At 63.4% G+C, this 57,671-nt stretch carries 48 protein-coding genes and 1 tRNA gene (2 of these 49 cut by a window edge); 10 read left to right on the plus strand and 39 right to left on the minus strand.

The genetic code is table 11. The features are described from left to right. Nucleotides 1-188: the 3' portion of a tyrosine-type recombinase/integrase gene (locus V2L18_RS12810; RefSeq protein ID WP_336178648.1), read on the plus strand. Its footprint begins 769 nt before the window's first position; 188 of the gene's 957 nt are visible here — the last part of the coding sequence; its start codon lies beyond the left edge, outside the window; its stop codon occupies nucleotides 186-188. On the opposite strand, the gene V2L18_RS12815 is transcribed toward V2L18_RS12810, so the two are convergent. From V2L18_RS12815 to tpiA, 6 genes are all read right to left on the minus strand, one after another. Further along, nucleotides 186-344 (minus strand) — tRNA-Lys (locus V2L18_RS12815). The two genes, V2L18_RS12810 and V2L18_RS12815, sit on opposite strands and share 3 nt — an antisense overlap. 88 nt (nucleotides 345-432) lie before the next feature. Continuing rightward, complete coding sequence (locus tag V2L18_RS12820) at nucleotides 433-1,308, minus strand: VOC family protein (protein WP_336178649.1); 876 nt, start codon at nucleotides 1,306-1,308, stop codon at nucleotides 433-435. Nucleotides 1,309-1,333: 25 nt separating this feature from the next. After that, the gene (locus V2L18_RS12825; protein WP_336178650.1) at nucleotides 1,334-1,753 is read right to left on the minus strand and encodes a hypothetical protein; all 420 of its coding nucleotides are present in this window, start codon (nucleotides 1,751-1,753) and stop codon (nucleotides 1,334-1,336) included. A 170-nt stretch (nucleotides 1,754-1,923) separates the two neighbouring features. Beyond that, nucleotides 1,924-3,552: a CTP synthase gene (locus V2L18_RS12830; RefSeq protein ID WP_336178651.1), complete on the minus strand. Its 1,629-nt coding sequence runs from the start codon at nucleotides 3,550-3,552 to the stop codon at nucleotides 1,924-1,926. Between the two features lie 191 nt (nucleotides 3,553-3,743). Further along, nucleotides 3,744-4,217, minus strand: a complete 474-nt coding sequence (secG, locus tag V2L18_RS12835) for a preprotein translocase subunit SecG (protein ID WP_336178652.1) — start codon at nucleotides 4,215-4,217, stop codon at nucleotides 3,744-3,746. A 142-nt stretch (nucleotides 4,218-4,359) separates the two neighbouring features. Next, entirely contained in the window at nucleotides 4,360-5,124 is a 765-nt protein-coding gene (gene tpiA / locus V2L18_RS12840) for a triose-phosphate isomerase (protein ID WP_336178653.1), read from the minus strand. A gap of 174 nt (nucleotides 5,125-5,298) precedes the next feature. Between tpiA and V2L18_RS12845 the strand changes: the two genes are divergently transcribed. From V2L18_RS12845 to lexA, 7 genes are all read left to right on the plus strand, one after another. Next, nucleotides 5,299-7,188, plus strand: coding sequence for a peptidyl-prolyl cis-trans isomerase (locus V2L18_RS12845; protein ID WP_336178654.1), 1,890 nt, complete (start codon nucleotides 5,299-5,301; stop codon nucleotides 7,186-7,188). A gap of 27 nt (nucleotides 7,189-7,215) precedes the next feature. Continuing rightward, nucleotides 7,216-8,229: an anthranilate phosphoribosyltransferase gene (gene trpD, locus V2L18_RS12850; RefSeq protein WP_336178655.1), complete on the plus strand. Its 1,014-nt coding sequence runs from the start codon at nucleotides 7,216-7,218 to the stop codon at nucleotides 8,227-8,229. 46 nt (nucleotides 8,230-8,275) lie between these two features. Continuing rightward, nucleotides 8,276-9,088 carry an indole-3-glycerol phosphate synthase TrpC gene (gene trpC, locus V2L18_RS12855; protein ID WP_336178656.1) on the plus strand — a complete coding sequence of 271 codons (813 nt, stop codon included), beginning with the start codon at nucleotides 8,276-8,278 and terminating at the stop codon, nucleotides 9,086-9,088. Nucleotides 9,089-9,092: 4 nt separating this feature from the next. After that, a complete protein-coding gene (moaC, locus tag V2L18_RS12860) occupies nucleotides 9,093-9,596 on the plus strand; it encodes a cyclic pyranopterin monophosphate synthase MoaC (protein ID WP_336178658.1) in 504 nt (167 codons plus the stop codon). Between the two features lie 13 nt (nucleotides 9,597-9,609). Then, complete coding sequence (glp, locus tag V2L18_RS12865; RefSeq protein WP_336178659.1) at nucleotides 9,610-10,815, plus strand: gephyrin-like molybdotransferase Glp; 1,206 nt, start codon at nucleotides 9,610-9,612, stop codon at nucleotides 10,813-10,815. A gap of 370 nt (nucleotides 10,816-11,185) precedes the next feature. Beyond that, a complete protein-coding gene (locus V2L18_RS12870) occupies nucleotides 11,186-12,001 on the plus strand; it encodes a ferredoxin--NADP reductase (RefSeq protein WP_336178660.1) in 816 nt (271 codons plus the stop codon). A 340-nt stretch (nucleotides 12,002-12,341) separates the two neighbouring features. Further along, a complete protein-coding gene (gene lexA, locus V2L18_RS12875; RefSeq protein ID WP_336178661.1) occupies nucleotides 12,342-13,064 on the plus strand; it encodes a transcriptional repressor LexA in 723 nt (240 codons plus the stop codon). 261 nt (nucleotides 13,065-13,325) lie between these two features. Here the strand turns inward: lexA and V2L18_RS12880 are convergent, their stop codons facing one another. Continuing rightward, entirely contained in the window at nucleotides 13,326-15,824 is a 2,499-nt protein-coding gene (locus V2L18_RS12880) for a ComEC/Rec2 family competence protein (RefSeq protein WP_336178662.1), read from the minus strand. A 631-nt stretch (nucleotides 15,825-16,455) separates the two neighbouring features. On the opposite strand from V2L18_RS12880, the gene gltX reads away from it, so the two are divergent. Together gltX and gltA are read left to right on the plus strand one after the other, a co-directional pair. Beyond that, complete coding sequence (gene gltX / locus V2L18_RS12885; RefSeq protein WP_336178663.1) at nucleotides 16,456-17,877, plus strand: glutamate--tRNA ligase; 1,422 nt, start codon at nucleotides 16,456-16,458, stop codon at nucleotides 17,875-17,877. 242 nt (nucleotides 17,878-18,119) lie between these two features. After that, nucleotides 18,120-19,412 carry a citrate synthase gene (gltA, locus tag V2L18_RS12890; protein ID WP_336178664.1) on the plus strand — a complete coding sequence of 431 codons (1,293 nt, stop codon included), beginning with the start codon at nucleotides 18,120-18,122 and terminating at the stop codon, nucleotides 19,410-19,412. Nucleotides 19,413-19,711: 299 nt separating this feature from the next. Here the strand turns inward: gltA and lpxB are convergent, their stop codons facing one another. The 32 genes from lpxB to nuoG form a co-directional block, all read right to left on the minus strand. After that, a complete protein-coding gene (gene lpxB, locus V2L18_RS12895) occupies nucleotides 19,712-20,899 on the minus strand; it encodes a lipid-A-disaccharide synthase (protein ID WP_336178665.1) in 1,188 nt (395 codons plus the stop codon). 1 nt (nucleotide 20,900) lies between these two features. Next, nucleotides 20,901-21,797, minus strand: a complete 897-nt coding sequence (gene lpxI / locus V2L18_RS12900) for a UDP-2,3-diacylglucosamine diphosphatase LpxI (RefSeq protein ID WP_336178666.1) — start codon at nucleotides 21,795-21,797, stop codon at nucleotides 20,901-20,903. 144 nt (nucleotides 21,798-21,941) lie between these two features. After that, on the minus strand, nucleotides 21,942-22,742 hold the full coding sequence (gene lpxA, locus V2L18_RS12905) for an acyl-ACP--UDP-N-acetylglucosamine O-acyltransferase (protein WP_336178667.1): 801 nt from the start codon (nucleotides 22,740-22,742) through the stop codon (nucleotides 21,942-21,944). A 7-nt stretch (nucleotides 22,743-22,749) separates the two neighbouring features. Then, nucleotides 22,750-23,214: a 3-hydroxyacyl-ACP dehydratase FabZ gene (fabZ, locus tag V2L18_RS12910; RefSeq protein WP_336178668.1), complete on the minus strand. Its 465-nt coding sequence runs from the start codon at nucleotides 23,212-23,214 to the stop codon at nucleotides 22,750-22,752. 75 nt (nucleotides 23,215-23,289) lie between these two features. Continuing rightward, complete coding sequence (gene lpxD, locus V2L18_RS12915; protein ID WP_336178669.1) at nucleotides 23,290-24,339, minus strand: UDP-3-O-(3-hydroxymyristoyl)glucosamine N-acyltransferase; 1,050 nt, start codon at nucleotides 24,337-24,339, stop codon at nucleotides 23,290-23,292. Between the two features lie 76 nt (nucleotides 24,340-24,415). After that, nucleotides 24,416-26,746 (minus strand): outer membrane protein assembly factor BamA, encoded by a 2,331-nt coding sequence (gene bamA, locus V2L18_RS12920; protein ID WP_336178670.1) that lies wholly within the window; start codon nucleotides 26,744-26,746, stop codon nucleotides 24,416-24,418. 187 nt (nucleotides 26,747-26,933) lie between these two features. Further along, nucleotides 26,934-28,070, minus strand: a complete 1,137-nt coding sequence (gene rseP, locus V2L18_RS12925) for an RIP metalloprotease RseP (RefSeq protein ID WP_336178671.1) — start codon at nucleotides 28,068-28,070, stop codon at nucleotides 26,934-26,936. 123 nt (nucleotides 28,071-28,193) lie between these two features. Beyond that, on the minus strand, nucleotides 28,194-29,423 hold the full coding sequence (gene dxr, locus V2L18_RS12930; RefSeq protein ID WP_336178672.1) for a 1-deoxy-D-xylulose-5-phosphate reductoisomerase: 1,230 nt from the start codon (nucleotides 29,421-29,423) through the stop codon (nucleotides 28,194-28,196). A 78-nt stretch (nucleotides 29,424-29,501) separates the two neighbouring features. Beyond that, nucleotides 29,502-30,353 (minus strand): phosphatidate cytidylyltransferase, encoded by an 852-nt coding sequence (locus tag V2L18_RS12935; protein WP_336178673.1) that lies wholly within the window; start codon nucleotides 30,351-30,353, stop codon nucleotides 29,502-29,504. Next, a complete protein-coding gene (locus tag V2L18_RS12940) occupies nucleotides 30,350-31,120 on the minus strand; it encodes an isoprenyl transferase (protein ID WP_336178674.1) in 771 nt (256 codons plus the stop codon). The genes V2L18_RS12935 and V2L18_RS12940 overlap by 4 nt, the downstream gene beginning before the upstream one ends. A gap of 33 nt (nucleotides 31,121-31,153) precedes the next feature. Next, on the minus strand, nucleotides 31,154-31,717 hold the full coding sequence (gene frr, locus V2L18_RS12945; protein ID WP_336178675.1) for a ribosome recycling factor: 564 nt from the start codon (nucleotides 31,715-31,717) through the stop codon (nucleotides 31,154-31,156). A 167-nt stretch (nucleotides 31,718-31,884) separates the two neighbouring features. Further along, nucleotides 31,885-32,604 (minus strand): UMP kinase, encoded by a 720-nt coding sequence (pyrH, locus tag V2L18_RS12950; RefSeq protein ID WP_336178676.1) that lies wholly within the window; start codon nucleotides 32,602-32,604, stop codon nucleotides 31,885-31,887. Between the two features lie 84 nt (nucleotides 32,605-32,688). Beyond that, complete coding sequence (tsf, locus tag V2L18_RS12955; RefSeq protein WP_336178677.1) at nucleotides 32,689-33,615, minus strand: translation elongation factor Ts; 927 nt, start codon at nucleotides 33,613-33,615, stop codon at nucleotides 32,689-32,691. Nucleotides 33,616-33,760: 145 nt separating this feature from the next. Further along, nucleotides 33,761-34,591, minus strand: a complete 831-nt coding sequence (gene rpsB, locus V2L18_RS12960) for a 30S ribosomal protein S2 (protein ID WP_336178678.1) — start codon at nucleotides 34,589-34,591, stop codon at nucleotides 33,761-33,763. Nucleotides 34,592-34,794: 203 nt separating this feature from the next. Continuing rightward, nucleotides 34,795-38,232 (minus strand): DNA polymerase III subunit alpha, encoded by a 3,438-nt coding sequence (gene dnaE, locus V2L18_RS12965; RefSeq protein ID WP_336178679.1) that lies wholly within the window; start codon nucleotides 38,230-38,232, stop codon nucleotides 34,795-34,797. A gap of 743 nt (nucleotides 38,233-38,975) precedes the next feature. Beyond that, the gene (locus V2L18_RS12970; protein ID WP_336178680.1) at nucleotides 38,976-40,088 is read right to left on the minus strand and encodes a patatin-like phospholipase family protein; all 1,113 of its coding nucleotides are present in this window, start codon (nucleotides 40,086-40,088) and stop codon (nucleotides 38,976-38,978) included. 188 nt (nucleotides 40,089-40,276) lie between these two features. After that, on the minus strand, nucleotides 40,277-40,969 hold the full coding sequence (locus tag V2L18_RS12975) for an ABC transporter ATP-binding protein (protein WP_336178681.1): 693 nt from the start codon (nucleotides 40,967-40,969) through the stop codon (nucleotides 40,277-40,279). 38 nt (nucleotides 40,970-41,007) lie between these two features. Further along, nucleotides 41,008-42,285 carry a lipoprotein-releasing ABC transporter permease subunit gene (locus tag V2L18_RS12980; RefSeq protein ID WP_336178682.1) on the minus strand — a complete coding sequence of 426 codons (1,278 nt, stop codon included), beginning with the start codon at nucleotides 42,283-42,285 and terminating at the stop codon, nucleotides 41,008-41,010. Between the two features lie 126 nt (nucleotides 42,286-42,411). Further along, nucleotides 42,412-43,737 (minus strand): proline--tRNA ligase, encoded by a 1,326-nt coding sequence (gene proS, locus V2L18_RS12985; protein ID WP_336178683.1) that lies wholly within the window; start codon nucleotides 43,735-43,737, stop codon nucleotides 42,412-42,414. 836 nt (nucleotides 43,738-44,573) lie between these two features. Continuing rightward, complete coding sequence (locus V2L18_RS12990; protein ID WP_336178684.1) at nucleotides 44,574-44,858, minus strand: DUF1467 family protein; 285 nt, start codon at nucleotides 44,856-44,858, stop codon at nucleotides 44,574-44,576. Nucleotides 44,859-44,889: 31 nt separating this feature from the next. Continuing rightward, nucleotides 44,890-45,294, minus strand: coding sequence for a methylmalonyl-CoA epimerase (gene mce / locus V2L18_RS12995; protein WP_336178685.1), 405 nt, complete (start codon nucleotides 45,292-45,294; stop codon nucleotides 44,890-44,892). A 153-nt stretch (nucleotides 45,295-45,447) separates the two neighbouring features. Next, nucleotides 45,448-47,115 (minus strand): ribonuclease J, encoded by a 1,668-nt coding sequence (locus tag V2L18_RS13000; RefSeq protein ID WP_336178686.1) that lies wholly within the window; start codon nucleotides 47,113-47,115, stop codon nucleotides 45,448-45,450. After that, nucleotides 47,112-47,888 (minus strand): biotin--[acetyl-CoA-carboxylase] ligase, encoded by a 777-nt coding sequence (locus tag V2L18_RS13005; RefSeq protein ID WP_336178735.1) that lies wholly within the window; start codon nucleotides 47,886-47,888, stop codon nucleotides 47,112-47,114. The genes V2L18_RS13000 and V2L18_RS13005 overlap by 4 nt, the downstream gene beginning before the upstream one ends. 19 nt (nucleotides 47,889-47,907) lie before the next feature. Continuing rightward, the gene (gene nuoN, locus V2L18_RS13010; protein WP_336178687.1) at nucleotides 47,908-49,350 is read right to left on the minus strand and encodes an NADH-quinone oxidoreductase subunit NuoN; all 1,443 of its coding nucleotides are present in this window, start codon (nucleotides 49,348-49,350) and stop codon (nucleotides 47,908-47,910) included. 12 nt (nucleotides 49,351-49,362) lie between these two features. Continuing rightward, nucleotides 49,363-50,880 carry an NADH-quinone oxidoreductase subunit M gene (locus tag V2L18_RS13015; protein ID WP_336178688.1) on the minus strand — a complete coding sequence of 506 codons (1,518 nt, stop codon included), beginning with the start codon at nucleotides 50,878-50,880 and terminating at the stop codon, nucleotides 49,363-49,365. Beyond that, the gene (gene nuoL, locus V2L18_RS13020; protein ID WP_336178689.1) at nucleotides 50,880-52,850 is read right to left on the minus strand and encodes an NADH-quinone oxidoreductase subunit L; all 1,971 of its coding nucleotides are present in this window, start codon (nucleotides 52,848-52,850) and stop codon (nucleotides 50,880-50,882) included. Before nuoL ends, V2L18_RS13015 begins: the two co-directional genes overlap by 1 nt. A gap of 6 nt (nucleotides 52,851-52,856) precedes the next feature. Then, a complete protein-coding gene (gene nuoK / locus V2L18_RS13025; protein ID WP_336178690.1) occupies nucleotides 52,857-53,165 on the minus strand; it encodes an NADH-quinone oxidoreductase subunit NuoK in 309 nt (102 codons plus the stop codon). A gap of 80 nt (nucleotides 53,166-53,245) precedes the next feature. Beyond that, nucleotides 53,246-53,860 (minus strand): NADH-quinone oxidoreductase subunit J, encoded by a 615-nt coding sequence (locus V2L18_RS13030; protein WP_336178691.1) that lies wholly within the window; start codon nucleotides 53,858-53,860, stop codon nucleotides 53,246-53,248. A 102-nt stretch (nucleotides 53,861-53,962) separates the two neighbouring features. Beyond that, a complete protein-coding gene (gene nuoI / locus V2L18_RS13035) occupies nucleotides 53,963-54,451 on the minus strand; it encodes an NADH-quinone oxidoreductase subunit NuoI (RefSeq protein WP_336178692.1) in 489 nt (162 codons plus the stop codon). A 56-nt stretch (nucleotides 54,452-54,507) separates the two neighbouring features. Then, complete coding sequence (locus V2L18_RS13040; RefSeq protein ID WP_336178693.1) at nucleotides 54,508-54,750, minus strand: hypothetical protein; 243 nt, start codon at nucleotides 54,748-54,750, stop codon at nucleotides 54,508-54,510. A gap of 9 nt (nucleotides 54,751-54,759) precedes the next feature. After that, nucleotides 54,760-55,815, minus strand: coding sequence for an NADH-quinone oxidoreductase subunit NuoH (gene nuoH / locus V2L18_RS13045; protein WP_336178694.1), 1,056 nt, complete (start codon nucleotides 55,813-55,815; stop codon nucleotides 54,760-54,762). A gap of 16 nt (nucleotides 55,816-55,831) precedes the next feature. After that, on the minus strand, nucleotides 55,832-57,671 hold the 3' portion of the coding sequence (nuoG, locus tag V2L18_RS13050; protein WP_336178695.1) for an NADH-quinone oxidoreductase subunit NuoG. 257 nt of this gene lie beyond the right edge of the window; 1,840 of the gene's 2,097 nt are visible here — the last part of the coding sequence; the start codon falls outside the window, past its right edge; the stop codon is at nucleotides 55,832-55,834.

Genomic DNA, 57,671 nt, shown 5'->3' on the forward strand with positions numbered 1-57,671 from the left:
ACAAGCACCTGCACGACCTGCGCGGCACGGCTGTCGTCAACTATATCGGCCACGGCTACGACGATCGGGCACTGGCGGAAATGTTCGGCTGGGCGACAAACGATATCGCCCGCATCCGCAAGCGCTATGCGGGGCGTGTCCAAGTGGTTTCGGCAAGCATCGAACGCGGCAAGCGCCGCCGCCCCTGAGCCCCACGAATTGCGCGAGAAGTCGTTTACAGGCCCCGCTCCAACCCATTGATTTCGCTAGGTCAGGCAAATTCAAAATTTACAACCAAGTATTTGATTTTATTGGCAACAAGTCTGATTAAAAGTCAGTTGCTCTACCAGCTGAGCTACGGGCTCCCGAAGTGCCGGTTTCATAGCAGATTCAGGCATCGGTGCAAGCCTTGAGGGCGAAGACAGGCCAAAACATGCCCAAGGAATTGTTCAATCACGCAGTTCGTTCTGCGATCAGGGCCAAGCCGTTCAGATCCGGCGAGGAAACAATCGCACGGCCTTCCCTTAAAACCACATCGCAGCCGCCCGCGCGCGCAACGTCTGCGAACACGGCCGGATCATCGACCAGCAGCTTCACCGCTGCAAAGCGCGGGGTCTGCATTTTGTGCACCGGATAGGCTGGGCCATACAGAGCCAGGAAACCGTCGGGCGAGATGACATCGAAGCTGCCGCGCGCCGTCCGGCATTCGATCCCGAAACTGGTGACCTTCAGTTCCCGCACCCCCGTAAAGCCTTCGATGAATTCGTGCAGGTCGGCCGGTCGCGGCATGACCAGCACGGCCCCGCCCATGCCGCGCGCGCCATTGGCATGCCGCTGGTAGGCGCTTTTCCAGAAGTTCTCCGGGTAGCGGTTGCGGCATGTGAAGAAGGCGGCATCCGGCAGGTCCGGATGGGTCGTGAACGTCAGATCGAAGGCCACCTTGGCCTTCGTTCCGTCCGGCTGGCCGGCGATGCGTTCGAACGAGAACGGCGCGTAGGTCGCAAGCCCCGCCTTGCGAAAGGCGGCGCGATCCCCATCGGGATCGGTGCTGTCCAGGACGAGCATCGACATCCCCTCGCCGCCGGCCAGAAAATCGCGGTTGTAGGCACCGAAGGAAAAGGCATCGAGATCCGCCTCTTCCATCTTGCTTGGATCCACGACATCGAGCACTTCAAGGAAGGCCCCGTCGAGCTGCACGAGAAAATTGCGCGTTCCCCAGGGATGTTCGGCATAGGGCGTCAGGGTGAACCCCAGTCGCTCATAGGCCTTGCGGGCGGCGTCGAGATCCTTCACCGCATGAACGATATGGTCGATGCCTCGCATTGCCATGGCGCCCCTGTTCGCCGTATCGCCCTTATTCGCCGTATCGAACGTCTCCGAGCCAGCCGCCCTCGCGCAGCACCGGCTTCAGCGTGCCGATGATGACGCCGACCCAGCCGAACCCGGCTTCATCCGTTTCGTTGGCGAGCGTCTCGTTGTAGAGAAGCGGCATCCAGGCGACGAGTTCGCCGCCGGCAAGTTCCGGCCCGTCCTTGCCGGCAGTGCGCGCCAGAACGACGAAGCCGCCGTCCGGACTCGGAATCCTCAACACGACGGTCTGGCTGCCGTCCTCGTTGATCTTCGTCGGAGTCGCCTGCCCGAAATGTTCGCGCGCATCGAGTACCAAGGCCGGCAGAGGCTTTTTCACCTCCACAGAGCAATCGAGACACTGGCACGAGTACTCGAACGCGGAAGCGCCGTCGGTGAATGTGAGATCGGTGGTTTCGTCGCTCATCGACAAGTCCCCGGGTTCATTCGTGGGCCGGCGCACAACGGCGCCGGCAGGGACGAAGCTGTTCGAACGACAAGAACCCGCCCCAAGATCATGATCAGGAGCATAGGCTTGACGATCGGGCGAGATCAATCCACGCGGAGGCCGACCGGTTGATCCCGGAACTTCCGGGATCAGACCAGGCGGCTCTGCTCCACCGCCGCCGCGATGAAAGAGGCAAACAGCGGATGCGGCTCGAAGGGGCGCGACTTCAGCTCAGGATGATACTGAACGCCGATGAACCACGGATGGCCTTCCAGCTCCACAGTCTCCGGCAGGATGCCGTCGGGCGAGGTGCCGGCGAACCGAAGTCCGCAGGCCTCCAGCCGGCCGCGATAGTCCATGTTGACCTCGTAGCGGTGCCGGTGGCGCTCGGAAATCTCCGTGGAGCCGTAGATCTTCGCGATATGGCTGTCGGGCGCGAAGCTCGCCGGGTAGGCACCAAGCCGCATGGTTCCGCCCATGTCACCGTGGGCGACGCGCTTTTCAAGCGCATTGCCGCGCAGCCATTCGGTCATCAGGCCCACCACGGGTTCCCGGGTCGGGCCAAACTCGGTCGAGTTCGCATCGCGGATGCCGGCGAGATTGCGCGCCGCCTCCACCACCGCCATCTGCATGCCGAAGCAGATGCCGAAATATGGAACCTTGTGCTCGCGCGCGAAAGTGACGGCCGCGATCTTGCCTTCAGAGCCGCGTTCGCCGAATCCACCCGGAACCAGGATGCCGTGCACGTCCTCAAGCCAGGGCGCGGGGTCTTCCTTCTCGAAGACTTCCGACTCGATCCATGCGAGGTTGACCTTGACCTTGTTGGCGATCCCACCGTGCACCAGCGCCTCGATCAGCGACTTGTAGGCGTCTTTCAGGCCGGTGTACTTGCCGACGATCGCAATCTTCACCTCGCCTTCGGGATTGGCGATGGAGCGGGAAATCGCCTCCCAGCGCGACAGGTCGGGCTGCGGCGCGCCGGTGATGCCGAAGGCCGCGAGCACCTCGTCGTCCAGACCGCTTTCGTGATAGGCGATCGGCACGTCGTAGATCGAAGCCACATCCAGCGCCGGGATGACCGCGCTTTCCGGCACGTTGCAGAAAAGCGACAGCTTGCGGCGCTCGGCCTCCGGGATGGGGCGATCGCACCGCACCATCAGGATATTGGGCTGGATGCCGATGGAGCGAAGCTCCTTGACCGAATGCTGGGTCGGCTTGGTCTTCAGCTCGCCCGCGCTCGGGATGTAGGGCATCAACGTCAGGTGGATGTAGATCGCGTCGCCGCGCGGCAGCTCGTTTCCAAGCTGGCGGATCGCCTCGAAGAACGGAAGCCCCTCGATATCGCCGACCGTGCCGCCGATCTCGCACAGGACGAAATCGAACTCCTCGTTGCCGTCAAGCACGAACGCCTTGATGGCATCGGTCACGTGGGGGATCACCTGGACCGTGCCGCCGAGATAATCGCCGCGACGTTCGTTGGCGATGATATCGCGGTAGATGCGGCCGGAGGTGACGTTGTCCTGCTGGTTGGCGGGACGTCCGGTGAAGCGCTCGTAGTGACCGAGATCGAGATCGGTCTCCGCGCCGTCGTCGGTGACGAAGCACTCGCCATGCTGAGTCGGGCTCATCGTGCCCGGATCGACGTTGAGATAGGGGTCGAGCTTTCGAAGCCGAACCTTGTAACCCCGAGCCTGAAGGCTCGCTCCAAGGGCCGCCGACGCAAGCCCTTTTCCGAGAGACGACACCACGCCGCCGGTGATGAATATGTACCGCGCCATGGACATAAACCATATGCTTGCGGGCGACGATTCGGCCACCCGTATTACTGCGTTTCAAACAGAAAATCCGCCGCAGGCCAGCCGAGCAAACGCGCAGGGTCCTGGTGCGGCGAAAGCACTGCTCGCACGAACGAGAAGACCGCGGACGCTGACTGGACCGCGGTCGTCAATTCCGAATTGAGGATCCAACCTTACTGCGAGGCGGGAACCTGAGGACCGCTGGGTGCGGCCGGCGCCTCGGGGGCCGAGGCCCCGCTCGCCGGAGATCCCGTAGCCGGCGCCGTTTCGGCCGGAGCGCCGTTCGCCGGCGCCTCTCCCGACTGCGGCGGGCTCGCCTGCTTCAGCGAATCAAGGAGAGAGGGGTTGCCGTCCTCACCGGGCGCCGACGACGGCGCGGAGCCGGGAGCCGGCGCGTTCACCTGATCGAGGATCGAGGACGGCCGCTCGCCATGCTGTGCGAGAATGGTCAGCACGATGGACGTGACGAAGAAGACAGCCGCCAGGATGGCCGTGGCACGGGTCAGCACGTTCGCCGTACCCCGACTGCTCATGAATCCACCACCGCCGCCGATGCCAAGCGCGCCCCCTTCGGAGCGCTGCAGAAGCACCACTGCCACAAGGGCAAGCACGACCATGAGGTGAATGACGATGATGACGGTTTGCATCTTGTATCGAATACCTGATTACGCGTTGCGCGCCTTCTACACGATCACGCACTGGCTTTCCACCCTCGCCAGACAAGGAGTTTCGGCCGGCTAGCAAATCTCGGAACGAGGCCGTGCCGGAAGGAACGCGAACCGCCGTGGATTATCCGGCATCAAAGGCCGAGATAATGCCGAGAAAGTCCTCGGCCTTGAGGCTCGCGCCGCCGACGAGGGCACCATCGACATTGGCAACCGCCATAAGCTCTGCCGCATTGCCCGGCTTCACCGAGCCTCCATAGAGAAGACGCATGGCTTCCCCCTCCCCGCCGAAGCGCGCCGCCAGATCCTTGCGCAGCGCCGCATGGACCTCTGCCACGTCATCGGGCGTCGGGGTCAGGCCCGTGCCGATCGCCCAGATCGGTTCATATGCGATAACGGTGTTGGCCGCCGTCGCCCCGTCAGGAACGGAGCCTGCGATCTGGCCGGCGATCACCTTGAGCGTGCTGCCGGCCTTGCGCTCCGCTTCGCTCTCGCCGACGCAGATGATGGCGACGAGACCGGCCCGCCAGACCGCCTCGGCCTTGGCGCGAACATCCGTATCGCTCTCGCCGTGGTCCGCCCGGCGCTCCGAATGGCCGACGATGACGGCGGAGGCCCCGGCATCGCGCACCATCTCGGCAGAGATATCGCCCGTATGGGCGCCGGAAGCGTTGGCGTGGCAATCCTGCGCGCCGATCGCCACGGCGGTTCCGACAGAGGCGACGGCTGCCGTATAAAGAAGCGTGGCCGGGGGACAGATCATCACGTCGACCTTCGCGGCGAGCACGGGATCGACACCGGCGCCCACCGACGCGATCTCGCCCAGCGCAGCGCGCAGGCCGTTCATCTTCCAGTTGCCGGCAACCAACGGTTTGATCGACGCACTCATGCCGCTGCCATCCTTTCCATCGACGAACTCACGAATATCATTCGGCGTATTGGCTAGCAGATATCGCGGGCATTACAAATCGGCTTCGCTTGCCCGCCGCGTTTCGCCTCACTATTATCCCGGCCAAATCACGGTCCGAACGGCGGAAAACCGCCCAGACAACAGGAATTTTCCATGCTCAACGCCTTGCGCAAGAGCGCCGGCGGCATCGTCGCAAAGATCTTCATCGCCCTGCTCGTCCTGAGCTTCGGCATCTGGGGGATCGCCGACATCTTCCGCGGGTTCAGGCAGGATGTGCTCGCCAAGGTGGGCGATGCGGAAGTCTCCACCCGGGCATTTCAGTCCGCCTATCAGCGCGAGGTGCAGAACTACAGCCAGCGCATAGGCCAGCCTCTGTCCCGCCAGCAGGCAGCGAATATCGGGCTGCCGGGCCAGGTGCTGGGACGCCTTGTCGCCGAGGCGGCGTTCGACCATATCGCGCAATCGCTGAAAGTCGGGCTTTCGAACGAAGAGCTGGTCAAGCAGATCCACGCCAACCCGGCCTTCAGAGGCCCGGATGGCCGTTTCGATCGCAATCGCCTCACTCAGGTGCTTTATGCAAATGGTCTTTCGGAAGACGCATACATCCAGCAGGCGCGCAAGCTCGCCGAGCGCCGGCAGGTTGCCGAAGCGCTGACCGGAGGCATTCAGCCGCCCGAAACCCTGCTGGAGGCAGCTCACCGGTTCCGTTTCGAGGAACGCACGATCAATTACGTGACGCTGACGAAGGATTCGCTGCCGCCGATCGCCGCGCCGACTTCGGAGCAACTCGAGGCGTTCTTCAAGGAGCACAAGGCGGATTACCGGGCTCCGGAATACCGCAAGCTTGAGATCATCACCGTTCAGCCGTCGAGCATCGCCAGGCCCGACGAGGTGAGCGACGAGGATGCAAAGGCCGAGTACGACGCCAATCCGAACCGCTTCGGAACCACCGAGCGGCGCCATGTCCTGCAGCTCACCTACACCGATCCGGAAAGGGCCAAGGCGGACGAGGCAAAGCTGAAATCCGGAACGAGCTTCGAGGATATCGTCAAGGAACACGACCTGACCATGTCGGACGTGGATCTCGGGTTGATGACGAAGGACAAGATCATCGATCCGGCGGTCGCCGATGCTGCGTTCTCTCTGGACGCGAACGGCGTCAGCGATGTCATCGACGGCCAGTTCGGCCCGCGCATCGTCAAGGTGACAGAGATCAAGCCCGCCGCGAACAAGCCGTTCGATGAGGTGAAGGACATCCTGAAGAAAGAGATCGCCACGCGCCGGGCGGAGAACGAGGTTCTCTCGCTGCATGACGAGATCGAGGATGCACGCGCCGGTGGCGCGACGCTGGCCGAAATCGCCCAGCGCTTCAAGCTGAAGCTGGAGACGATCCCGGCCATCGCGCGTGACGGCACGGATCCCAAGGGCGAGAAGGTAACACTTCCCGATGCGCCGGATCTCCTGGGCGATGCGTTTGCCAGCGAACCCGACGACGAAGCGCCGCCGGTGCCCGTCGGTGGGCGCGGTTACCTCTGGTTCGATGTGGCCGACATCACGCCGTCGCGCGACCGCACGCTCGACGAAGTGCGCGAAAAGGTCGCCGCGGACTGGAAGGATGCGCAGATTCAGCATGAGCTTGCGGCGAAAGCCGAGGAACTGGCGGACAAGCTGAAGCAGGGCGCGGATTTCTCCACCCTTGCGGCGGCTTCGGAATTGCAGCTACAGACGTCCCAACCCTTCTCGCGCGATCGCAACGACAACGTCCTGTCCGCGCAGGCGGTGACGGAAGCCTTTTCCGGCCCGAAGGGAACGGTCGCGACGGCCGACGGAGCGGATGGCGGGCGTGTCGTCCTGCAGGTGGCCTCCGTCACCACGCCGGCCTTCTTCGCGGAGTCCGACATCATGTCCAAGCTCGACAGCGAGCTGGCGGACATGTTGCAGACCTCGCTCATTTCGCAGTTCGTCACCGGTGTTCAGGACAGCATCGGCGTCAACATCAATCAGGCGGCGCTGTCGAATGCCATCGGCACCAGCGATGAGTAGCCTGGCCGCCGCGGGTTTGGGGGATGCATGTCTGATCTGAAGGCTCTGATTGCCAAGGCTGCGGCCGGCGAGGCCCTGACCCGGGACGAAGCCACCGCCGCCTTCGATATCCTGATGAGCGGCAACGCCACCCCCTCGCAGATCGGCGGGATCCTGATGGCGCTGCGGGTGCGCGGGGAAACGGTGGACGAGATAACCGGCGCCGTCGCCTCCATGCGCTCCCGCATGGTGCGGGTAACCGCGCCATCGGACGCCGTGGACGTCGTCGGCACGGGTGGAGATTCGTCGGGCAGCTACAACATCTCCACCTGCACGGCCTTTGTCGTCGCGGGCTGCGATGTCCCCGTCGCCAAGCACGGCAATCGCTCCATGTCATCGAAGTCCGGTGCCGCGGATGCGCTGATGGCACTCGGCGTGAACATCGACATCACGCCGGAGAAGATCTCCGAGTGCATCGCCAAGGCCGGCGTCGGCTTCATGTTCGCCCCGGCCCATCATGGCGCGATGAAGCATGTCGGTCCGGCGCGGGCTGAGCTCGGCACCCGCACGATCTTCAACCTTCTGGGCCCGCTCTCCAATCCGGCCGGTGTGACCCGGCAGATGATCGGCGTGTTCTCGGGCGAATGGGTGGAGCCGCTTGCCCATGTGCTCAACAATCTGGATGCCGAGCGGGCCTGGATCGTCCACGGTTCCGACGGGCTCGACGAAATCACCGTATGCGGGCCGACCAGCGTCGCGGAACTGAAGGACGGCAAGGTCACGACCTTCCAGATCGCGCCGGGCGACGTCGGCCTGGAAACGGCCTCGCCGGAAGCTCTCAAGGGGGGCGAGCCGGGAGAAAACGCGGCCGCCCTGCGTGGCGTTCTGTCCGGAGACAGGAATGCCTATCGCGACGCGGTTCTCATGAATGCGGCCGCCACGCTGATCGTTGCCGGCAAGGCTTCCGGTCTGGCTTGCGGCGTCGACATGGCTCGCACCTCCATCGACAGTGGTGCGGCCCTATCGCGGCTGGACAAACTCGTCGCGATCTCCAATTCCTGAAAGACGCCCCCGCCCTAATGCGCGGGTGCGCGACGCAAGGTTCCAGATGACCGATATCCTGACGAAGATCGAAGCCTACAAGCGCGAGGAGATCGCGGCTGCGAAGGAACGTGTCGGGGAAGCGGAGATCCGGGCCGTGGCCGAGGCCGCCCCGCCTCCACGCGATTTCGAGGCAGCCCTGCGCGCCGCAGTCGCGGCCGGCGGCTACGGGCTGATTGCCGAGATCAAGAAGGCGAGCCCGTCCAAGGGGCTGATCCGTCCGGATTTCGACCCGCCTGCTCTTGCTCGCGCCTACGAGGCCGGCGGCGCGACGTGTCTTTCGGTGCTTACCGACGGGCCCTCTTTCCAGGGCAAGCCGGAATACCTTACGGCCGCGCGCGCGGCCTGCGCGCTACCGGCATTGCGCAAGGATTTTCTCTACGATCCCTACCAGGTCTTCGAGGCCCGCGCCTGGGGGGCCGACTGCATCCTGATCATTCTGGCCGCCGTGAGCGATGCGGAGGCGAAAGCGCTTGAAGATACTGCGCTGTCGCTTTCCATGTCGGTGCTTCTGGAGGTTCACAACGAGGAGGAGCTGGAGCGCGCCCTGAAGCTGCGCTCTCCCCTTCTCGGCATCAACAACCGCAATCTCAAGACATTCGAGACGAGCCTCGCGACATCCGAACGCCTCGCGCCGCTCGTACCGGACGACCGGCTGATCGTTGGAGAGTCGGGCATCTTCACGCCGGCCGACTGCACCCGCCTTGCCGCCGTCGGCATTCACACCTTCCTCATTGGCGAAAGCCTGATGCGGCAGGACGACGTCGCAACCGCGACGCGCACCCTTCTGGCGCGCGACAATTCTCAAGCTGCGGAATAGATCAATGGCCGAAGGCGATCGCCTCACCCACATCGACGCCTCGGGCGCCGCGAACATGGTCGACGTCGCCGAAAAGGCCGACACGTCGCGCACGGCTACGGCGATCGGTTCGGTCTCCATGAAGCCGGAGACGCTGACGATGATCCTCTCGGGCAACGCCAAGAAGGGCGACGTGATCGCCACCGCGCGAATTGCCGGGATCATGGCCGCCAAGCGCACCCACGAGCTCATTCCCCTGTGCCACCCGCTGGCGCTCTCCCGGGTCAGCGTCGAGATCGAGCCGGACGAGACGCTGCCCGGCCTGCACGTTAAAGCGACGGCAAAGGTGACCGGAAAGACCGGCGTGGAGATGGAGGCGCTGACAGCGGCGTCCGTTGCATGCCTGACGATTTACGACATGGCCAAGGCGGTGGACCGCTTCATGGTGCTTTCGGGCATCCAGGTGGTGGAAAAAAGCGGCGGGCAGTCCGGCGACTGGAAGGCACCCGGCTGGGCAGGCGCCGCCTGAGCGGAGCGAAAAGATGGACCTCATTCCCGTTGCCGACGCTCTTGAGCGCCTTCTCGCCGGCGTCGTCCCCACGTCCGCCGAGCGCGTTGCTCTGGAACATGCCGCAGGCCGCACGCTCGCCGCGGATCTCGCCGCAACCCGCACCCAGCCGCCCTTTTCGGCATCCGCCATGGACGGATATGCGGTGCGCGCGGCAGACCTTGCGACGATCCCACGTGACCTGAAGATCATTGGCGAAGCCCCTGCCGGACATGGCTTTTCCGGAACCGTTGCATCTGGCGAGGCGGTTCGGATCTTCACCGGCGCGCCGCTGCCCGAAGGTGCCGACACCATTCTCATCCAGGAAAACGCCGAACGTTCCGGCGATATCGTGAAGGCTCTGGAAGCCCCCGCGCGAGGCACCTACGTGCGGCGCGCGGGGCTCGATTTCAGCGAGGGCGACGTGCTGCTGAAGACGGGCACGACGCTCGATTATCGCGCTCTGGCACTCGCCGCCGCCATGAACCACAGTCACGTTTCCCTCAGACGCCGCCCGCGCGTCGCGGTTCTGGCAACGGGAGACGAACTGGTGGAGCCGGGCGACGTTCCGGGGGCGGATCAGATTGTCGCCTCCAACCAGTACGGCATCGCCGCACTTGTGGAAGCCTGCGGCGGCGTGGCCCGCCGCCTCGGCATATCGCGCGACGATGAGACCGAGCTGGCCGGCTATGTGAGTGAGGCGCTTTCCTGGGACGCGGATGTTCTGGTGACCCTGGGAGGCGCGTCCGTCGGCGACCACGATCTCGTCCAGGCAACGCTTGGCAATCAGGGCATGGAACTGGCATTCTGGCGCATCGCCATGCGACCGGGCAAACCGCTGATGGCCGGGCATCTGGGACCGATGCGCGTATTGGGGCTGCCGGGAAACCCGGTTTCCAGCCTCGTTTGCGGCCACCTATTCCTGCGGCCCCTCCTTGCCGCTCTGCTGGGACGTCCTGTAGGAGCGGACCGGCCCGAACCGGCCATTATCGCCGCCCCGCTCGAACCGAATGACCGCCGCCAAGATTATCTGCGCGCGCGGCTTCACCGCAACGAGGCGGGCGTTCTGGTCGCGACCCCCTTCACCCAGCAGGATTCCTCCGTGCTCTCGTTCCTCGCTGCCGCCGACGGGCTCGTCATACGGCCGCCGCACGCGCCGGCGCTCGAGGCTGGCGATGCGGTGGAGGTCATCCGGTTCTAGCCGTCTTCCCGTGTCGACGGGGCAAGGGTATCGCTTTGCGCGCGAACGCCTGTGCGTGGAAAGCTCTTCCCTGTCGGAAACGACATGGGGCCATCAGACGCGTTTCCCGGCGTCCGCTTTGCTGTATAAGGATAGCGATCTGCTGGCTGGAGTGGCCGCCGCGTGCGGCCGGGCGGGGGTTCGCAACACGATAGCCCCGGCAATCCGGCGTTATTTTTTGTTCGAGCGAGCGAGACACTCCCTCCCACCGCCCTCGGGGTCTGCCGGGACGTCCTCCGGGAGCCCGCCGGGAGGCCCGCACGGAAACCGGCGGACCGAGGCCTAAAGATTGACGTAGCTCCGGCTGACCGAGGATGCCCAGGATTTCGACATGAACGTAATGACGCGCCCCGACGAACTCATCGCGCACGCGCCTGCCAACACCTACGTGCAGACGGTCACGGAAGTCACCCATTACACCGAGCGCCTCTTCCGTTTTCGCATGACGCGTCCGGCCGAATTCCGCTTCCGTTCAGGCGAATTCGTGATGATCGGGCTGATGATCGACGGCAAGCCGCTGTTTCGCGCCTATTCCATCGCCAGCCCCGCCTGGGGCGAGGAGCTCGAGTTCTTCTCCATCAAGGTGCCCGACGGGCCTCTGACCTCGCATCTTCAGAACATCAAGGTGGGCGATGCCGTCTTGATGAAGAAGAAGCCCACCGGCACGCTCGTCAACGATGCGCTCATTCCCGGCAAGCGGCTCTACATGTTTTCCACCGGCACCGGGATTGCCCCCTTTGCAAGCCTTATCCGCGAGCCGGAGACCTACGAGAAATTCGACGAGCTGATCCTGACCCACACATGCCGCGAAGTGGCGGAGCTGAAGTACGGTCTCGATCTTGTCGAGGAAATCCGCAATGACGAGATGCTGCGGGAGGTCCTGGATCCTTCCAAGCTGCGCCACTACACCTCCGTGACACGCGAGGATTATCCTTTCCGCGGCCGCATCACGGACCTTATCGCGAGCGGCAAGCTCTTCACCGACCTCGGCGTGCCGCCGCTCGACCCGGCCACGGATCGGGGCATGATCTGCGGCTCTATGGCGATGCTCAAGGATACCAAAGTCCTTCTGGAAAAGGCCGGATTGACCGAAGGCGCCAACAACCGTCCCGCGGAATTCGTCATCGAGCGCGCCTTTGCCGATTGAAGAATCAATGAATTGGAACCTTGAGGCCGGAGCAGCAATGCTTCGGCCTTTTTCGTCTGCGTCACCGTACTGGAAGGAGCGCACGCCAGCGACGACACGTGCCATTTCGAGCCCCTGAACGGGACGTGATCGACCGGCAACGAACGCGCGATACCTACCTGTTTTCAAGTCCTTAAGCGCATACGCGCAAGCAAATTCCAGATCGCGCGACAACTGGGTTCGCGCGCCCGGTTGCCACACCACGGATGGTTAACTCGCCCTTAACCCTTGCGGAACACATATAGAACGTGTAACGTGCCGTTCGCGTTTTGTACCAATACGGTTGCAAGCGAAGGACCCCATGCTGACGCGCAAGCAATTCGAACTTTTGATGTTCATCCACGAGCGCCTGAAGGAAACGGGCGTTCCGCCGTCCTTCGACGAAATGAAGGATGCGCTCGACCTCAGGTCGAAATCGGGGATCCACCGTCTCATCACCGCTCTGGAAGAGCGCGGCTTCATCCGCCGCCTCCCCAACAGGGCGCGCGCTCTCGAGGTGGTACGGCTGCCGGATTCGGTTTCGCCAAGCTTTGCGGCCCAGCGCGGACGCGGGTTTTCGCCAAGCGTCATCGAAGGCTCCCTCGGCCGCACGCCAAAGGCTGTCGCGCCCCCCGCCTCGCAGAGCAGTGACGAGGCGGCCGACGTCGCCACCATCCCCGTCATGGGCCGCATTGCGGCAGGCGTTCCGATTTCGGCGATTGAAACGCACAGCCATTCGATCTCGGTTCCCTTCGACATGCTTGGAAACGGGGACCATTTCGCGCTTGAGGTGCGAGGCGACTCCATGATCGAAGCCGGCATTCTCGACGGCGATACCGTTGTCATCAGGCGCGGCGAAACCGCCGAAAACGGAGACATCGTTGTCGCCCTGATCGACGACGAGGAAGCAACGCTGAAGCGCCTGCGCCGCAAGGGCGCCTCCATTGCGCTTGAGGCGGCCAACCCGGCTTACGAGACGCGCATTTTCGGCCCCGACCGCGTGCGGATCCAGGGGAAACTCGCCGCTCTTTTCCGGCGGTACTAGATCGATTTTGGTCCTGGCGCTCCGGCACGGACGACAGGAAAGGGACTTCATAACAGGAACTTGAAGCATTTTGCGGTGTGATTGATTCAGTCTGACAAGACCGCGCCCGTGCGGCAGGTCATCGACTGCCGGGCATTTGCCCTGATAGGCTGTCGCTTGGATGCCGTTGCTTGGACACTGACAGGTTTCGGAAAATCCCGGCCGATCAGGTCGGTTTCGGAATGAGCCGACGCCTTTGCCGTCCTTATTGGGGGCATTCGTCTATCGCGATTGTTCGCCCTGCTGTGCTGGCGTGGATTGCCAGGGCCGGCCGGCCGGATTTCGCGCGGTGACGAGGCGGCGAAGCCATCCCCGACGTGCCGCTGGTTCTGATGACGACGCCTTGCGACCGAGATAGAGCGCGACAGCCCCGTGAGCGGCGAGATAGTTTTTGTCGAAGACAAGTGCCTGTTCTTTGCAATCATCCGGGGCGGTGAGATGGCTAACGATCACATCGGCGCGCAGACAGTCTTCGGCGAAGGCATCCGGCCGGCTGACGCGCGAAAGAATAATCGAGATGCGTTCGCCGGAGCCTCCCGACCGGTCCTTCCGCGATAAGGGCTCCGATGCGATCGGCGCCGATGCGATCGTCGAAGGTGCAACTCCCGCGCCTGCGTTTGCGGTGCGCTTCGGGGTGCCGGCATGTGTCGGGGTGGCGGCATGCTGCGCCTCTCTTTCAGCCGCAGGCGCCCCGGCGGGGACGGGTTCCGCGGTAGCGAAACTGCGAACGGGCGATTTGATGCGCCACGCAAACTGACCTGTACCGGCGGGAGATTTGTCTGCCACCGCGGAGAAAGCCATCGATGGAGAAGCAGTCATTTCCGATGCTGTCCGCGAGGCAACCGCGAGTTTCTCGCCAAAGCGGCGACCGGCGATGATATCCGCGCCGGGTGTCTCGCGTTGCGATACCGCTTCAACAGGAGGGAGGGCTGCTTTGATAATGCAAGCTTTTTCATCGCAATTCATGACGCCGGAGCCGGCTTTTCGCTCTGCAAGGGCCGCTGCATCGCCGTCCGCACGCAACCAGATCTCCGCCTCAAATTTGCCGCCCGAACCAAGCGCAACCGCCAGCGGACCTTGCTGCGTGCGCACCGCGACGGTTCGCCCGTCCTCGCTGACGAGTATGTCCGGTCGCTGGTACGCGAAAGCGACGACGACGGCTGCAGCAATGGGGAGGATGCCAAGAAGGCGCCAGCGGCTTGTCCAAAGGGCCAGCCACAAGAGCCCTGCCACCGAAAGGATGGCCGGGGCATCGCCAATGGCGCCGACGACACCGCTTCCCGGCGTCCATTCGGCGATCTTGGCCGCGATCGCCAGCATCCCGTCGATGCCAAGCCCCATCGGTTGGAGCGCGAGCGGATCAAGACCAAACGGCATGGCCAGGACGGTCGCGACGGCGAACGGCATGATCAGAAGACTGACAAGAGGCATCGCCGCCATGTTCGCCAGAAGCCCAAGAGGGCTGGCGCGATGGAAGTGACTGAGCGCAATGGGCCCGGTTGCGAATCCGGCAATAAGCGAAGTCATAGCAAGGCCGCTCGCCCAAAAGACGACAAAGCGCAGGATGGAGGCGACCTTGGAGCGACCGGCAAGTTCGGCGGCGTCTACCCCTTGCGATGTCTTGCGCCATACAAACCAGGCGCGATAGGCTGCGACGAGCGCGATGACGGCCGCAAACGACATCTGGAAGCCGGGCTGCAGCAGGGCCTCGGGTGTGAGCACCAGGACAATTGCCGCGGCCAGAGCGACGGAGCGCATCGTCACCGCCGGCCGGCCGGCAATCATCGCGATGAAGATCACGGCCGCCATGACATAGGCGCGCTGGGTCGCGATCGAGGCGCCGGAAATGACCAGATAGGCAGTCGCGGCGACCAGCGCGGCAGCAGCAGCCCAGCTGCGGATCGGGCGGCGCAGCGCGAGGCCCGGGCTGAGCGCGAGCCCGGCCCTCACAACGAAGAAGATCGCCCCCGCAACAAGGGCCATGTGCATGCCGGAAATGGCAAGCACGTGGGCAAGACCGGCGATGCGCAGGTTCTCCTGACTGCCTTCGGATACCGCGCCGCGATCCCCCACGATGAGCGCGGCGGCGATCGCGCCGGCATCTCCGGGGAGCGTCTGACGGATTCGCGCGCCGATGCGGCCGCGCATATCCGCGATCGCGGCCGTGATCTGGAGGCGCCAGCTTGCCGGCATGCCGAGCACTGCGGGCTTCGTGCGACCGTAGATGAAGCCATAGGCGCCAACGCGATCGAAATAGGCCGCCCGGTCGAACGCATAACCGCCGGGCATCACCGGGCCTTGCGGCGGCGAGAGCCGGGCGCGAAAGCTGATCGCCTGGCCCGGCAGAGGTTGAGGCAGCGCCCGGCCGGTCACGCGAATACGCGCGGGCAGCGCCGTCGGCTCAACGTCCGCAATGCGAGCGGGCCGGACCGTCAGCCGGTAGCCGTTTTCGCGCTGCTCCACATTTTCCACCCATCCTGCGACCTCCGCCGTCCGCTCTTTCGCGATGCGGGGCGCTGCCACGCTCCAGGTCCTGTGATTGGCGACGGCGAGCCCCAGAGCCAGGCTTGCCAGCACAAGGGACGCGACAGCCGCCTTGCCGCGCATTCGCCGCACCTGGGCGACAATCGCGATGCCGACGGCAAGGGGCACAGTTGCCCAGAGTTGCGGTTCGCGGGGAAGTTCGAAATAGGCCCATATGCCGCTGGCGAAGCAGACCACGAGCCACGGAAATCCGCGCCCGTTCTCAAGATCGCGAAAGGTGGCCGCAATGAAGGAAAGACGCGCGCGCTCCAGCCGCGCGACGAGGCGGCGGAAACGAGCGGCCCGCCGTATTCCGCCGAAATCATAGGCAGGAGGCCGGGAGGGCGGCTGCCGCTTCCCGATGACGCGCTTCAGACCATCCATCAGCCGCGTGCGGTCATTTCCCATAGCTGACCGGGTTGCGTGGCCGCGTGGCCCCGGGCGGGATCGAGACGCCCCTCCCTCACGGTCCACGTCCTCTCATCGATACTCCCCGCCGAAAGCGGGCCGCCGGAACGGCGGAAATCGGGACAATGTCAAAGTCATTGCATAGAATTATGCGGGTACGTGGCTTTACCTCCCTGCCGCAGCGCACCATGTAACAGGACACGATCCCATCGCATCCATTCGCGGCTCTTCTGCCCGCCGCGCCCCTATGCTACACCAACGCCCACCGCGATGCCGACCCGCCTTCTTCCTCCCGGAAAAGCGCTCGGGCCGGACGCCGCGACCTCGCGTCGATACGCGTTCAAGTTCAATCGTCTGCAGACGTTTTTCGGGTCGCCTTTCGAGCCCCTGCAGATCGCCAGAAAGATACCGACACATCCTCATGTCCGAGATCGTCACCCGCTTTGCTCCCTCTCCCACCGGGTTCCTGCACATCGGCGGCGCCCGTACCGCGTTGTTCAACTGGCTCTATGCGCGCGGGCGCGGTGGCCGGATGCTGCTGCGCATCGAAGATACCGACCGCGAGCGTTCCACCGAGCCTGCTATCGCCGCAATTCTCGACGGCTTGCAGTGGCTTGGACTCGACTGGGATGGCGACTGGATCTCCCAATACGAGCGGGCCGAGCGCCATCGCGAGATTGCCCGCGAACTGGTTGCCGCCGGCAAGGCCTACTATTGCTATGCCACGCAGGAAGAGCTCGCCGAGATGCGCGAGAAGGCGCGCGCCGAAGGCCGTCCGCCGCGTTATGACGGGCGCTGGCGCGACCGCGACGCGTCCGAGGCGCCGGCCGGCGTCGATCCGGTAATCCGTATCAAGGCGCCACGCGAGGGCGATACCGTCGTCGAAGACGAGGTCCAGGGACAGGTCCGCTTCCCGAACAAGGATCTGGACGATTTCATCCTGCTGCGGTCGGACGGCAACCCGACCTACATGCTGGCAGTGGTGGTGGACGATCACGACATGGGCGTCACCCACATTATTCGTGGCGACGACCACCTGACCAACGCCGCACGGCAGGCGCTGATCTACGACGCCATGGGCTGGCAGGTTCCGGTGATGGCGCATATCCCGCTCATCCACGGGCCGGACGGCGCCAAGCTCTCCAAGCGTCACGGCGCTCTCGGCGTCGATGCCTACCGCGCCATGGGGTATCTGCCGCAGGCGATGCGCAACTATCTCGTTCGTCTCGGCTGGGCGCATGGCGACGACGAGATCATGAGCGATGCGCAGATGCTGGAGTGGTTTGACGTCACCGGCATCGGCAAGTCCGCCGCGCGCTTCGACTTCGTCAAGCTGGAGGCGCTCAACGGCCAGTACATGCGCGCCACGGAAGACGGCGAGCTGCATGCGGCGCTTAAGACCTTCCTGCCTTATGCGGAGAATGGCGCTGCCATCCTGGAGCGTTTGCAGGGCGATCCGGAGCTTGATGGCAAGCTGCTGGCTGCAATGCCGGGTCTCAAGGATCGCGCCAAGACGCTTGTGGAGCTTGCCGACAGTGCCGGTTACTTGTGGGCGCAGCGTCCCATCGCTCCGGACGAAAAGGCGGCCAAGCTCCTCGACGAGGACGGCCGCAACGTGCTGAAGGGCGTTCTTGCGAAACTTGAGGCCGTTTCGGAGTGGAGCGTGGAGCAAACCGACTCAGCCGTGCGCGCCTATGCCGAAGAGGCCGGTGTCAAGCTCGGTAAGGTCGCACAGCCTCTCCGCGCAGCGCTGACTGGCCGTACCACCTCGCCCGGAATCTTCGACGTGCTGGTCGTCCTGGGGCGCGACGAAGCCTTGGCCCGCATAAAGGATCAGATCTGAAACCTTGCGTCTGAGGCGCCGGAATACTGCCTTTCGACCCAATAAATAACTTCCGTCCCTGAGGCAGCCTGCCTCAGGGGCACCACCACCGACTTTCCGTGCTGCTTGCGGCACCGCACCAAATGGGGTACGCAGACCGCGACAATTTTCCTCCCGCCGTTTCTCGGCTTGTCCGCCCGGTCCAGGAGCATGACGTTCCCGAACGAACGCGGACCTTGGTCTCTTCCAGAAGGGGGTTCTTCATGAGCAATAGAAAAGCGACTTTGAACTACGGCAACGACAGCTGGGACTTTGATGTCCGTTCAGGGTCGATCGGACCGGATGTCGTCAACATTTCCTCGCTGTACGCGCAAACCGGAATGTTCACGTACGATCCGGGCTTCACCTCCACGGCCTCCTGCGAGTCGAAGATCACCTATATCGACGGGAATGAAGGCACGCTACTCTACCGGGGGTATCCGATCGAACAGGTCGCGGAGAACGGCGACTTCCTGGAAACCTGCTACCTGCTGCTCTACGGTGAACTCCCGACGCAGGCGCAGAAGGACGACTTCGTCCACCGTGTGACGTATCACACGATGATCCACGAGCAGATGACCCGCTTCTTCTCGGGCTTCCGCCGCGACGCGCATCCGATGGCCGTCATGTGCGGCATGGTCGGCGCGCTGTCCGCCTTCTACCACGACTCCACCGACATCTCCGATCCGCACCAGCGCATGGTCGCCTCCCTGCGCATGATCGCCAAAATGCCGACGATTGCGGCGATGGCCTACAAGTACCACATTGGTCAGCCGTTCGTTTTCCCGCGCAACGATCTCGATTACGCGGCAAACTTCCTGCACATGTGCTTCTCAGTGCCTTGCGAGGAATACAAGGTGAACCCGGTCCTGGCACGCGCCATGGACCGCATCTTCATCCTCCATGCCGATCACGAGCAGAATGCCTCCACCTCCACCGTGCGGCTGGCCGGCTCCTCGGGTGCGAACCCGTTTGCCTGCATTGCGGCCGGCATCGCCTGCCTGTGGGGACCGGCTCACGGCGGCGCCAACGAAGCGGCGCTGACCATGCTTGCGGAGATCGGCACGGTCGACAAGATCCCGGAATACGTCGCGCGTGCCAAGGACAAGAACGATCCGTTCCGTCTGATGGGCTTCGGGCATCGGGTGTACAAGAACTACGATCCGCGCGCCCGCATCATGCAGAAGACCTGCCACGAGGTGCTGGCCGAGCTCGGCATCAAGGACGACCCGCTCCTCGACGTGGCGGTGGAGCTGGAAAAGATCGCGCTGTCGGACGAGTACTTCGTGGAGAAGAAGCTCTATCCGAACATCGACTTCTACTCCGGCATCACTCTGCGCGCTCTGGGCTTCCCGACCACGATGTTCACTGTGCTGTTCTCGCTGGCCCGTACGGTCGGCTGGATCGCGCAGTGGAAGGAGATGGTGGAAGATCCGTCCCAGAAAATCGGCCGTCCGCGCCAGCTCTACACGGGCGCCGCGCAGCGCGACTACACCCCGATCGGCCAGCGCCGCTAGAGCGTTTTCCGTTCAGACGAAATCGTCTGAACGATAAGAAATCGCTCCAGATCAATACTTTGAGCATATCCTTATCGATCAGATTGGTTCAATCTGTTCGGGATATGCTCTAAGGCAAGGTCCGAGACAATCTGCAAAAGGGCGCCCATACGGCGCCCTTTTCGATTCTGGGACCTGCACGGAAGCTCAGCCGCCCTCCTGGAGCGCTTTTCGCGGTTTGATGGATGCCGCCGCCGGCGAGTGCCCTGCCCGACAAGACGGAGGCACATACAGCCGCTTCCAAGAAAAGGTGAAACGCTCTAGCGGCCGGCGACTTCGCAGACGATGCGGGCGGCGCGATCGCTTGGCGTCTCGCCGTTATCCAGGACCATCCGCTCCTCGATCTCCTCGAAGGCCATAACCTGCTCTGTCCGCGCCACGCTGTCGCGCAACAGATCGGCAAGCACGGGGACGAGCCGTTCGGGGGCCACTTCGTCGTCCAGAAATTCGGGAACCACGTTTCGACCGAGAATGATGTTCGGCAAGACCATCGAACTTGCCGTGACGATCGGAATGATCCGGTTGATCTGCTTCAGGCGCCTATAGAACCAGTCGAGCTTGTAGCAAACCGCGATCGGCACGCCGGCTATCGCCAGTTCCAGCGTCACGGTACCTGATGCGGCGAGCGCCGCGTGGGCCCTTCTGAAGGCGGCAAATTTCTCTTTTTCGCCGGTGATTACGGTACCGGCGACCGCCCAGCCCGCGACCTCCTGCTTCACACGCTCGACCATGTGCGGCACGGTCGGTAACAGCACTTCGAGATCGGGAAAGTCGCGCTTCAGCCGTGCGACCGTTTCGCCGAAGGGCTGAAGGAGCCGTCCGACCTCGCTCGACCGGCTGCCGGGCAACACCAGCAGAACCGGATGGCCCGCTCCCGGCGCCGGACGTTCGCCGGCCGCCGGGCGCAATTCGCCGAGCCGCTCGATCAGCGGATGCCCAACATAGCTGCAAGGGGGGCCGCCGAGGCGTTCGTGCACGGCGGGCTCGAAGGGAAGGATCCCGAGAAGATGGTCCACATATCGGGCCATCTTGCGCGCCCGGCCCGGCCGCCATGCCCAAACGGACGGAGACACGTAGTCGACGATCGGAATGTGCGGTGCCCGCTTGCGAATGCGCTTGGCGACCGCATGGGTGAAATCCGGGCTGTCTATGATCACCAGAATATCCGGCCGGGCCGCAAGCGCGGCATCGACGACCTGATGGACACGCCGCACGATCGTGGGCAAACGGCCGAGCACCGCCGTCAGCCCCATCACAGCGACGTCGGACAGTGGAAACAGGCTCTCCAGCCCCTCCTCGCTCATGCCCGAGCCGGCGGTGCCCGAAAACTCCACATGGGGACAGCGCGCCTTGAGGGCACGCATCAGCCGCGCTCCGAGCCGATCCCCCGACTCTTCGCCCACGACGATAAAGACCCGAAATGACGCTTCGCCGTCTTCTTCGCGCATTTCAAGCGTCTCCGGTTCCATCGCGCTTCGCATCCGGCTCGTCGAGCCCGAACAGGAACAGCCCCTCGCGGTCGGCGCGCGCAATGGTCTCCGCGCGGTTCGCGATCAGCACGTGTCCGGCGTCGATTGCAATTCCCGCGAGGCCGATCCTGACCGCGTGATCGACCGTTTCCGGACCGATGGAGGGAAGGTCGACCCGCAGCTCCTGCCCCGGCTTCACGCACTTGGCCAGGACGCCGGCGCGGCCTTTCCAGCGAACCCGGCCTTCCCGCTTGAGGTCGATGCAGCGCCGGAGCATGCCATCGGTTCCCTCGGCCGCTTCCGTGGCGATGACGCGGCCATTGACGGCGACAGCCGCCTGACCGATGTCGAGCCCGCCCAGGGTTCGCGCGGCCGTAAGGGCAAGCTCAAGATCGCGCATGGCGTCCTGATCGGGGACATGACGGCCGACAGGACCGGCGGAGGCCAGAAGCGTGGGGGCAATCTCGTGGGCGCCGATCACGTGGAAGCCTTCCTCCTCGAACAGCATGATGACCGCCTTCAGCAGGCCGTCGTCGCCCTTTCGCAATGCCTTGAGGATGCGCGGCAGCCGCCGCATCGTACCGAAATCGCCCAATATGGAGCGAAAGTCGGGACGTTGGGACACGCCCCCGATAAGCACAAGATCGCGAACATCATTGCGCTTCAGCGCGGTAACAAGCTTGCCGATCTCGCCCCAGTCGAACCAGAGCGCGGGAGAGAAGGCTTCAATGGAGGCCGCCGCCTCTCCCTTGATGCCGATCGCCAGCGGATCCCTGCCCGCCTCATGGGCTGCGGCCAGGACCTCAGAGGGCAGCGAACCATTGCCGCAAACGACGGCCAGTTTAGCCCCCGTCCCCGTTCCGGTTTCTTCCGCCATAGCCGAGCCCGCCCCTGCCGCGCATCGCGCGCCTGAAGCGCTTGTTCGGCAGCCCCGATAGGCTGAACGACGAAAATCGCTCCAGATCAATACCTTGCACACATTCTTATCGATCAGATTGCTTCAATCTGATCGGAGTATGCTCTAGTCGTTCGCAGCGCGCGGCGTGCACATCCGCCGGTCGCCCGCTTCCAGGATGAAGTCCGCGACCTGCTGGACGAGCGGCACATCCGGATTTGCCGCCTTCACGGTCCGCGCCCGATCGTGGAGCGTTCCATCGTCGCTTTCGAAAAGCTCCTTGTAGGCAGCCCTAAGCGCATGGATCTGCTCGCGCGGGAAATTGCGGCGCTTCAGACCAACCAGATTGAGGCCCGACAGACGCGCACGATTGCCCATCACCATGCCGAAGGGAATGAGATCGTTCTCCAGACCCGCCAGCCCGCCGACGAATGCGTGCGCGCCGACGCGCGTGAACTGGATCACCGCCGCACCGCCACCCATGATGACATTATCGCCGACGGAGACATGTCCGGCGATCATCACGTTGTTGGAGAGCACGATGTTGGACCCGAGGATGCAGTCGTGACCGACATGGGAATTGGCCAGGAATGCACAGCGATCCCCCACCACGGTACGCCCGCCGCCCCCCTCGGTGCCGGCGTTCATCGTGACGCCTTCGCGAAGAATGCAGTCGCTGCCGATTTCCAGGGTCGCCCGCTCGCCGCGATACTTCAGATCCTGGGCCTGATGTCCGATCGAGGCAAAGGGGAAAATCACCGTTCGCGCACCGACACGCGTTTCCCCAGCCACGACCACGTGCGACTTCAGCTCAACGCCCTCTCCCAGAACCACCTTCGGGCCCACATGGCAGAAGGGGCCGACGATTGCGCCCTCCCCGACCTCCGCGCCGTCTTCGACAATCGCAGAGGGATGGATCTTTGTCATTTCAGGCTCACTCATCAACCAGCATTGCAGCGACTTCGGCTTCCGCGACTTTCCCGCCATCTACCTTTGCAACGCATGCGAACTTCCAGATGTTGCCGCGGCTTTTGATCTTCTTCACATGGAACTCGACCCGATCGCCAGGGACCACGGGCTTGCGGAACTTCGCGTTGTCGATCGTCATGAAGTAGACGAGCTGAGGTGAGCCTTCCGTGCCCTTGGCATGGACGCAGAGCGCGCCGGCCGTCTGTGCCATGGCCTCGATCAGCAACACGCCGGGCATGACCGGATGACCCGGGAAGTGGCCCATGAAGTGCGGCTCGTTGATCGTCACATTCTTGATACCAATGCACGACTCGTCGCCGTTCATCTCGATGATCTTGTCGACCATCAGAAACGGATAGCGATGCGGCAGCATCCTCATGATGCGCAGGATATCGGCGCTGCCCAACTCCGTCTGCTGTTCTTCGCTCATGGTCTTGCTCGTCGGTCCTGTCGTTAACCCGCTCAGGCGTCGGGCAGTCCCATTATTGCCCCCGCCAGATCCCTGTCAGCTTTTGTCTGCCGCGCTCTTTTCCGCAAGGCGCTGTAATGCCGTCATCTCGCGGAACCACTGGCGCACCGGCTTGGCAGGCACGCCGCCATAGCGTCCTCCGGCCGGAATGTCATCCCGGACAACGCTGACGGCGGCTATTTGCGCACCCATTCCGATGGAAACATGCCCGTTGACGCCCGTCTGGCCGCCGATCGCGACATAGTCGCCCAAAGTCGCGCTGCCGGAAATACCCACCTGAGAAACCAGGACGCAGTGGCGGCCGACAACGACGTTGTGGCCGATCTGAACCTGATTGTCGATCTTCGTGCCCTCGCCGATGATCGTATCGCGGTTGGCGCCGCGGTCGACCGTCGTGTTGGCACCGATCTCGACATCGTCCTGCACCACCACGCGACCGATCTGCGGCACCTTGAGGTGACCCTCAAGCCCCATCGCAAATCCGAAGCCGTCCTGACCTATGCAGACGCCCGGATGCAGGATCACGCGGTTTCCGATCAGCGCGTGCTGGACGGTGACATTGGGACCGATCGAGCAGCCGCGGCCGATCCGGCAACCGGCGGCGATGACCGCGTTCGCGCCGACAACGGTGCCGGCACCGATCTCCACCTGCGGCCCGACCACCGCTCCCGCCTCGATGCGAACATCCGCCTCGATGGAAGCGGACGGGTCCACATGCGCGCGGGCATCTATCCCGGCGCCGGCTCCGCACGCGCCCTCAGGGCGCATGGCTGCAGCGTAAAGGTGGGCCATGACCTTTGCCAGCGCCCGGTAGGGATCGCGCGTCAGGAGAGGGATGACACCTTCAGGCACACGGGCAAGGAACTTCTTGGCGACAAGGCAGGCTGCCGCCCGCGTTCCCTCAAGCTGCGTGACGTAGCGGGGATTGTCGAGAAAGACGAGGGTACCGTGGTCCGCGGCGTCGAGCGGGGCGACGCCGGTAATCAGCGTGGAGGCATCTCCGCGCACGATTTCCGCCTCGGCCCACGCGGCAATCTGGCTGACCGGCACCGAAGCCGGGACCGGAAAAAAGACCGGATCGTTCATGAGAGCTGTCCAAAAAGTTGAACGGCCGCCACTCTGGGAAGAGCGGCGGCCGATCCAAGCGTTACGTCGCGGCGGATCAGAAGCGGGTGCCGCCACCGATGCGGAAGATCTGCGTCTCGTCCGCATCGTTCTTCATCACGGGGACCGCGAAATCTGCACGCAGCGGACCGAACGGCGACTTCCAGAGGATGCCGAAGCCGACGGAAGCACGAAGATCGAAGTCATTGGAAACGAGAGTTGTAGCCTCCGACTTCAGATCGTCTTCGATGTTCCACAGCGAACCCGCGTCGGCAAAGACCGCACCGGCCAGACCAAACTCCTCCGGCACACCCGGGAAGGGGAAGGTCGCTTCGGCGGTCGCGGCAAAGTAGTAGGTACCACCCAGAGCCTCGTCATCGCTGCCAACATCACGCGGACCGATGCCGTTGGTCTCGAAACCGCGGATCGTCTCACCGCCAATGAAGAACTGGTCGGTGAACTTCAACCGCTTGCCGATGCCCTGTATCTGACCGGCCGTCCCCTTCAGCATGCCGACCAGCCCCCAATCGGGAACGAGTTCGCGGTAGTAGCGGCCCTCGACGGTCGTCTTCAGGTAGCGCGCATCTCCGCCCACGCCGGCGAATTCCTGCTGGAACTTCGCATAGATGCCGTCGCGCGGATTGGCGTTGTCGTCGAGCGTGTTGTAGACGAGCGAGTACCCGACCAGCGAGGTAATCCGGGACCCCTCCGCATCCTCCAGAACCTTGGAGGCGTCGTCGGACAGATCGGAGATCTTGGTCTGGTAGATCTTGTAGAACAGGTTCAGCCGCAGCTCGTCATCGCGAAGGGGAAGACCGAAGCCGAAGCCGCCGCCCGTCTCCTTCTGGGTGTAGTCGCGAACCGAGTTTTCCTCATAGACGTGCTGGTAGGCTTCCAGCGACAGCGAGATGCGCCGACCAAGGAAATACGGCTCGGTGAAGTTGAAGTCGTAGGTGTGCTTGTCGGTACCACCGCCGACCGCCACCCGGACATACTGACCGCGACCGAGGAAGTTCTTCTCGGTGAGTGAGATGTCGCCGATCACGCCATCCGACGTCGAATAACCGATACCGAAGGAGACTTCACCCGTCGACTGCTCCTCGACATCGACATTGACGATCACCCGATCCGGCGCGCTGCCGCGCTCCGAAGTGATCTTCACGTCCTTGAAAAACTGGAGCTTCTTCAGCCGCCGCTCCGCCTTGTCGAGCAGAACGCGGTTGTAGGCATCGCCCTCGGCGATATCGAACTCGCGGCGAATGACGTACTCGCGGGTGCGGTCGTTGCCACGGATGTTGATCCGCTCCACGTAAACCCGCGGACCTTCCTCGATGTAATAGGTGAGAGAGATCGTGTGGTTCTCGTAGTCGCGATCGGCACGCGGACGAACCTGCGCAAACGCATAGCCACGATTGGCGGCCTCAATGGTGAGGTCCTCCAGCGTCTTCTCCACCTCTTCGGAATTGTACGTCTCGCCGGGATGCGTCCGCACGTAGGACTGCAGCGATTCCGTATTCACGCCCTGCAGGGAGGAAACGACGTCGACATCGCCAAACGTGTACTTGTCACCCTCGTCAACCGTGAAGGTCACATAGAAGACGTTCTGCTCGCGATCGAGATCGGCGACCGCCGAAACGATCCGGAAGTCCGCATAGCCGTGCTTGTAGTAGAACCGGCGCAGCAGCTCCTGGTCCGCATTCAAACGGTCCGGATCATAGATGTCGGTCGTGCGCAGCCAACTCAGGAACCCACTCTGGCGCGTACGGATGACATCCCGCAGACGGCCGTCGGAGAAGTTCTTGTTGCCGATGAAGGTGATGCGCTCGACGCCGGTCTTCGTCCCCTCGTTGATCTCGAACACCAGATCAGCGCGATTGTTGCTGCGATCGATGATCTTCGGATCGACGGTCGCCCGGAAGCGACCGGAGCGACGGTAGGCCTCGAGGATGCGCTGCACATCCGACTGGATCCGGGCCCTGGTCAGAACGGAGCGCGACTTGGACTGAATGACGCCGGTGAGCGCCTCGTCGCTGAGCTTCTTGTTACCTTCGAACGAAATCCGATTGATGATCGGGTTCTCGGTAACCGTCACGACGAGGTTCGGCCCCTGCGTCGTCACATCGACGTTGGCGAACAGCCCCGTCGCAAACAGCGCCTTGATCGATTCGTCGATATCCGCGGCGCCATAGGGGCGCCCCGGCTTGATGGTCACGTAGGAGCGCACCGTTTCGTCCTCGACGCGCGTGTTGCCACGCACGACGATGGCACGCGCAACCGCGGCCTCCGCGGATCCAACCAGATTACCAATACCCCCCGGCAGCAGCGCAATGGCGCCCAAAAGAGCCAGTGTGAGAACCGATACCCGGAACAGCTTGTTGAGAATGCGCATAGAGACGCTATGCCTTTTTTCTTCGAATTCCCCGGAGCGACCGCGCACGCATGTGATGCGGCACGCCGATCGACGCTAGTCGTTTTACAGGCTTTGAAAAGGGACGCAACCACTTAGCGCGGACTGCCCGAAATTCGCGACAAGCGTTGCCTCCGCGCCACGCCGCGATCTCTCCCCCCTCTCGCGGTCAGCCACCCAAGAGATGCTTCACATCATTGAACGTTGCGAAGATCATCAACATGAAAACCAGCGCAAGTCCAACCCTGAAACCGAAATCCTGAACCTTTTCAGGCAGAGGCCGCCCGAAAGCGGCCTCATAGGCATAAAATAGCAGATGCCCGCCATCGAGCATCGGGATCGGCATCAGGTTGATGAGGCCGATACTGACCGAGAGGACCGCGGCGAGGTTCAGCAAGGCGGCCAGACCGAGCGTCGCCACCTGTCCGGAGAACTGCGCGACCCGAATCGGCCCCCCGAGCTGATCGGCGGATTCGCGCCCAGCGAAGATGCCTCCGATGTAGGCGCCCGTGCGTGCGACGACGTACCAGGTCTCCTTCGCGCCCTCCCCGACCGCCTCGACCGGATTGTAGCTCACCGTATAACGATCGTCAGGCCGCGTGTTCTGCCGCAGCCCAAGCATGCCCACCTTTTGCGCATTGCCGAACTGGTCGGTGAACTCGCGCAGCTTCGGCGTGGCGACGAGATCGACCGGTGTACCGTTGCGCTCCACCGTGATCTCGAGAGGAACACCGGCGCTGACGGTCACGATCCGCTGTATGTCGGCAAAACTGCGGATCGCCTCGCCGTCTATCGACCGGATCACATCGCCGGGCTCGAAGCCGGCTTCGGATGCGGCGCTTTCGGCCTGAACGGAATCGACCCGCGGCACCGTGTAGGTGCGACCGTAGATCGTGAAGAGCGCGGCGAAGATGACGATGGCGAGAATGAAGTTGGCAATCGGTCCGGCCGCGACGACCGCAGCCCGCTGCCAGACAGACTTGGCATGGAAGTTACCCTCGCGCTCTTCCTCGCTCATGCGACTGACGGCTTCGCGATCGGGCACCGAGGCTGCGTTGTCGTCGCCGGCGAACTTCACGTAGCCACCCAGCGGAATCATCGAGATTTTCCAGCGGGTGCCGTGACGATCATCGAATCCGACGAGTTCCCTCCCGAATCCGACGGAGAACGCGGCCACCTTCACGCCGCACCAGCGCGCGACCAGGAAATGCCCAAGCTCGTGGAAGAACACGACGATGGTCAGCACAAAAAGAAAAGGGACCAAGTATCCCCACGCCAGAGTGCCGATATCAGTCAGTATAGCCATTCACCTAACCGCTTTGCTTCAAGTCCCGCACCGTAACACAGGAGGGTTACCGAATTCGAATCCGGCCGAAGACAACTTCGAACGTCCACTCTCCGCTCCCACCGCGGCGCGAATGAGGCGGGATCAGGGCCAGCCGGCCGACGCGGAAAAAGTCTTCTCGCCAATCCCGGCGACCGCCTCGCGCGCTCGCTCCCGGCCGATCCGGTCGAGCGAAAGCGCCGCATCGAGACTGTCCGGCTCGCGGAGATCGCCCGCCCGTTCCGCCGTCTCGATGACGTTGCGAACGACGGGGACGATATCGCCAAAGCCGATCTGTTTTTCAAGAAACGCCGCGACCGCGATCTCGTCGGCAGCATTGAGCAAGGCCGTCGCCCCCTGCCCCCTCATCAGGGCCTCCCGCGCCAGCAAGAGCGCGGGAAAGCGGTCCGTATCCGGACGTTCGAAGGTCAACGTTCCAAGATCCGCGAGGTCGAGCCTGCGCGTCGGCACCTCGATGCGCCGCGGCCAGGCCATGCAGTGGGCAATGGGCGTGCGCATGTCGGGCGCGCCCAGCTGCGCCAGCAGCGAACCGTCGCAATATTGCACGAGGCCATGCACCGTGGATTGCGGATGGACCAGCACGTCCAGTTGATCCGCTTCAAGCGGGAACAGATGGAACGCCTCGATGATCTCGAAGCCCTTGTTCATCAGCGAGGCGGAATCGATCGTGATGCGCGCGCCCATCGTCCAGTTGGGATGACGAAGCGCAGCCTCGGGCGTGGCCGCCGCAATTTCAGACCTGGTCCATGTGCGGAAAGGGCCACCCGAGGCGGTCAGGATCACCTTCTCCACCTGCCCGGCATTGGCCGTCTCGAAGACCTGGAACAAAGCGTTGTGTTCGGAATCGACCGGCAGGATGGTCGCACCGCAGCGCGCAGCTTCGCGCATCACGAGACCGCCCGCACAAACGAGCGATTCCTTGTTGGCGAGCGCCACGGCCCGCCCCTGCTGCACGGCGGCCAGAGTGGGAGCGAGCCCGGCCGCCCCAACGATCGCGGCAACGACCATGTCGGCCGGCATTCCGGCGGCCTCCACGACCGCCGCCTCTCCTGCGGCGGCCTCGATCCCGGTTCCGGCCAGCGCGTCGCGCAGATCCTCCAGGCGAGACGGATCCGCCACGACCGCCCGTTGCGCTCCAAGCTCCCTTGCCTGGTGCGTGAGGCGTTCGACATTCCGGTTGGCCACCAGGGCCACAACCTCGAAGCTGTCGCGGTGCCGGCAGATCAGATCGACCGTATTACAGCCGATCGACCCGGTGGATCCGAGCACGACGACGCGCAGCGGATTCTCGCGCCGCTCAAGTGACACATTCACGACTTCGGACAATTTCCTGTTCCCGTATCAGCTTCGCCGCAGGCAACGCGCAGGCTCACGACGAAGGAAACGGCCTTGCTACTGCATCGCAAGACCAAGCGACGGATCCCCGCCGCCGCTCGCGGCCAATCCGATGGCGTAAGCCGCGACAGTCGCGGCCAACAGACCGTCGACCCGGTCCATGATACCACCGTGGCCGGGGATGAGCGTTCCTGAATCCTTCACGCCGAAATGGCGCTTGAGCGCCGATTCCGCCAGATCGCCGAGCTGCGACGCAACGGAGAGCGGCAATGCGACCAGCGCGACGACCAGCGGCGCCCCTATCCCGCTGATCATCGAGACCGCCCACGCAGCCAGCGCGCCGCCAGCAAGCCCGCCGATCGCGCCGGACCAGGTCTTCTTCGGAGAAACCGCCGGCCAGAGTTTCGGCCCACCGAGGGTGCGACCGACAAAATAGGCGGCGATGTCGGTTGCCCACGTCAGAGCCACGACGACGGCGACGGCCCACAGGCCGTTGTCGCCAAGCCGCAACGCACTGAGCGCGATCACCGGCAATCCGGCATAAAGGACGCCGAGCGCGATCCATGGCGGCCGGCCGGACAGAAGCGACAGCAAGCCGACGATGATCATCGTATCGACGATGAACATCGCCGCGTAGAAATTGCTCGACCACCACACGCCGGCCACCGCTGCAACCAGACCGAAGGCGGCGAACAGCGCGACGAAATCCCTGCTATGGGTGATCCGGCTCCATTCATCGAGAACGAGCAGTCCCGCGACCGCGATGACGACGAGAAACAGCCAGCTCCCATACCAGACAACGAACAGAAAGAGGGGCGCAAGGACAAGGGCGGAGACGACGCGCGTGACCAGATTTGATGGTCCGGCGGGCTTTTCTGGTTCCGTGCCGGATGTGTCGTCCCTGCTCATGGAGCGACCTGCGAAGACACGCGGCCAAAGCGGCGTTCGCGCTTGGCATAAGCCGCAAGCGCCTTATCGAAGGCGGCTTCGTCATAATCTGGCCAGAGCGCAGGTTCGAAATAGAATTCGGCATAGGCAGCCTGCCAGAGCAGGAAATTCGAAAGCCGCTGCTCGCCGCTGGTTCGGATGATCAGATCGGGATCGGGGATGTCGGCGGTATAGAGTCGTTCCGTTATCGCCTCGCTGCAGATCGCCTGCGGATCGAGCGTCCCGGCGGCAACGTCGTCGGCAAGGCGCCGCACGGCGTCGACCAGTTCCTGCCGGCTGCCATAGTTGAAAGCCACCACCAATGTGAGAGCGGTATTTTCGCAGGTGAGCCGTTCGGCTTCCTCCAGCAGAGCACGAATATCGCTCGCCAGCCCCTCCCGCGCGCCGATAACACGGACACGCACGCCGTTCTTGTGCAGATTGGCGAGATCCGTGCGCACGAAACGGCGCAGAAGCCCCAGAAGATACGAGACTTCGCTCGGCGGCCGGGACCAGTTTTCCGACGAGAAGCTGAAGAGCGTGAGGGTCTCTACACCCGTCTCGATGCTGCGCTGCACGATCCGGCGGATGACCTCGGCACCGCGCCGGTGTCCCTCGGTGCGGGGCAAGCCGCGCGCCTTGGCCCACCGGCCGTTGCCGTCCATGATGATGGCGACATGGCGAGGCACACAACCATCTGCGGACGGTTGCCGGGCGGCCAGATCACTCGCATCTGCGGTAAAGGTCATAATGGTCCAGCCGTTTCTCCACGGAACGCCGCGTCAGACTTGAGAGATTTCCTTTTCCTTGCGCTCCACCACAACATCGATCTCGGCGATCATGTCGTCTGTGAGTTTCTGCACATCATCGGACAAGCCGCGCTGCTCGTCCTGGCTGATCTCGCCGTCCTTCTCCAGCTTCTTCAGAAGCTCCATGCCGTCGCGGCGCACGTGCCGCACAGCCACGCGCGCCTGCTCGGCATACTTGTGCGCAACCTTGGCCAATTCCTGACGACGCTCTTCGTTCAGTTCGGGAATCGGAAGCCGCAGGTTCGTGCCGTCGATCACCGGATTCAGGCCGAGGCTGGAATTGCGGATGGCTTTTTCCACCGCACCCACCATGCCCTTGTCCCAGACCTGAATGGAGACCATGCGCGGCTCGGGAACCGAGATCGTGCCGACCTGGTTGATCGGCATCTGCTGGCCATAGGCTTCGACAGTGATCGACTCGAGCATGCTGGAAGAGGCACGCCCTGTGCGCAAGCCGGAAAGTTCCGTCTTCAGAACCGAAATGGCGCCTTCCATGCGGCGCTTCAGATCCTTGATGTCGAGTTGAGCGTCTGCCATCGTTTCCTCTCGTGCATATCTGCGGTGCCGAAGCGCATCCTGCGCCGTCCGCCCCCTGGTCGGTCGCCGTTGAAGGCAGACAGTCAAGCCCGTCGTCGGCCCTGCCCGCCTTCAGCGGCCGACGCTTCGTGCCGCACCTTCGTGACGTTCGCCGTCTGATGTTCGGCCTAGTCGCTGACGATCGTCGCCCGCCCCTTGCCTCGCAGAACCTCCACGAGCGCGCCGGGGGTGTGAATCGAGAACACGATTACCGGAATAGCATTGTCGCGGGCAAGGGCTATCGCCGCCGCATCCATGATGTTCAGGCCCTTTGCCAGAACTTCCTGGTGCGTGAGCTTGTCATAGCGCACCGCATTCGGGTCTTTCTTGGGATCGGCGGAATAGATGCCGTCCACGTTGGTCGCCTTGAGAAGGGCATCGCATTCCATCTCCGCGGCGCGCAGCGCAGCGCCTGAGTCGGTCGTGAAGAACGGATTGCCGGTCCCGCCGACGAAGACGAGAACCTCGCCTGCCGCGAAGCGGTCATCGGCCGCGCGCTGCGTGAAGGTTTCGCAGATACTCGGCATCTGCACGGCGGAGAACACCCGCGCCGGGATCCCCTGCCCGCGCAGCGCATCGGCAAGCGCAAGGCCGTTCATGACCGTGGCGAGCATGCCCATGTGATCGCCTGTCGCCCGCGACGCGCCCTTGGCCGCGACCTGGACGCCGCGAAAAATGTTACCGCCACCGACGACGAGGCCGATCCGCACCCCCAACCGGACCGCATCCGCGATGTCGTGGACGATACGTGCGACCACATCCGGGTCGATGCCGAAGCCCTGGCTTCCCATCAGCGCTTCGCCGGAGAGCTTGAGCAGAACGCGCCGCCAGCGCAGATCGTCGGTCATTCTTGTTTTCCTTTAGCGGGGAGTGAAGCGGCACCGATTGCAGACATAAAAAGGGCGCCGGATCGCTCCGACGCCCCAAAGGCTTTAGTTGCCGGAAGTCGCCGCTGCGACCTCGGCTGCGAAATCCGTCTCTTCTTTCTCGATACCCTCGCCAAGGGCATAGCGAACGAAGCCCGTCACCTTGACGGCGGTGCCAAGCTCCGTGGCAAGCGCGGCAACGGCGGCTTCCACGGTCTTGTCGGGGTCGATGACGAAGGCCTGCTTCAGCAGCGTCGACTCTTCGTAGAACTTGCGCATGCGGCCTTCCACCATCTTCTCGATGATGTTCTCCGGCTTGCCGGACTCGCGCGCCTGCTCCGAATAGACCTGACGCTCGCGCTCGGCCACTTCCGGATCGACCTCTTCCGCGGACAGGGCCAGCGGGTTGGTCGCCGCGATGTGCATCGCGATCTGGCGGCCCAGAGCGGAAAGCTTGGCGGTGTCGCCGGTGGACTCCAGACCGACGAGCACGCCGATCTTGCCGATCCCGTCACCCGCGGCATTGTGCACGTAGGTGGCGACGACGCCGGCCGGAACCGAAACGGTCGCCGTGCGGCGCAGCGTCATGTTCTCGCCGATCGTGGCGATCAGGTCCTTGAGGGCAGCATCGATCGTGCCGGACTTGCCCGGATAGTCTGCAGCCGCAAGCTTCTCCACATCGCCATCGACGCCGAGAGCGGCCTTGGAAACGTCGGACACAAAGCCCTGGAAATTCTCGTTGCGGGCGACGAAGTCGGTCTCGGAATTGACCTCGACGACGGCGGCCTTGTTGCCGGCCTCTGCAACGCCCACGAGACCTTCGGCCGCAACGCGACCGGCCTTCTTCGCGGCCTTCGCGAGACCCTTGGTGCGCAGCCAGTCGATCGCGGCTTCCATATCGCCGCCGTTTTCGCTGAGCGCGTTCTTGCAATCCATCATGCCGGCTCCGGTCTTTTCGCGGAGCTCTTTCACCATCGCAGCGGTAATGGTCATCGGTGCCTCTCGTGATGCTGAGGATCCCCGACCAGCAGCAGCCCGCCGGGCATCATACGTGAAACGACGGCCGCACAGCGGTCTGCCCGCCGGCGGCCCCTCGTTCTGTCTTCTACCGTGCCGCGCATGACGCGGCGACGAACGCTCAGGCCTCGCCGGCGGTCGTGTTCGCCGTCTCGGCGGTCTCGGTCGCAACGACCTCCTCGGCAGCCTCTTCGGCTTCCAGAGCCGGCTCGTCGAGCACCTCTTCAGCGGCACCGAGGTCAAGCCCCATGCCGCCCTGCGCGCGGGCGATGCCATCGATGGCGGCGCGCGAGATCAGATCGCAGTAGAGCTGGATGGCGCGGCCTGCGTCGTCATTGCCCGGAACCGGATAGGTGATGCCGGCCGGATCGCAGTTGCTGTCGAGGATTGCGGCAACCGGAATACCCAGACGACGGGCTTCCTGAATGGCGATGGCTTCGCGGTTGGTATCGATCACGAAGATAAGGTCGGGGATGCCGCCCATATCCTTGATACCGCCGAGGTTGCGCTCCAGCTTGTCGCGCTCGCGGTCCATGAAGAGCCGCTCTTTCTTGGTCAGCTTCGCGGTGACCTGCTCGCTGGAGAGCATCTCCTCGAGCTTGCGCAGACGCTGAATGGCGCCGGAGATGGTCTTCCAGTTGGTCAGCATGCCGCCGAGCCAGCGGGCGTTGACGAAATACTGCGCGGACTTGCGCGCGGCATCCGCCACCGGCTCCTGAGCCTGACGCTTGGTGCCGACGATCAGCACGCGGCCGCCGGCGGCGACCGTGTCGGAAACGGCCTTCAGCGCCTGGTGCAGAAGCGGAACCGTCTGCGACAGGTCGATGATGTGGACGTTGTTGCGCACGCCGAAGAGGTAATCACCCATCTTCGGGTTCCAACGGTGCTTCTGGTGACCGAAGTGGACGCCGGCTTCCAGCAGCTGGCGCATGGTAAAATCAGGCAAAGCCATGCCTTGGTATCTCCGTTTTTCCGGTTAGCCTCCACGGAGCGGTAACGGGAAGACCCGATCACCGGATGGACAGAGGCGCAGTCGCGCCGCCCTGCTCCGCGTGTGGAATGGGCGCCTTATAGTGCGCGCGGAGAACCGTTTCAAGGCATCAATGGCACGAAGCAGGGAAGAAACCGGATCAAGACGACGCAAAGGCCGCGAACTCAGGCCATCTCCACCTGCACCACGCCCTTGATCGACTTCAGTGCGCTGGCGACCTGGGGTGAAATCTGGTAGCGGCCGGGAAGCTGTACCTCGACCTCGCGCGCACCGTCCTCAAGCAGGCAGACGACCGAGACATCGCTGTCGCCGCGATGGGAAAGATATCGTCTCAGGCTCTCCACGGGCGTGTCGTCGCGCAGGAAGATCTTGAGGCTCTTGTGGATGCGGTTGGCGACCACCTCAAGCGGCTCCACCGACTGGATGCGCACGCCGATCCCCTCCTCCTTCACCTCCGCGGCAACGATCAGCACGACCGACCGGCCCACCTCCAGAAGATCGCGGAACTGCGCCAGTCCTTCCGAGAACAGGACGGCCTCGTACTGGCCGGTGGGATCGGAGACGCGGACAATTCCCATCTTGTTGCCCGTCTTGGTCTTGCGCTCCTGACGCGATGTGACCGTTCCGGCCAGCCGCCCGGCGGCGGCGCCGCGCTTCACCGAGGCTTCGAAATCCGCCCACATCTGCACCCGCATGCGATCCATCACGCCGCGATACTGATCGAGCGGATGCGCGGACAGATAGAACCCGACGGCGGCGTGTTCCCGCGCGAGCTTTTCTTCCGGAAGCCACGGCTCCACCCGCGACAGACGCAGGGGCTCGGGCGCGCCCATGCCGAAGATGTCGCCCTGTCCCGAACTCGCGTTCTCCTCCGCGCGCTGCGCCTCGCCCATGATGCGGTCGATCCCGGCCATGAGCTTGGCCCTGTCCTTGTCGAGACAATCGAAGCTGCCGGCGGCGATCAGGCTTTCCAGCGTGCGCTTGTTCATCTGCTTGGGGCTGATGCGGCGCGCGAAATCGCCGATGTCGCGGAACGGACCGCCGGCCTCGCGGACGTTCTCGATATGCTCGACCACATGGCCGCCGACGCCCTTGATGGCGGCCAGCGAATAGATGATCGCCCCGTCCTGCACGTCGAAATAGTGGCAGGAGCGATTGATATCGGGCGAGACGACATCGATGCCCATGCGCTGGGCCTCACGACGGAAATCGTTGAGCTTGTCGGTATTGCCCATGTCGAGCGTCATCAGCGCGGCCAGGAACTCGACCGGATGGTTCGCCTTCATCCAGGCGGTCTGGTAGGCGACAAGCGCGTAGGCGGCGGCGTGCGACTTGTTGAAGCCGTAATTCGCGAACTTGGCGACGAGATCGAAGATCGTCTTGGCCTGCGAGGCGGCGACCCCGTTCTTGGCCGCCCCCTCGACGAAGCGGGAGCGCTGGACCTCCATTTCGGCCGCGATCTTCTTGCCCATGGCGCGGCGCAGCAGGTCGGCGTCGCCGAGCGAATAGCCGGCGAGGATCTGCGCCAGCTGCATCACCTGCTCCTGGTAGATGATGATGCCGTGGGTTTCCTTGAGGATCGGCTCCAGCTTGGGATGCATGAAGTCCGGCTCTTCCTCACCATGCTTTCGCTTGTTGTAGGTGGGGATGTTATCCATCGGGCCCGGACGATAGAGCGCCACGAGGGCGATGATGTCCTCGAACCGGTCGGGCTTCATACCCGCGATGGCACGGCGCATGCCGGCACTTTCCAGCTGGAAGACACCGACGGTCTCACCGTTCGTCAGAAGCTTGTAGGTCGGAGGATCGTCGAGCGGGATGGTGGACAGATCCACCTCGATGCCGCGCCGCGCAATCAGCTTGACGCCCGTCGACAGCACCGTGAGCGTCTTCAGTCCGAGAAAGTCGAACTTGATGAGGCCGGTCTTTTCCACCCACTTCATGTTGAACTGGGTGACCGGCATGTCGGAGCGCGGATCGCGGTAGAGCGGGACGAGCTGCTCCAGCGGCCTGTCGCCGATCACGACACCGGCGGCATGCGTGGAGGCATGCCGGTACAGCCCCTCCAGTTTCTGGCCGATGGTGAGGAGCTTGTTGACGATTTCCTCGTCCTGCGCCGCCTGCTGCAGGCGCGGCTCTTCCTCGATCGCCTGTTTCAGCGTGACGGGATTGGCCGGGTTCTGCGGCACGAGCTTGCACAGCCGGTCGACCTGGCCATAGGGCATCTGCAGCACGCGGCCGACATCGCGCAGCACGACGCGGGCCTGCAGCGTACCGAAGGTGATGATCTGCGCCACCTGCCCGCGCCCATACTTCTCCTGCACATAGCGGATCACCTCTTCACGGCGGTCCTGGCAGAAGTCGATATCGAAGTCCGGCATCGACACGCGTTCGGGGTTGAGAAAGCGTTCGAACAGCAGATTGAAGCGGATGGGATCAAGGTCGGTGATGGTGAGTGACCACGCCACAAGCGAACCGGCGCCCGATCCGCGGCCCGGCCCGACGGGGATGCCGTGGGCCTTGGCCCATTTGATGAAGTCCGCAACGATAAGGAAGTAGCCCGGGAACTTCATCGAGGTGATGATGCCGAGCTCGAAATCGAGGCGCTTCTCGTAGTCCTCATGTTCATGCCCCGGCGCAAGCCCGTGCGCGGCGAGCCGCCTTTCAAGCCCCTCCCGCGCCTGGCGGGCGAGTTCGTCCGCCTCCGCCTGTTCCGCCTCTTCCGGATCGGCGTCGGCACCGGCGAAGCGCGGCAGCAGCGGCGGACGCTTGGGCACGCGCACATGGCAGCGTCGCGCGATTTCGACCGTGTTTTCCGTCGCCTCAGGCAGATCAGCGAACAGCTCGACCATTTCCGCGCGCGACTTGAAATAATGCTCCGGCGAAAGGTGCCGGCGATCGTCCTCAATGATGACGCGGCCTTCCGAAATGCAGATCAGCGCATCATGGGCTTCATAGTCGTCGGCGGTGGGGAAGAAGGGTTCGTTGGTTGCGACGAGAGGAAGAGACTCGTCATAGGCGAACTCGACGAACGCTCCTTCGCACTGACGCTCCTCCGCCATTCCGTGGCGCTGAAGCTCGACGTAGAGCCGGTCGCCGAACATTTCCTTCATGCGCCTCAGGCGTGCCCGCGCGACATCTTCCTGCCCGGCCATGATCGCGCGACCAAGCGGTCCGCCGACGCCACCGGAAAGGGCGATCAGACCGCTCGAATGCGAGGCCAGAAGCTCCGCCGGCACATGTGGACGGATGCCGGTTTCGGTATCGATGAAGGAGTGGCTGACCAGCTCGACAAGCCGCGCAAAGCCGTCATCATCGGCCGACAGCAGTACAATCTCGGGATAGGCGTCGCCTGCCTTGCGATGATCGCCGTCATCGCCCCAGTCGACGGCAAGCTGGCAACCGATGATCGGCTGAACGCCGGAACCGGACGCCTTTTCCGAAAATTCCAGGGCACCGAAGAGATTGCCGCTGTCGGTTATGGCGAGCGCTGGCTGGGCATCGGCTTGGGCAAGCTTGATCAGTTTCGGGATCGGCAGCGCGCCCTCAAGCAGAGAAAAGGCGGAATGAACGCGCAGGTGAACGAAGCCGACATCGGCCATGAGGCGATTTCCCGTAGATCGGACAGAGCAGCCTTCGCGGGCATGTCGGCCCGGATCACAGGAAGGCGCCCCAAAGCAACGCCCGGACCATATTCCCGGCGGACGGGCCAAGATGATCCCGCCCCGGTGCGCTCCGGACCTCGAGGCCCGGCGTATTCGCCGGACATGGATACGCACTCAACGTCTCAGGCCCCGCCCCCCGCGCATGCGGCAAACCGCGCCAAGCCAACCTCAACGCAAACCGGTGTGTGCAAGGCCCGACAGGTCGGAAGCGCCCCAGAAGCGACTACGAATCCTTTTCCAGTGTTCCGCGAGCGGCGGGCGGTGTCGAGGGCAACATCCAGATCTCTTCCCGCTATGCACAGCCGCAGGCCCGCAGCCCGTTACCGCCTGCCCGGAATTCAGCCGATCTGCGCCAAAACGTCGATCCAGATTGAGAACGAAAGCCCGAAAAGGACGAGAACACCAAAGGCGACCATATCGCGAGCGATCTGAAGCATCTGTCTCTCCACAGGATAACCACTGTTTGATCACACTTTGTTCTATTTTTGTTCGTCCTGCAAGATTTTATTCGTCCCCGCAATTCCGGAGGACTATGTAGGTAAACTGGCCATTAACGCGGGCCGCGACGGTTTAGAAAACCGATGGCGCGAGCCGTCGGAAAACCGGACCGGCCCGACGGTGCGCTACCGGGAGATGGGACTACGTATCGAGGGGCACGCATGCCCTGCGCATCAGTTTCCTCATGCGTCCCGCGCCAGATCGAAGACCGCGATGCCGTCTTTCGGCTTGCCTCGGGAAAGCCATTTGGGATGTCGCAGTGTGCGCGACACATCGTTGGCTCCCGCCCTCCAATGCTCCTCGACCGAAGCCCGGGAGAATTCGTAATCCTTGGATTGTTTGGTGTAAGGCGCCAGACGGTGGATCAGGTGCACCACCGTCACGTCCACATCGCTCCCACCCTGCTTCAGATATAGGGCGTCAGCATCCTGCTTCAGATCTTCCGGCAACTTGTCATAGAGACGGCTTGCAGCTCTTCGCATCTGCTGCAACTCCCGAAACCGATCCGTATTGAGGCGGGTCCGGGAGGAGTAACGGATATCCTTGACCCGATGTTCCACATCCCAGATCGTTTGCGGCACCGCCCCGCGCGCATCGAAGAGATCGATCTGGAACAGCAGCATGTCCTCTTCCGGACCGGTGCCATCCAGGACGTATTGCAACGGCGTGTTGGAGACGAGCCCGCCATCCCAGTAGACCTGACCTTCGATCTCCACCGGCGGAAAGCCGGGAGGCAGCGCGCCGCTCGCCATGATGTGATCGACAGTCACGACCATGCGGTCGGTATCGAAATAGACGAAATTGCCGCTGGTTACATTGACGGCACCGACGCTGAGGCGCACCGAGCCCGAATTCAGGAGATCGAAATCGACGAGTTCGAGCAGCGTCTCCCGCAATGGCTCCGTGTCATAAAAGGAGATCGCGTTGCAGGATCCCCTCGGACTGAGAACCGGCGACAGAAGCCGCGGACGGAAAAACCCCGGCAAACCGAAGGCGGTCGTCATCGCGGCGCTGGCTTCGTTGAACCAGGAGCGGTAATCGGTCCCTTCCGGCGGAACCGCCATCAGATTGCCGGACAGCCGGTTCCAGAACCGGGAAAGCTGCTCGATGCGGGTCTCTGGCGGATTGCCCGCGATGATTGCCGCGTTGATCGCGCCGATGGAGATGCCGGCAACCCAGTCCGGCGCCCAGCCCGCCTTCATCAAGCCCTCATAGGCCCCGGCCTGATAGGCGCCAAGGGCGCCTCCGCCCTGCAGAACCAGTCCGACCAGTTCCGCTCTTTGTCTGTCCGCCATCGAGATCCCATCCCACATTGCACAGTCGCCCTTCAGAAGCGATGTTGCACTGCAAAATAAGGTAACGGTGTGGCAGCAAGCGCCAGGCGGAACCACGACGCGGGCCTGCCCGAGGGCAGCGAAAGGCGCGCCCCACTATCGAGGAGCGGCCGCGGGTGCAGCCAGCCCGTACCGGGCGCGCCGACAGGTCAGAGTTCGACGATCTTGCCCTTCGACAGGGTGATCCGGCGATCCATCAGGTTTGCCAGTTCCATGTTGTGGGTGGCAAACAGCGCCGCCAGGCCGCTGGCCCGTACCAGGCTCGCCAAGGCCTCGAAGACATAGGACGCCGTCTCCGGATCGAGATTGCCGGTCGGCTCGTCCGCCAGCAACACCCGTGGGGCATTGGCGACGGCGCGGGCGATGGCCACGCGCTGCTGTTCGCCGCCGGAAAGCTCCGAGGGTCGATGGTCGGCACGCGCCTCCAGCTTCATGTACTTGAGAAGCTGAAGCGCCCGGCTGGCGGCCTCCGCCTTCGAAAGGCCCCGGATCATCTGCGGCATGGCGATGTTCTCAAGCGCCGTGAACTCCGGCAGCAGGTGATGGAACTGGTAGACGAAGCCGATATCGAGCCGGCGAATGCGGGTGCGGGCATCCTCCGACAGCTTGGAGCAGGCGCGCCCGCCGACGTAGACCTCGCCCTCGTCGGGCCGGTCGAGAAGCCCCGCGATATGAAGCAGCGTCGACTTTCCGGCCCCGGACGGGGCGACCAGCGCCACCGTCTCGCCGGCCCGCAGCCGGAGATTTGCCCCGGAGAGGATCTCCAGAGTCCTTTCGCCTTCGCGATAGCGCCGACCGACATCGATGAGCGCCAGCGCCGCGTCCGAAGTCCCGTTGGACATTGAGGCCTCGGCGGAGTTCTGAGTGGAAGCGGATGCTGTCATTCGTAGCGCAGAGCCTCCACCGGATCGAGACGGGCCGCCCGCCATGCGGGATAGAGCGTGGCGAGGAACGACAGCACCAGCGCCATCACCACCACGGAGGTGGTCTCGCCCGCGTTCATGTCCGCCGGCATCTTGGACAGGAAATAGAGTTCCGGCGAAAAGAGTTCCGTCCGCGTCAGCCAGGAGATGAACTGGCGGATGCTCTCGATGTTCAGGCAGACGATCCACCCGAGCAGCAGCCCGGCCAGGGTTCCGAACGTACCGATGCTGGCGCCGGTGATCATGAAGATCCGGAGGATCGCGCCGCGGGTCGCCCCCATCGTGCGCAAGATCGCGATGTCGTGGCTTTTGTCCTTCACCAGCATGGTGAGGCCCGAAATGATGTTCAGCGCCGCCACGATCACGATGAGCGTGAGGATCAGGAACATGACGTTCCGCTCCACCTCCAACGCGGAGAAGAACGTGGTGTTGCGCTGCCGCCAGTCGGTGACAATGCACGGCCGCCCGGCGGCTTCCTCGATCGTGTCCCGCATGCCGGAGATCGCATCGGGGTCATTGAGGAAGACATCGATCGCCGTCGCCTGTCCGTCCATGTTGAAATAGAGTTGCGCTTCGGGGAAAGGCAGAAAAGCGATCGTGCCGTCATATTCCGACATGCCGATCTCGAAAATCGCCACCACCTTGTAACCCTTGATGCGCGGGGTGACGCCCATGGGCGTGACGCTGCCGCGCGGTGTCACGAGCGTCACCGTATCGCCCACCACCACGCCGAGGGAGCGGGCCATTCGGGACCCGATGGCGATGCCCCCCGCCTTGTCGAAATTGTCGAGACTGCCGGCGACGAGCTTGCTCGAGACGAGCGGCAGGCGATCGAGATCGTGCTGCGTCACGCCGCGCACGAGCGCGCCGAAGGCGCCAGCCGGGCCGGAGACGAGCCCCTGCCCCTCGACGAACGGCATGGCGAAGCGTACGCCGGGCACGCTCTCCAGCCTGGAGGCGACCGCATCGTAATCATCAAGTGGACTGTCGATCGGCTGCACGAGAAGATGGCCGTTGATGCCCAGGATCTTGGAGATCAGCTCCCCGCGAAAGCCGTTCATGACCGCCATGACGATGATCAGTGTCGCCACGCCCAGCATGATTCCGATGAAGGAGAAGCCGGCTATGATGGAAATGAAGGTCTCGCGCCGGCGGGCGCGCAGATAGCGCCCCGCCAGCATCCACTCGAAGGCCGCAAAGGGCCTCGTTGCGCTCGGCTCGGTGGCCGCGTTCATACCCTGCTCCCGTCTACCATCGCCGCCCCGGGCACCGCCACAGGCGGCGACCTCAAGGGAATCACCTTGTGCTGCATCAAGTTGACCGGTTTAGGACGGCGGCCGCAATGGCCACCGGAAAACGTCTCAGCCTTGTGCGCCGGTCAGTCGCGCAAGCGCGGCATCGATCGACAGCGTCTCACGCTCGCCGGTCGCGCGGCGCTTCAGTTCGACCTCGCCGGTTGCCAGCCCTCTGGGGCCGACGATGAGCTGCCACGGCAGGCCGATCAGGTCCATGGTGGCGAACTTCGCCCCGGCACGCCCATCCGTATCGTCATAAAGAACGTCGACGCCGGCCCGGTTCAGTTTCTCGTAAAGATCAGCGCACGCCGCGTCGGTCGCCGCGTCGCCGGACTTCAGGTTGATCAGGCCGACCTGGAAAGGTGCGACCGCATCCGGCCAGATGATGCCGTCGTCGTCGTGGCAGGCCTCGATGATGCCGCCGACGAGGCGGGAGACGCCGATGCCGTAGGAGCCCATGTGGACGGGCAGATCGCCGCCGTCGGGCAGGGCCACCTTCGCGCCCATCGGCTCGGAGTATTTCGTACCGAAATAGAAGATGTGGCCGACCTCGATGCCGCGCGCGGAGACCTGCTTGTCTTCCGGGATCTCGGCGAAGGCTGCCGCATCGTGCATCTCGTCGGTCGCGGCGTAGGCCCGCGTCCATTCATCGACGATCGGCGTCAGATCCTTGGAGAAGTCGGTGTCCTCGCCGGGAACATCGAGCTCCAGCATATCCCTGTGGCAGAAGACCTGGCTTTCGCCTGTCGAGGCGAGAATGATGAACTCATGGCTCATGTCGCCGCCGATCGGCCCCGTATCGGCGCGCATCGGGATCGCCTTCAGGCCGAGGCGGGCATAGGTGCGCAGGTAGGCCACGAACATGCGGTTGTAGGCATGGCGCGCGGCTTCCTTGTCCGTATCGAAAGAATAGGCGTCCTTCATCAGGAACTCGCGCCCACGCATGACGCCGAAGCGAGGCCGGCGCTCGTCACGGAACTTCCACTGAATATGATAGAGGTTCAGCGGCAGGTCCTTGTAGGAGCGGACGTAGGAGCGGAAGATCTCGGTGATCATCTCCTCGTTCGTCGGTCCGTAGAGCATCTCGCGCTCGTGACGGTCCTGGATGCGCAGCATCTCCGCGCCATAGGCATCGTATCGGCCGCTCTCGCGCCAGAGATCCGCCGACTGGATGGTCGGCATCAGAAGCTCCACCGCGCCGGCCCGATCCTGCTCCTCGCGCACGATCTGTTCGATCTTGCGCAAGACCCTGTAGCCAAGCGGCAGCCAGGCGTAGATGCCGGCGGACTGCTGGCGGATCATGCCGGCGCGCAGCATCAGGCGGTGCGAGACGATCTCCGCCTCGCGAGGAGCCTCCTTGAGGATGGGGAGGAAGTAGTTTGAAAGGCGCATCGTTGGGCTCTTCGTTCTGGATTTCTGCGCGCAGCAGTCTGGCGGGCAGTCAAACCGCATGACCGCCCAAAACACAAGCCCCGCCGGGGATAATACGCCCCGGATTTTCAAAGCCCGCGCCGACCGCCACGCCAAGGTCCTTTGCCGCCTGATAAATGATCACGATGCCTGATGCATGAATTTTATGCAGCACCCGCACAAATAGGTGACAGCACTGAGACGTTCCGTTATGTTGATCACACAATAAGGATCTCCCCTAGAGGGAAAGGTCCACAAGAGGCATCGCGGTCTGAGTCTTGGGAGGAAGAGCTCTCTGGCGCACTAAAAGGATCCTAAAGATCCGGAGGTTGCAGCCGCCAAGGAACCGATACACTCGGAAATCCAAGGCACGAGAGTTTTTGGACGCGGAACTTAAATAAGCAAGGCTTCGGCCTTGCTTATTTTTTGCCTCGAATATTTACTCACATTGATTGAGAAATTGAGCGGCGGCGTGTGGCTCGGATCTGACGGACTGCGCGCTGCCCACATCTCAGGCAACTTCATCTTTTTTCGGGAATCTCTTGCTTGAAATGGGCTTTTACCAGCTCACTCTCGCGCAGCCTTATGCAGCCGCGCCAGAAGGGGCAGCGACATAGCCCAAAGCCAGGGCGCAATTTCCATCATTAAGGGTGGGATGAAAAAGATACAGCGTCGCAAGACGGCCGAGGGCCGGAGGACATGCCCCCAATCCGGCAGACAGATGGGCCACCGGTACCGCGCCTCCACCGAGCGCGCCGCAACTGCGACAATGCGGGGAGGGTTACGGCGATAATCCGCCGCGCGGCGATGGCCGGCGCTCAGCTGTAGCTTTCGCTCGTGAAGCCAACCGGCATCGGGATGTCGTCCAGCGTCAGACCGGAATAGGTGATGACCCAGTAGACGGCAGCCGTCACCACCGCAGCGACGACCGTCGTGGCAAACACCTTGCGCAGCATCAGCGGACGACTCGGCGCCCCCGGCATGGAGCCTGGTTCAATCCGGTCGCCCGCCTCCTCCTGGCTCCGCACGCCGAAGGGGAGCACCGCAAACAGCACCACCCACCAGATAATGAAATAGATCGCGAGCCAGCTCACGAAGCCCATCGCGCGTCCTCCCCCGAATTGCGTGCCGACCTCAGGCCTGCTCGAGCTCCGTCAACGTACCGCCAAAATCCTTCGGGTGAAGGAAGAGAACCGGCTTGCCGTGGGCGCCGATCTTCGGTTCGCCATCCCCCAGCACCCTCGCCCCTTTTTCCACCAGGCGGTCACGCGCATAGAGGATATCGTCCACCTCGTAGCAGACATGATGCATGCCGCCATTCGGGTTCTTCTCAAGAAACTTCGCGATCGGAGAATTTTCACCGAGCGGCTCCAGCAGCTCTATCTTGGTGTTGGGCAATTCGATGAAGACTGTGGTGACGCCGTGGTCCGGCTGGGGGGTCGCCTGGGATACGTGGGCCCCCAGCGTGTCTCGATAGATGGCGGTGGCCGCCTCAAGATCGGGAACCGCGATTGCCACGTGATTGAGACGTCCGATCATCTTCTTCAAATCTCCCAGATATTTCCCATTGCAAAGGCGGCCTGTCGCGCCCTCCCGGCACGACAATGCCCCCGCAGCACCGGCGGTTCAAGAGAACGAGAGTGCTGCGGGGGCATGTTGCTGCGAAAGTCGAAGTGTCGGCGATGCGGCGGATCAGTCGATCACGCTGACAAGAACCTTGCACACGGGCTTCTTGCCCCAGCGCTGAAGGACTGCGGCGCGCGCCGCCCTGCGGGCCGCCTCGCGCACAAGCTCCGGGTCGCGTCTGCGCTTGCGCGGAATGCTCTCCACGGCCTCTTCGATGGCGTCGACGACAATGTCCTCGAAGTCATCCCCCTCGCCGTCTGCATCCGGCAGACCCAGAACGGCGGCTTCGGGATCTGCAACGAAATTGCCGGAGCGATCCAGCACCACACTGGCAATCACAACACCTGCAAAGCTCAGCCGGCGACGCTCCGCAACGCCGGAGACTTCCGGATCGAGAAGCATGTTGCCGTCCTTGACGAGGCGACCCGCCGGCACCTCGTCGATCGCCTCAGGCTTGCCTGGCGCGAGACGCAGCATGGTCCCGTTGTAGCCGACGAGCACCTTCTCCACGCCCTGCTTGCGGGCGAAACGCGCGTGGGCGGCCAGATGCATGGGCTCGCCGTGGACGGGAACCGCGATCTTCGGCCGGATGAGCCCGTAAAGCTCCTGCATCTCGCCAAGCCGGGGATGTCCGGAGACGTGCACCAGCCCGTCCCGGTCGGTAACGACGTTGATGCCCTCGGAGACCAGACTGTTGATGATCGCGTTCACCGCCCGCTCGTTGCCCGGAATCGTGCGGGAAGAAAAAATCACCATGTCGCCGGCGTTGAGCGTGATGGAACGGTGATCGTCGCCTGCGATGCGGGCGAGCGCCGCCCGCGCCTCCCCCTGGCTGCCGGTGCACAGCGCCAGAACCTTGTCGCGCGGCAGGTAACCGTAAGCCTCCTCGTCGAGGAACGGCTTGACGCCCTCCATGTAGCCGAGCTCCGTCGCCACATCGAGGGTTCGCTTCATCGCACGACCGATCACCACAACGTCCCGGTCGCATTCTTCCGCAGCCAGCGCCACGGACTTCAGCCGCGCCACATTGGAAGCGAAGGTCGTCACAGCCACGCGGTGCGGAGCGCCCCGGATGATCTCGGCCAGCGCCTTTGCGACATCGGCTTCGCTCGGGCTCACCCCCTCGCGAACGGCGTTGGTGGAATCGCTTACCAGCGCCAGCACCCCTTCGCTGCCGATCTCACCCAGCCGCTTCAGATCGATTGGCTTGCCGATGCCGGGCTGCGGGTCGATCTTCCAGTCGCCGGAATGCAGGACCGTACCGAGCTTCGTCCGGATTGCAAGCGCAGTCGGCTCCGGAATGGAATGAGACATGGCGACGAGTTCGACGTCGAACGGGCCGATTTCCAGCCGTGCCCCCTGCTCGACCACATTCACCGGAATGTTAAGTCCGCCATGCCCGTAAACCTTGGCCTGAAGCAGGCCCGCGGTGAACGGGGTCATGTAAAGCGGCGCTTCGAGGCGCGGCCAGAGATCCATCAGCGCACCGTAATGATCCTCGTGCGCATGCGTGATGACGATGCCGGCGAGATTCTTCCGTTCCGCCTCGATGAAGCGGATATCGGGAAAGACGAGATCGACGCCCGGCAGATCGGGTCCGGCGAAACTGACGCCGCAGTCGACCATCAGCCATGTGCGCGACTTGGCAGGACCAAAGCCGTAGAGCCCCATGTTCATGCCGATCTCGCCGACGCCGCCCAGCGGACAGAACACCAGTTCGGCAGTATCGGTCATGTACTCTCCTTGTTTCGGCCCGAGGCGTTGTCGAAAAACACGTCGCCGGCGGAAATCGTCATCGTACCGGAGCTTGTCTCCAGAAGAAGCTGGCCGTCCTCGTCGAGCGCCCTGAAAATGCCCTCGATCTCGCGGTCCGGCAGGCGCACTGTTACCGGACCACCGAGCCCGACGCAACGCTTCAACCAAGACGCCCTGATCGCGCCGAAGCCCTCACCCGCACGCCATTCGTCCAGACGCGAGGCCATCGCTGCGGCAAGAAAGCTCAACATCGTGTCAGGCGCGACGCGATATCCCAGCGCAGCCAGATCGATCGTCGGATAAAGCGCCGAACCGGGATGGTGGCTGCAGTTGACGCCGAACCCGGCGACGACCGCAAGGCGCCCGTCAGCCATCGTCTCCGACTCAAGCAGGATACCGGAGATCTTGGCGCCCTCGATCAGAAGATCGTTGGGCCACTTGATGGACACCCATCCGAGCCGCCCGGTTGCAGCCTCCACCGCATCCGCAAGCGCGACGCAGCACAGCATCGGAAGATCGCCGAGCCGACGCGGCGGACAGGGATCGATGAGCAGAACCGACGCGTAGAGGTTGCCACCCTCGGAAACCCAGGTGCGCCCCCGGCGTCCGCGGCCAGCCATCTGCCGCGAGGCCGTGAACCATATACGGCCGGGATCCCCTGCCCTCGCCGCCTCGATGGCCTCTACATTCGTCGAGCCCACCACCTCCGCATGTCTGCGCCTGAAGCCAGGCGCAGCAGCGATGACGTCCACATCGTTCGGCAATGCGACCTCAGAAGAAGGTCTTGGCGGCAGTGCCCGCAGCACCAACGAGCGGACCGGCAATAGCGACGAAGAAGATGACGAAGATGCCGGCAAGGCCGAGCACCACTTTCAGCTCGCCGGGCATGGGCACGAAGCCCGCGGCCGGCTCGTCGAAATACATCACCTTGACGATGCGCAGATAGTAGAAGGCGCTCACGACGCTCGTCAGCACACCGATCACCGCAAGGACATAGAACCCTGCCTCGACCGCTGCGAGGAACACGTAGAACTTGCCGAAAAATCCTGCCAGCGGCGGAATGCCGGCCAGCGAGAACATCAGCATCGCCAGCAGGAACGCCATCATCGGCTTGGTGCGGGAAAGGCCCGCAAGATCCGAGATCTCCTCCACCATGCCTTCCTTGCGCCGCATCGCAAGGATGCAGGCGAAGGTGCCGAGCGTCATCGCCAGATAGATCGACATGTAGACGATCACACCGCGCACGCCCGCCTGGCTGCCGGCGACAAGGCCGACCAGCGCATAGCCCATATGACCGATGGAGGAATAGGCCATCAGACGCTTGATGTTCTTCTGGCCGATCGCGGCAAACGCACCGAGCACCATCGAAGCGATGGAGACGAAGACGACGACCTGTTGCCACTCCATCGCAACCGGCTCAAAGGCGGTGATGACGACACGGGTGATCATCGCCATGGCGGCGATCTTCGGCGCGGCCGCGAAATAGGCGGTCACCGGGGTCGGCGCGCCTTCATAGACATCCGGCGTCCACATGTGGAACGGAACGGCGGAAATCTTGAAGACCATACCGGCGAGCATGAAAACGAGGCCGAAGGTCAGCCCGAGCGAGCCGCCATGCAGCGCCAGCGTTTCCGCGATCGCGGTAAAGCTCGTCTGGCCGGTGAATCCGTAGACCAGAGACATGCCATAAAGCAGCATGCCGGAGGAAAGCGCACCGAGGACGAAATACTTCAGGCCCGCCTCCGTGGAGCGCACGGAATCACGATTGATCGAGGCCACCACATAGAGCGAGAGGCTCATGAGTTCGAGGCCGAGATAGACCGCGATCAGATCATTGGCCGAGATGATGAGCATCATCCCCAGCGTGCCGAGCACGATCAAAACCGGATACTCGAACCGCTCGAACTTTTCCGCCCGACCGTAGGCCACCGACATGGCGATGGCGAAGCCGGAACCGATCAGCGTGAGTATCTTCAGGTAGCGCGCGAACGCGTCCTGAACGAAGGCGCCGCCGAAGGTGGCCCCTTCGGCTGGCATGAACAACAGCACAAGGGCGGCGAGCGCCACCAGCGCCGCGGACATTCCGGTCACGGCGGGCGTCGCCCGCTCGCCGCCGAAAGCGCCGATCATCAGCAGGACCAAGGCACCGATGGCCAGGAACATTTCCGGCAGCGCCGGCATCAGATCGGGCATGAGAGTGAGCTCAGGCTGCATCGCGGGTCTGCTCTACTGCACCACGACGAGCGCGGCGGTCTTCTGGGCCGTCTCAATCGCTGCGTGGTAGTTGGTGATCAGATGGTCGACCGAGGCGGCCGTCACGTCGAGGATCGGTGCCGGATAGAAGCCGAACAGGATCGTCAGCGCGATCAGCGGCACCAGAATGACCTTTTCCCGGGCGGAGAGGTCAAGGATCGACTTCAGGCTTTCCTTCTCCAGGGATCCGAAGATGACCCGGCGATAAAGGAAGAGTGCGTAGGCCGCCGACAGGATGACGCCGGTCGCAGCGAACGTCGCGACCCAGGTGTTGGTCTCGAAGGCACCCATCATCGTGAGGAATTCGCCGACGAACCCCGACGTGCCCGGCAGGCCGACATTCGCCATGGTGAAGATCATGAAGGCGACTGCATACCAGGGCATCCGGTTGACGAGGCCGCCATAGGCCGCGATCTCGCGGGTATGCATCCGGTCGTAGATGACGCCCACGCACAGGAACAGCGCGCCGGAGACGATGCCGTGGGAGAGCATCTGGAAGATGCCACCCTGCACGCCCTGCGTGGTCATGGTGAAGATGCCCATGGTCACGAAGCCCATGTGGGCGACGGAGGAATAGGCGATCAGCTTCTTCATGTCTTCCTGCGCCAGCGCCACGAACGAGGTGTAGACGATGGCGACGACCGACAATGTGAAGACGAAGGGCGCGAAATACTCAGACGCGAGCGGGAACATCGGCAGCGAGAACCGGAGGAAACCGTAACCGCCCATCTTCAGCAGAATGCCGGCCAGAATGACGGACCCCGCCGTGGGGGCCTCCACGTGCGCATCCGGCAACCAGGTGTGCACCGGCCACATCGGCATCTTGACCGCAAACGAGGCAAAGAAGGCGATCCACAACCAGAACTGCATCTCGGCGGAGAAGTGGTGCGTCATCAGCACCTCGATGTCCGTCGTGCCCGCGTCCCAGTACATCGCCAGAATCGCGACCAGCATCAGGAGCGAGCCGGTCAGCGTGTAGAGGAAGAACTTGAAGCTTGCATAGACGCGCCGCTTGCCGCCCCACACACCGATGATCAGGAACATCGGAATGAGACCGCCCTCGAAGAAGACGTAGAAGACCAGCAGATCGAGCGCACAGAAGACGCCGATCATCAGGGCTTCCAGAACGAGGAAGGCGATCATGTATTCCTTCACGCGCATCTGGACGGAATTCCAGCTCGCCAGGATGCAGAACGGCATGAGGAAGGTCGTGAGGATGACGAACAGCATGGAAATGCCGTCGACGCCCATCTTGTAGCCTATCTTGCCGTCGAGCCAGTCGACGCTGTCGACCATCTGGAAGCCGGGGTTCGAGGGATCGAAGCCGGCCCAGATGAACAGCGAGACGAGGAACGTGAAGCCCGTCGTCAACAGCGCCACCATGCGCATGTTGTTCTTTGCGGCGTCATCCTCCCCTTGGACGACGAGCACGAACAGCGCGCCTACAAGCGGCAGTACCGTGACGATTGTGAGCAGAGGCCAGTCGTTCATCAGTGAGCTCCCCCGCCCGCGAACATGGTCCAGGTAACGAGTAGCGCAACGCCGATCAGCATGGCGAAGGCGTAGTGGTAGATGTAGCCGGTCTGGAGACGCACCACGCGGGCGGTGACGTCCTGAACCAGTGTCGAGATCCCGTCGGGGCCGAAGCCATCGATGACCGTGCCGTCACCCCGCTTCCACAGCAGCCGGCCGAGCTTCAGGGCCGGGCGCACGAACAGGAAATCGTAGAGCTCGTCGAAGTACCACTTGTTGAGCAGGAACTTGTAGAGCCCCTCGTGGCGCGCAGCCAGCCGCTTCGGCGCATCCGGCGCCTTGATGTAGAAGTACCAGGCGACCACGAGGCCGATCACCATCATGACGAAGGGCGACCACTTCACCCAAGCCGGAACGTGATGCATTTCCTCAAGCACGTGGTTTTCCGCCGACATGAACAGGGCAGACTTCCAGAATTCACCCTGCTCGTGGCCGACGAACACACCGGAGAAGGCGATACCGGCAACGAGCGCGCCGAGAGCCAGCACCAGAAGCGGGACGGTCATGATCGGGGGCGACTCGTGCACGTGCTTCATCACGTCGACGGAGGCCCGCGGCTTGCCGTGGAAGGTGAGGAAAATGAGGCGCCAGGAGTAGAACGACGTCATCAGCGCCGCGATCACCGTCATCCAGAAGGCGTACTGGGCGAACGGATTGTCGCCGACGAAGGCAGCTTCGATGATCGCGTCCTTGGAGAAGTAGCCGGCCGTCAGCGGGAAGCCGGTCAGCGCCAGCGTGCCGACGATCATCATCCAGTAGGTGAGCGGGATGTGCTTCCTGAGGCCGCCCATCTTGCGCATGTCCTGCTCGTCGGAAACGGCATGGATGACCGAGCCCGCGCCCAGGAACAGCAGCGCCTTGAAGAAGGCGTGCGTGAAGAGGTGGAAGACGCCGACGCCATAGGCGCCGACACCGAGCGCCACGAACATGTATCCGAGCTGAGAGCAGGTCGAATAGGCGATGACGCGCTTGATGTCGGTCTGCACGAGGCCGATGGTGGCCGCGAAGAAGGCCGTGGTCCCGCCGATGAAGGTCACGAAGGTGAGCGCGGTGTGCGACAGTTCGAACAGCGGCGACAGGCGCGCCACCATGAACACGCCGGCCGTCACCATGGTGGCGGCATGGATCAGCGCGGAAACCGGCGTCGGGCCTTCCATGGCGTCCGGCAGCCAGGTGTGCAACAGGAACTGCGCCGACTTGCCCATGGCGCCCATGAACAGCAACAGGCAGACGACCGTCATCGCCGTCGCGGGCTCGTAGGGGTGCCCCAGGAAGGTGAGCACCGTCTCGCCGCCCTCGGCACCGCCTTCGACGAACCCTTGGGCGTTGGCGAAGATCGTCGCGAAATTGACGCTGTCGAAGAGATAGTAGATGCCGAAGATGCCCAGCAGGAAGCCGAAGTCGCCGATGCGGTTGACCACGAAGGCCTTCATGGCAGCCGCATTCGCGGACGGGCGCTGATACCAGAAGCCGATCAGCAGGTAGGAGGCAAGGCCGACGCCTTCCCAGCCGAAGAACATCTGAACCAGATTGTCGGCGGTCACCAGCGTCAGCATGGCGAAGGTGAAGAGCGAGAGATAGGCGAAGAACCGCGACTTATGCGGATCATGGTGCATGTAGCCGATCGAATAGACATGCACGAGCGCCGACACCGTGTTCACGACCACCAGCATGACGGCGGTGAGCGTGTCGACCCGGATGGCCCATTGCACGTCGAGCGCACCGGAGACGATCCAGGTGGCGATCGGAACGATCTGCGTTTCGCCGTCGCCCAGACCGACGGAGATGAAAGCGACCCAGGACAGGACCGCCGCGATAATCAGGAAGCCGCTGGTGACGTATTCCGACGCCTTGGCGCCGATAACCCGACCGAAGATGCCCGCAACCAGGAAGCCCAGGAGCGGCAGCAGGACAATTGCCGTGTACATGCCGCGTCAGCCTTTCATCACATTGATGTCTTCCACCGCGATGGAGCCGCGGTTGCGGAAGAACACGACGAGGATTGCAAGCCCGATTGCAGCTTCCGCAGCCGCAACGGTGAGCACGAGAAGAGCGAAGATCTGGCCGACCAGATCACCCAGGTAGTGGGAGAACGCCACGAGGTTGAGGTTCACGGCCAGAAGCAGCAGTTCCACAGACATCAAGATGATGATGACGTTCTTGCGGTTCAGGAAGATGCCGAACACGCCGAGCGTGAACAGGATCGCTGCAACGGAAAGATAGTGTGACAGTCCGATTTCCATTGTCTTCGCCCTGACGGTGATCCGTCCCTCTTTGATTTCTTCGTGTCCGGCGACCGTGATCGCCGCATGTCATGAATGTCTCAGATGCCCTTGCCGGATTCGACCTTGCGAACCTCGATCGCGGTGCTCGGATCGCGCCCGACCTGCTCGGAAATGTTCTGACGCTTGGCATAGGCCTTGTGCCTGAGCGTGAGCACGATGGCGCCGATCATCGCCACCAGAAGCACCAGCCCGGCGATCTGGAAGAAGAAGATGTAGCGCGTGTAAAGAACCGACCCGATCGCCTCGGTGTTGGAGAGTTCCGAAAGTGCGGGGATCGGCGTCGTCGGCGTCGCGATGATGTCGGGCGAGATCGACCAGCCGCCGAGCACCACCAGCAGCTCGATCAGAAGAATGATGCCCACCAGCGCGCCGATCGGCAGGTACTGAAGGAAGCCCTGGCGCAGCTCGACGAAATCGACGTCGAGCATCATCACCACGAACAGGAACAGCACCGCGACCGCGCCGACGTAGACCACGATCAGGATGAGCGCGAGAAACTCCGCGCCGAGCATGAGGAAGAGCCCGGCGGAATTGAAGAACGCCAGGATCAGGAACAGCACCGAATGCACCGGATTGCGCGAGGAGATGACCATGAAGGCCGAGGCGACCGTCACCGCGGCAAACAGGTAGAAGAAGAATGCGTGAAGGATCATCTCGGTGTGCCCCTGTAGGCCTTGTCTCGTCTGCGGATGTCCGAGCCTCTTGTCGCTCGCGGACCCCCGCCCCTCCTCGGCCGTTCGGCCGTTTGCCCCGCCTTACCGGTAGGGCGCATCCATTTCGATGTTGCGGGCAATTTCCCGCTCCCAGCGATCGCCGTTCTCCAGCAACCGCTCCTTGGAGTAGTAGAGCTCCTCGCGCGTTTCCGTCGCGAATTCGAAGTTCGGCCCTTCCACGATCGCATCGACCGGACAGGCCTCCTGACAGAAGCCGCAGTAGATGCACTTGACCATGTCGATGTCGTAGCGCGTCGTGCGCCGCGTGCCGTCGTTGCGCTTGGGCCCCGCCTCGATGGTGATCGCCTGAGCCGGACAGATCGCCTCGCACAACTTGCAGGCGATGCAGCGCTCTTCGCCGCTCGGATAGCGGCGCAGCGCATGCTCGCCCCGGAAGCGCGGGCTCACCGGCCCCTTCTCGAAGGGGTAATTGATCGTAGGCTTCGGCTTGAAGAAGTAGCGCATCGCCAGGAAGAAGGCCGATACGAACTCCTTCAAGAACAGTGACTTCGCGGCCTGGTCCAGTCTCATGTCCGCGCCTTTCCTCACTCTTTGTGCCGCGTTGCCGGCAGCATCGGTTCAGCTTCTCAACCGGCGAGCGATGCGCCCGCCAGGTAGCCGATGACCGGGAAGCCCAGCATCGCGATCACAAACAGAACCTTGAGCACAAGGTCCGTGTTGCGTTCGAGCCAGTCGGCGATCGGGGCCGCCTGACCCGGTTTCCTTTTTCGAACCCCTGCCCGGACGTATCCGGCCATGAGCTTGTAGTCGATCCACCCCAGATAGAGCCCGATGGCCGCGCCGACGATCCCCGCAAGCGACAAAGCCATCCCAGCCTCCTAGTTCGGCGCCCAGCCCATCACCATCAGGACAAGGGCCACGACGAACACCATCGCCAGCGACAGCGGCAGAAACACCTTCCAGCCCAGCCGCATCAGCTGATCGTACCGGTAGCGCGGCACCATCGCCTTCACCATCGCGAACATGAAGAACACGAGCAGCGCCTTGATGAGGAACCACACGACGCCCGGCACCCAGGTGAAGGGCGCGAAGTCGAAGGGCGGCAGCCACCCACCCATGAACAGGATGGTGGTCATGGCGCACATCAGCGAGATCGCCGCGTATTCGCCGAGCATGAACATCATGTACGGGGTGGAGCCGTATTCGACCATGAACCCGGCGACGAGTTCCGATTCCGCTTCCGGCAGATCGAACGGCGGCCGGTTCGTCTCCGCCAGCGCAGAGATGAAGAACACCACGAACATCGGGAAGAGCGGCAGCCAGTACCAGTTCAGGAACGACAGCCAGGGCACGCCCAGCATGGTCGCCAGCCCGCCGGTCCGCTGCGCCTCGACGATCCCCGAAAGGTTCAAGGTGCCCGCGCACATCAGGACCGTGACGATCACGAAGCCGATGGAGACCTCGTAAGACACCATCTGGGCCGCCGAGCGCAGCGCGCCGAGGAAGGCGTATTTCGAGTTCGACGCCCAGCCGCCCATGATCACGCCGTAAACCTCCAGGGAGGATATGGCGAAGATGTACAGGATGCCGACATTGATGTCGGCGATCACCCAGTTGTGGGCGACCGGCACGACCGCCCATGTGGCGAGCGCCAGCGTCACGGAAAGGAGCGGTGCCAGAAGGAACACGCCCTTGTTGGCTCCGGCCGGAATGACCGGCTCCTTGAACACGAACTTCAGAAGGTCCGCGAAGCTCTGAAACAGACCCCACGGACCGACGACGTTCGGCCCCCGACGGATCTGCACCGCCGCCCAGATCTTGCGGTCGGCATAGAGCACGTAGGCGATGATCACCAGCAGGACGACGAGCAGCAACAGGCTCTCGGCCACCATGAGGACGAAGGGAAACCCGTATGTGTTCCAGAAATCGATCATACCCGGTATCCGTCCCTCATTCGGCCGCGTCGAGCGCGCGTTCGGCTGCCAGCGCCGAGCATTCGGCCATGATGGCCGAGGCGCGTGCGATCGGATTGGTGAGATAGAAGTCCTTCACCGGCGACATGAACGGATCGGAGCCAAGCCGCGCGCCGCGAGCGTTGATCTTGCCCACATCCGCCGCCTTGCCAGGTGCAATCTCGTCGATCTCAGCCATGTGCGGGAATTCCGCGAAGAGAACCGTGCGCAGCGCGGCCAGCGAGTCGTAGCCGAGCGTCTTGCCGAGCTTCGCCGACAGGGCACGCAGGATTGCCCAGTCCTCGCGGGCATCGCCCGGAGGAAAGGCCGCCCGCAGCGCCGCCTGGACCCGGCCTTCGGTGTTGACGAAGAGCCCGTTCTTCTCGGTGTAGGCCGCTCCCGGCAGGATCACGTCCGCGCGGTGCGCCCCGGCATCGCCATGAGTGCCGATATAGACCACGAAGGCGTCGCCGAACTGCTTCATGTCGATCTCGTCGGCGCCCAGCAGGAAGACCACGTCAAGCTCGCCCTTGCCGGCAGCCTGCATGATCTCCGCCGTGCCAAGACCGCCCTCACCCGGCACGAAGCCGATATCGAGGCCGCCGACGCGGGCCGCCGCCGTGTGCAGCACGTTGAAGCCGTTCCAGTCGTCGGAAAGAGCGCCGACGTCCTTGGCAAGCTTGGCAACGTTGGAGAGGACAGCCGCGCCGTCCTTGCGCGCCAGCGCCCCCTGCCCGACGATAATCAACGGGCGCTCGGCCTTCTTCAGGACATCAAGGAAGTCGATCTTGCCAGAGAGGAGATCACTGAGCGCCTGAGGGCCCGCGCCGAGATAGTCGTAGGCGTAGGTAAGATCGGCCTGCTCGCCGAGAACGCCGACCTTGATATCGCCGCGCCGCCAGCGCTTGCGGATGCGCGCGTTCAGAACCGGGGCTTCCTTGCGGGGATTGGAGCCGATGATCAGGATCGCGTCAGCGTCCTCGATCCCCTCGATTGTGGAATTGAAGAGGTAGGACGCACGGCCGAAAGCGGGATCCAGCGCCGCCCCGTCCTGCCGGCAGTCCATGTTGGCGGAGCCGAGGCTCGTCAACAGCTGCTTGAGCGCGAACATTTCCTCAACGCTCGCCAGATCGCCGGCGATGGCCCCCACCCGGGGGCTGTTGACAGCTGTCAACTTTGCCGCGATGGCGTCGAACGCAGTGTTCCAGTCGACCGCCTTGAACTTGCCGTCGGCCTTCACATAGGGCCGGTCGAGACGCTGGGTCTTCAGACCGTCGAAGATGAAGCGCGTCTTGTCGGAGATCCACTCCTCGTTCACCGCCTCGTTGAGACGCGGCAACACGCGCATAACCTCGCGACCGCGCGTATCAACCCGGATCGCGGACCCGACGGCGTCCATAACGTCGATGGATTCTGTCTTGGTCAGTTCCCAGGGCCGCGCCTTGAAGGCGTAGGGCTTGGAGGTAAGCGCGCCGACCGGGCAAAGGTCGATGACATTGCCCTGGAGCTCGGAGGAAAGCGCGGCCTCCAGATAGGTGGTGATTTCGGCATCCTCGCCGCGGCCGATCAGGCCAAGCTCGGAAATGCCTGCGATTTCAGTGGTGAAGCGCACGCAGCGCGTGCAATGGATGCACCGCGTCATGATCGTCTTCACCAACGGACCGATGTACTTGTCCTCAACCGCGCGCTTGTTCTCGTGGAAGCGCGAGGCGTCGATGCCGTAAGCCATCGCCTGGTCCTGCAGATCGCACTCGCCGCCTTGATCACAGATCGGGCAGTCGAGCGGATGGTTGATCAGCAGGAACTCCATCACGCCTTCGCGCGCCTTCTTGACCATC

Origin of the sequence: Breoghania sp. JC706 (genome assembly GCF_037026715.1) — a bacterium.
Classification (GTDB): Bacteria; Pseudomonadota; Alphaproteobacteria; order Rhizobiales; family Stappiaceae; genus Breoghania.

What these genes read in the sequence shown, in the direction of transcription:
- lpxA (WP_336178667.1), bottom strand. Translation starts at nt 22,742, where the DNA reads ATGACAAAGATCCATCCCTCTGCGATTGTCGAAGACGGCGCGGAGGTC.
- proS (WP_336178683.1), bottom strand. Translation starts at nt 43,737, where the DNA reads ATGCGCCTTTCAAACTACTTCCTCCCCATCCTCAAGGAGGCTCCTCGC.
- nuoK (WP_336178690.1), bottom strand. Translation starts at nt 53,165, where the DNA reads ATGGAAATCGGACTGTCACACTATCTTTCCGTTGCAGCGATCCTGTTC.
- V2L18_RS12980 (WP_336178682.1), bottom strand. Translation starts at nt 42,285, where the DNA reads ATGAACGCGGCCACCGAGCCGAGCGCAACGAGGCCCTTTGCGGCCTTC.
- mce (WP_336178685.1), bottom strand. Translation starts at nt 45,294, where the DNA reads ATGATCGGACGTCTCAATCACGTGGCAATCGCGGTTCCCGATCTTGAG.
- V2L18_RS12935 (WP_336178673.1), bottom strand. Translation starts at nt 30,353, where the DNA reads ATGAGCAGGGACGACACATCCGGCACGGAACCAGAAAAGCCCGCCGGA.
- dnaE (WP_336178679.1), bottom strand. Translation starts at nt 38,232, where the DNA reads ATGGCCGATGTCGGCTTCGTTCACCTGCGCGTTCATTCCGCCTTTTCT.
- nuoH (WP_336178694.1), bottom strand. Translation starts at nt 55,815, where the DNA reads ATGATCGATTTCTGGAACACATACGGGTTTCCCTTCGTCCTCATGGTG.
- V2L18_RS12825 (WP_336178650.1), bottom strand. Translation starts at nt 1,753, where the DNA reads ATGAGCGACGAAACCACCGATCTCACATTCACCGACGGCGCTTCCGCG.
- lpxB (WP_336178665.1), bottom strand. Translation starts at nt 20,899, where the DNA reads ATGCGCGAAGAAGACGGCGAAGCGTCATTTCGGGTCTTTATCGTCGTG.
- lpxD (WP_336178669.1), bottom strand. Translation starts at nt 24,339, where the DNA reads ATGAACGATCCGGTCTTTTTTCCGGTCCCGGCTTCGGTGCCGGTCAGC.
- trpD (WP_336178655.1), top strand. Translation starts at nt 7,216, where the DNA reads ATGTCTGATCTGAAGGCTCTGATTGCCAAGGCTGCGGCCGGCGAGGCC.
- pyrH (WP_336178676.1), bottom strand. Translation starts at nt 32,604, where the DNA reads ATGACCGACGATCTGCGCTGGCGGCGCGTTCTGCTCAAGCTCTCCGGC.
- nuoN (WP_336178687.1), bottom strand. Translation starts at nt 49,350, where the DNA reads ATGCAGCCTGAGCTCACTCTCATGCCCGATCTGATGCCGGCGCTGCCG.
- nuoI (WP_336178692.1), bottom strand. Translation starts at nt 54,451, where the DNA reads ATGAGACTGGACCAGGCCGCGAAGTCACTGTTCTTGAAGGAGTTCGTA.
- gltA (WP_336178664.1), top strand. Translation starts at nt 18,120, where the DNA reads ATGAGCAATAGAAAAGCGACTTTGAACTACGGCAACGACAGCTGGGAC.
- V2L18_RS13030 (WP_336178691.1), bottom strand. Translation starts at nt 53,860, where the DNA reads ATGATCCTTCACGCATTCTTCTTCTACCTGTTTGCCGCGGTGACGGTC.
- fabZ (WP_336178668.1), bottom strand. Translation starts at nt 23,214, where the DNA reads ATGAGCGAAGAACAGCAGACGGAGTTGGGCAGCGCCGATATCCTGCGC.
- V2L18_RS13000 (WP_336178686.1), bottom strand. Translation starts at nt 47,115, where the DNA reads ATGACCGATACTGCCGAACTGGTGTTCTGTCCGCTGGGCGGCGTCGGC.
- V2L18_RS12990 (WP_336178684.1), bottom strand. Translation starts at nt 44,858, where the DNA reads ATGGGCTTCGTGAGCTGGCTCGCGATCTATTTCATTATCTGGTGGGTG.
- lexA (WP_336178661.1), top strand. Translation starts at nt 12,342, where the DNA reads ATGCTGACGCGCAAGCAATTCGAACTTTTGATGTTCATCCACGAGCGC.
- gltX (WP_336178663.1), top strand. Translation starts at nt 16,456, where the DNA reads ATGTCCGAGATCGTCACCCGCTTTGCTCCCTCTCCCACCGGGTTCCTG.
- bamA (WP_336178670.1), bottom strand. Translation starts at nt 26,746, where the DNA reads ATGCGCATTCTCAACAAGCTGTTCCGGGTATCGGTTCTCACACTGGCT.
- frr (WP_336178675.1), bottom strand. Translation starts at nt 31,717, where the DNA reads ATGGCAGACGCTCAACTCGACATCAAGGATCTGAAGCGCCGCATGGAA.
- V2L18_RS12970 (WP_336178680.1), bottom strand. Translation starts at nt 40,088, where the DNA reads ATGGCGGACAGACAAAGAGCGGAACTGGTCGGACTGGTTCTGCAGGGC.
- V2L18_RS13015 (WP_336178688.1), bottom strand. Translation starts at nt 50,880, where the DNA reads ATGAACGACTGGCCTCTGCTCACAATCGTCACGGTACTGCCGCTTGTA.
- V2L18_RS13040 (WP_336178693.1), bottom strand. Translation starts at nt 54,750, where the DNA reads ATGGCTTTGTCGCTTGCGGGGATCGTCGGCGCGGCCATCGGGCTCTAT.
- lpxI (WP_336178666.1), bottom strand. Translation starts at nt 21,797, where the DNA reads ATGGCGGAAGAAACCGGAACGGGGACGGGGGCTAAACTGGCCGTCGTT.
- secG (WP_336178652.1), bottom strand. Translation starts at nt 4,217, where the DNA reads ATGCAAACCGTCATCATCGTCATTCACCTCATGGTCGTGCTTGCCCTT.
- V2L18_RS12820 (WP_336178649.1), bottom strand. Translation starts at nt 1,308, where the DNA reads ATGGCAATGCGAGGCATCGACCATATCGTTCATGCGGTGAAGGATCTC.
- tsf (WP_336178677.1), bottom strand. Translation starts at nt 33,615, where the DNA reads ATGACCATTACCGCTGCGATGGTGAAAGAGCTCCGCGAAAAGACCGGA.
- nuoL (WP_336178689.1), bottom strand. Translation starts at nt 52,850, where the DNA reads ATGTACACGGCAATTGTCCTGCTGCCGCTCCTGGGCTTCCTGGTTGCG.
- glp (WP_336178659.1), top strand. Translation starts at nt 9,610, where the DNA reads ATGGACCTCATTCCCGTTGCCGACGCTCTTGAGCGCCTTCTCGCCGGC.
- moaC (WP_336178658.1), top strand. Translation starts at nt 9,093, where the DNA reads ATGGCCGAAGGCGATCGCCTCACCCACATCGACGCCTCGGGCGCCGCG.
- V2L18_RS12975 (WP_336178681.1), bottom strand. Translation starts at nt 40,969, where the DNA reads ATGTCCAACGGGACTTCGGACGCGGCGCTGGCGCTCATCGATGTCGGT.
- rseP (WP_336178671.1), bottom strand. Translation starts at nt 28,070, where the DNA reads ATGGCTATACTGACTGATATCGGCACTCTGGCGTGGGGATACTTGGTC.
- V2L18_RS12870 (WP_336178660.1), top strand. Translation starts at nt 11,186, where the DNA reads ATGAACGTAATGACGCGCCCCGACGAACTCATCGCGCACGCGCCTGCC.
- rpsB (WP_336178678.1), bottom strand. Translation starts at nt 34,591, where the DNA reads ATGGCTTTGCCTGATTTTACCATGCGCCAGCTGCTGGAAGCCGGCGTC.
- V2L18_RS12830 (WP_336178651.1), bottom strand. Translation starts at nt 3,552, where the DNA reads ATGGCGCGGTACATATTCATCACCGGCGGCGTGGTGTCGTCTCTCGGA.
- V2L18_RS12940 (WP_336178674.1), bottom strand. Translation starts at nt 31,120, where the DNA reads ATGACCTTTACCGCAGATGCGAGTGATCTGGCCGCCCGGCAACCGTCC.
- tpiA (WP_336178653.1), bottom strand. Translation starts at nt 5,124, where the DNA reads ATGAGTGCGTCGATCAAACCGTTGGTTGCCGGCAACTGGAAGATGAAC.
- V2L18_RS12845 (WP_336178654.1), top strand. Translation starts at nt 5,299, where the DNA reads ATGCTCAACGCCTTGCGCAAGAGCGCCGGCGGCATCGTCGCAAAGATC.
- trpC (WP_336178656.1), top strand. Translation starts at nt 8,276, where the DNA reads ATGACCGATATCCTGACGAAGATCGAAGCCTACAAGCGCGAGGAGATC.